This is a genomic window from Celeribacter naphthalenivorans (assembly GCF_020524585.1).
GTDB lineage: Bacteria > Pseudomonadota > Alphaproteobacteria > Rhodobacterales > Rhodobacteraceae > Celeribacter > Celeribacter naphthalenivorans.
This window is the reverse complement of record NZ_JAIVLK010000008.1, coordinates 225,206-282,876: the sequence shown is the minus strand read 5'-3', so window position 1 is coordinate 282,876 and position 57,671 is coordinate 225,206. Positions and strand designations below refer to the sequence as shown.

The following is a 57,671-nucleotide window of genomic DNA, read 5'->3' as shown; positions in this document are numbered from 1 at the left end:
TCCGGCTTGCAGGCGGGCGGTGATTTTTCCTGTTTTGGCGGATATTTCAACGGCTGGAACCTCTCGTTCGGCGGCATCGTCGGGGTGAACGAAGGCTCATCGCGAAACGACGTCTACAGCTTCAGTGCGCTCACCGGGACCTCAACGGATACAGTGCTCAGCCGGACCACGACGGATTTCAATCAAACCTATGTCGGCGGCTATGTCGTGGCGGAAAAGGACCGCTTCTTTGCGGATTTGCAATTCCGTCTGGAAGAAACCGAATTCACCTCGACCAACCGCGCAGTGTCGGGATCAAGCGGCACCGATCTCGGTCTGACGGATGCAGAATACGACAACTCCGGCCACACCATTTCGGGCTCCATGGGCTATGTGTTCCCGGACATCAACAAGAACGGGCTCAATCTGGTCACCGCGGCCGGGTTCTCCCTCACAAGCTCTGAAACCGACCCGATCAACTTCGATGACGGTTCCGTGCTGCAACTCGAAGATGGCGACACACAAATCGGCTTCATCAGCGGATCGCTGTCAAAAACCAAGGTCGCCACGGATCAGAAAAGCGCGGTGAACTATTTCAGCACGCTGACGCTCTATAACGACTTTGCCGATGATCGGCTGGCGACCTACACCGACAGCGTGGGCGACACGAGTGACATCTCGCTCGAAACGCTTGGTGCCTATGGCGAGCTGTCTCTGGGCGTGAACTACACGCGCCTTCTGGAGCCGGGGGATTTCGGCCCTGCGAAAATGATGAACGCCACCATCCGTCTCGACGGGCGCAAAGGCGAAAACCTCGACAGCTGGGGCATCACCGGGCAGTTCCGGATTCAATTTTGATCTGACATGCTTAATCTGACATGGCCCGTTTCGGCGGGCCGTGTCGCTTCAAAAAAAACACTGACTTGGTCTGCGGATGAACACGACCACCTCATTTCGGAAACTTGGGGCTTTGCCCCCGGAACAGTTTGACACCGTGCCCCCGGACGGTATTCGATTGACGAGATGAACGATGCAGCCCGAGACCGGACACCGGAACAACACTACACCGGATCAACAACATACCGGGCAAAACCAGATCGAACACCACAACACGGCGCAGGACAGACAGGCGTGAAGACAGGGAAACCATGATGGATAGTGAACTCGACAGCGAACACACCATGCCCCCAAAACGCAGCTTGCGGATCGACAGCCCGCAAGCCCTTTACCGCAGCATGCCGGAAGTGGGGATTTTCACCAAGCACCGCCCGAACGAGCACGAGGATGCGCTTGGCTATCTCGAACGGCTGCGCAGCTCGACCACGCCGGAAGATGCGGTGACCTATGCCGCCTTCGCCGCCGAGCCGAAAATGGCGATCTCATGGGGCGTCGATTGCGTGCGGATGAACCAGCCCAATCTCTCCCCCGAAGACAGCCATCTCGCCAATGCGGTGCTGCAATGGCTCGAATATCCCGGCCATGAGACCCGCTGGCATGCGATGCAAAGCGCGCTTTTCGCCCCCCGGCGCACCCCCCTCGTCTATCTTGGTCTCGCGGTCGGCTGGTCCGGTGGCCCCATGGCGCCGAACGATCCTTTGGCTGTCCCCCTCTGGCGGACCCCGAAAGCGGTGAATGCGGCGGTTTTGTCGTCGATTGCCACGCTGGGGCTCGACCATCGCTCCGTGAGCCTTGCCCGCGTCCTCGATCTCGCGGCAGGATTGTTCAGAATCTATTAAACGCCACATCTCATAAACGCCATGTCCGAGAGGTGCCCCTCCTCGGAACGGACAGGCCCAACACTTTGAAGACCCTATGCAAAGCCTGACATTGCGCATTGAAAACCACGCCACTCTGCCAAACGGGGGGCCGGTCTCCCTGACCCTGTCGGGCGGCACGGCGCAGGTCGGGCGCAAGTCCGGCATGGATTGGGTCTTGCCCGATGCCTCGCGTCACATCTCCTCGCACCATTTCGATGTGAGCTTTCGCGATGGCCGCTATTACATCACGGATGTCTCCACCAACGGCACCTTCCTGCATGGCGAACGCTATCGGCTCGACAGCGCGCATGAAGTGCAGGACGGCGATCGTTACACGGTCGGGCAATATATCATCCGCGCCACACTCGGCGCCGGGGCGGCCGCTGGCCTGCCAGACGGGCTGCAAACCCCGATGACAGGCCCAGCCTCCGGCGCCCCGCATGGCGTCTCTGTGCCGCCCTATCAGGCCGAACTCGACGATTGGGCCGATCTGATGCCGCAAACCCCGGCGCATCATCATCCCTCCGGTCCGGGAGGCCCGCCGCCGATCCCGTCACCCGGCCAGATGCCGCCGCCAGCGCAGGCCCCGGATATGCGTCCGGATATGGGATATGCGCCCTACGCGCCCGAGCCCGCCTTCCCCGAGACGCCCCCCGCGCCACAGCCCTTTTACGGCCAGCCTGCCCCGCCCCCTGTTCCTGACATCCCGTCGCAACCACCCAACGGCCAGGCCGCGCAGGACCGCTTCCTCGCCGCCTTCCTCGAAGGCGCCGGGGTGCCGCCGCAGACCGTGCCCGACATTCCACCAGAGGCGCTTGGCCATATGCTCGGCCAATGCGTCCGCATGTGTACCGACGACTTCATGAAAATGCTGACGGATCGCGCGGCGGTAAAGATGTTCTTTTCCAAGGAAGAGCGCACCATGCTCAACGCTGCGGGCAACAATCCGATGAAATTCATGCCGGACCGTGACGCCGCCTTTGCCGCCATGTTCGTAACTCCGCGCGATGGCTATATGACCGGGCCCGACAGTTTCGCCAACGCGCTGACCGACATTCGCCAGCATCAGGCCGCCGTGGTCGCAGCCCTTCAACCGGCGCTGGCGGATATGCTCGACGGGCTGTCCCCCGACGAGATCGAGGCCTCGACCGAAGGCGGACGGTTGGGCGGCAAATCCAAGAAGTTCTGGGAAGAATTCGTGCAGCGTTGGGACGACAAGGCCGCCCGCGGTGAAAACGGCATGTTGGATTCATTTATAGACGCCTTTTCAAAGCATTATGCCGATGCGTTGCGTCGGATGTGACGGCATGGCATGAACACAAAGAACGCGAGTCAGGGTATGAGGGAGATCGGTAGATGAGTCTGGATTGGGTGAGCAAACCGCTGACCGGCGACAGCCCGGCAGGCCCCGACCTCTGGGAGGCCGACGACGCAGAATACGGTGATTACTACTTTTCCGCCCTCGACCGGATCGACATCACCTATGTCAAACCGGGGATGGACAGTGCCACCGTCTTCGACCCGGCGGATGTGGATCTAAAGAGCGAACTCTCAAGCATCGACGCGCTTTTGCAACGCAGCCGCGACTTGCGGCTTTTGTCGCTTCGGGCACGTTGGGCGATCCTCGCCGGAAAACTCGCCCCCTGCGTCGAAAGCGTCGAGGCGATGGCGGATCTGATGGCCGAGATGCCCGAACATGTACTGCCGACGCTCGCAGATGGCCCGGCGGACCGGCTCGAGGCCTTCAACGATCTGAGCCATCAGGAAACCATGCTGCAACCGCTGCGGCACCTGAATTTGGCGAACACGCCCACCACCTACCGGCTTGTCACCGTCGCCCGCGGCGAGATGACGGCACGCGAGGACGAACAGGACGTCGACTTGGGCGCCTTGATGCGCGAATTGAGTTACGCAAAGGAAGAAACCCACCAAGACCGGCTGCTTTTGAAGCGGTTCCGCAATGCTCTGCATCGGATCAACGGCGCCATCACCAGCGGGCCGAAACCGCAATTCGCACCGCTCGACAGCCTTCTGTCGGACATTCTGGCGCTGCTCGACGCCGCCGTCCCGGATCAGGCCCCGGCACAGGTCACTCAGCCCCCTGAGACGCCAGAAACAAACGCGGTTTCTGCGCCCGAGGCCACCGCAACAGCGGCGCCAACAATGGTCCCCGCGCCCCCGCAGACCGAGATCAAATCGCAACAGGAGGCCGCCGCCCGTCTGCGCGCGGTTGAGCAATATTTCCGCCATTTCGAACCCTCTTCGGCGGCGCTCCTTCTGGTGACGCAATCCCGCATGCTCTTGGGCAAATCGCTCATCGAAGCCTTCGAGGTGTTGATGCCTGACACCGCCGCCCGCGCCGCGATCAATTTTGCCGAGGACAGCGGGTTTCGCCTGAGCCATGGCCATTTGCGAGCGCTGTCCGATCAGGCCATGAGTGTCACGACACCGCCTCCCGTTGCAGTTGCCCCCGAGCCCGAGACCGCCGTCGAGCCCGCCCCTGCGCCGGAACCGGCGCCAGAGCCGGAAGGTCCGCGCAAACTGTCGATCGACGAAATCCTCGGCATGCACGAATCGGGAAGCGCCGCACCGAAACCTGCGCCCGCCGCGTCTGAGCCCAAACCTGAGCTGAAATCCGCGCAAACCGCTCCGGTCGCGACGGGGAAAGTTCCCGCATTCGTTCCCCTTGACCCGGAGGATGAAGATGCCCTGATGGCCGAAGCTGCGCGCTTCCCGGTGCTCACCTCGCAAGAGGCTCAAACAGAGCTGTTGTCTATAGAGAGCTATTTTAGGGCCGTAGAGCGCTCTTCTCCCATTCCGATGTTGCTTTCAAAGGCCCGTTCTTACATCGGAAAAGACTTCGAAACCTTGATGCGCGAACTTATTCCTAGACAACCCTGACGTGAAAGCTTCATGAAGTTCTGGCAATTATGCCATTGACATATCAGCCTTTCCCGGGTCTCAATCCCCGGTAGAAAGTTTTGGAGGAAGTGATTTATGGCCTCAGATACGGGCAGCGGACACATTCGACGTAATCGTCCACCACGGGTGCATATCGCCTACACGGATCCGATCGACTCTCAGAAGGAAGTCGAGCTTCCTTTCGTGATGGGTGTGATGAGCGACCTGTCTGGGAACACGCCCGGCGTTGAGAAGGCCCCTGTGGATCAGCGCGAATTCGAAAAAGTGACGAATTCCACACTCGACAGCTACATGGAGAAAAAGATCCAGCCGGGTCTGAGCATGATGGTCGACAACAAGCTGAAGGACGGCGAAGGTCAGAAACTCGGCGTGTCGCTTCGGTTCAACTCGATGGACGATTTCGAACCGGCGCAGATCGCGAAACAGGTGCCTGCGCTCAACGAGCTTCTGGAAGCGCGTCAACAATTGGCCGATCTTTTGCTCTACATGACGTCGAAACCGAAGGCGCAGGAGCAGATCAAGGAATTGCTGAACGATCCGGAACGTCTCAAGGTGCTCGCCGCTCAGGCCAAGGCGGAAGCCGACGCCAAGCGCGCAGCCGAAGAAACGAATACCGCCGAAGAGTGATAATTGCATGCGGCCATTCCGGCGCCGCATTTTTACAGGGAGCGTGACAATTGGCAGAAGAAGCCCAGGTCGCATCGGGAGAAGCAAAGTCCGCGCTGAGCGAACTTGAAGATTTCTCCGCCATTCTGAAACAGACGATCAACCCGACGACAGAGGTGGCTGAAAAAGCCATCGACAACGCGCTGGCCACCGTGGTTCAGACGGCCGTTGCCGAACAGACCATCGTCGACGATGACGTGATCGACACGTTGCAGGCGATGATCGCCGGGCTCGACCAACAGTTGAGCGCGCAGGTCAATGAGATCCTGCATGCCGAAGAGTTTCAGAAACTCGAAAGCTCTTGGCGCGGTCTGGCCTATACGGTCAACAATTCGGAAACCGGTGCCTCGCTTCAGGTCGAGGTGATGAATGCCTCCAAGTCCGAACTGGCGTCGATGATGAAACGCTACCCGGGCGCCAAATGGGATCGCTCGCCGCTCTATCGCCAAATCTACGAGCGCAAGATCGGCACGCTGGGCGGTGCGCCTATCGGTGCCATCGTGGGCGACTATTATTTCGATCACTCCTCTGCCGACGTCGCCTTGTTGAGCTCGGTCTCCAAGATCGCCGAAGCCGCACTGGCTCCGTTCATCGCCTCCGCAGGTCCGCGTTTGCTGGGCCTCGAGAGCTGGAACGACATCGCCAATCCGCCGGATGTCGAAGATCTGTTCACGGCCTCTGACTATGCTGGCTGGAATTCTCTGCGCGAGAGCGAAAACGCCCGTTTCCTCGGTCTCACCCTGCCCCGCGTTCTGGCCCGCGAACCCTATGGTCCGGACAGCACCATGACCGTCGAAGAGTTCAACTTCGTCGAGGACACGGACGGCCACAAGGGCGAGAAATACTCCTGGATGAACGCGGCCCACGCCATGGCTGTGAACATCAACCGGGCGTTCAAGGAATACGGCTGGACCGTCCGCATCCGCGGCGTTCAGTCCGGCGGCGAAGTGACCAAGCTGCCGACACATCATTTCGACACCGGCGCTGGCGAGACCGATCTCAAATGCCCGACCGAAGTGTCGATCGACGACCGTCGCGAAGGCGAGTTGTCGAAAGTGGGCCTTCTGGGGCTCATTCACCGTCAAAACAGTGACAAGGCCGTCTTCCTCGGCGGTCAGTCGCTGTACAAGCCGAAGAAATACGTGGACCCGCAGGCGACCGCATCGGACAACATGTCCTCGCGCCTGCCCTACATGTTCGCGATTTCTCGCTTTAGCCATTATCTGAAGGCAATGATCCGAGATCAGATCGGTTCGTCGGCAGATAAGGATCAAATCCGGAAAAACCTGCAAAGCTGGATTGATCAATATGTGACGCTCAACCCGGAAAATGCCGATGAGCGCGAAAAGGCGAAGAAACCTCTGGCTGCCGCCAGGGTTGACGTGGTCGAGGACGAACTCAATCCCGGATATTATATGGGCAAGTTCTTCCTCAAACCGCACTTCCAGATGGAGGGAATGGACATTGGGATGAGCCTCGTGTCCAAAATCCCGCCAGCTAAGTAATGATTAACTAAGGAACTTAATATGGCTGTCGATATCTTTCTCATTCTCGACAAAATTAAAGGCGAATCCGTGGATGCAGTGCACGCGGGCTCGATCGATGTGACCGCATGGTCCTGGGGTATGTCCCAGTCCGGCACCACCCACCTCGGCCCGGGCGGCGGCTCCGGCAAGGTCAACGTGCAGGATTTGACCGTGACCAAATATGTCGACATGGCGACGCATGAACTTCTGAAGTCCTGTGCCTCCGGTCTGCATATCGCGGAAGGTGAACTCATCGTTCGCAAAGCTGGCAGCACGCCGCTTGAGTATTTCAAAATCAAGATGACCGACATCATCATTTCGTCCTACACCACCGGCGGCTCCGGCGATGGTATGGACCGTGTGATGGAAACCGTGACCCTGAACTTCGCCAAGTACGAAGTGGTTTACGCGTCTCAAAAAGCCGATGGCTCCAAAGGTCCGGAAGGCACCGCGGGCTTCGACATCGCGAAAAACGAAGCGGTTTAATCCCCTTTGTGCGAATAGTGTCATGCGCTGCCCTTCGCGGGTGGCGCATCGACCTTTTAATGACGACAATCCCGTTTTGTAGAGCGCCCGCCCTTGACCTCCGCCCCATCTTCATCCCGGCGGCAACAGTCGCGCCAGATCCATGACCGGTCGCGCATCGCGCTGATTGATGTGTTTCGGCTCGCCTTCGAGGAAAAGGACGCTCACGCCTCTCATGTGGTGCACCGCGAAAGGGATAACGTCACCCTGACCTCCGAACTCTCTCAACGCTCCAACGCCCGCCGTCTCGGCGTCGACGAGGAGACTTTGCGCGCGCATGTGCGTGACCACCTTTCCACCCTGATGAACACCATTCGCCTCGACGCCACGGTCGACCTGTCCGACACGCCCCATGTGTCGCGCTCCGTGGTGAATTACGGCTTTCAAGACCTGTCCAACATGTCGCGAAAAGACCTGATCGCGCCCTATATTTCCCGCTCGATCAAGCAATCCCTGCTCGATCACGAGCCCCGCCTCGTCAAGCAGTCGCTCAACGTCAAGGTGGAAGCCATCGAAGGCGACGCCCGGCAACGGATCGCCGTCTTCGTGAGTGCCGATCTGATCGCAGACCCGGCCGACATTGCCATCGACTTTCAGGCCGATGTCGATCTCGGCGCGGGCAAATGCATGGTCGATAAACCGAAACGTGCCGCCACATGAAGGACGCATTCAAGATAGCCTACGAGCGCGAGCTGGCGCTTCTCAAGGAACGCGCCGCGGCCTTTGCCCTCGAAAATCCGGGGCTTGCGGAGCGTCTTGGCGGATTGCTCGAAGAGAACCTCGATCCGTCTATTGCCGGGCTGTTGGAAGGCAGCGCCTTCATGGCCGCCCGCGTTCAGCTCAATATCGATCAGCAATTCCGCACGTTCAGCCGCGAGTTGCTTGAACAGCTCTTCCCCGACGCCACGGCGCCCCTGCCCTCCGCGATGATGGTCCGCGCCGCAGTGCCCGGCAAACCCGGCGATGTGGCTGAAGGCCGCGAGCTCCCCGTTGGCGCCTATATCGACAGCTCTTTCAGCCAGGCCGAACGCCGCACCACGTGCCGCTACCGATTGGCCGAACCGCTCACGCTTTGGCCTTTCGCGATCCCGGACGCGACCTATCACAGCTCCGCCACGCCGCTGAACGCGCTTGGCTGCGACACGCCCTCGGGGGATCAGAACAGCATAGCACGCACCGAGGCCGGTCTGGTGTTCACCCTCAAACGGGGCGACGGTGGCCCGCTCGAAGAGCTGACCTGTGACAGCCTGCCGATCCATTTCACTGGCGCGATGCGCGAAGCCATGGCGCTTTACGAACAGGTGTTCAGCCAGCTCACCCGCATCACCCTGCGTTGGGAAGATCGCAATGGCGACCCGGTGCTGCGCCGCCTGCCGCCCGAGGTGCTGGCCCAGGTCGGTTTCGGCGGCCCCGGACTGTTCGGCCACGACGAGTTGCTGTTCCCCGGCATCTCCACGCTGTTGGAATATTACGCCTTCCCGCGCAAATTCCTCGGCATGATCTTCACCGACCTGTCGCGCCATCTCCGGGGCATCAAAAGCCACTCGGTTCAGGTGATTTTCGAATTCTCCGCCGTGAACAGCCATCTGAGCACACGGTTTTCCGAGGCGGACCTTGGCCTCTATTGCGCCCCTGCGGTCAACCTTTTTGAAGACGATGCCCAGCCGATCACGCTCAACAACCGCCATCATCGCTACCCGGTGACACCGAACCGCACGCCTGTGATGAACTACGAGGTGCACCGCGTGCTGGGCGTGCGAGCGCAATACGAGGGCAATCGCGAACGCGTTGACGTGCTGCCGCTCTATGCCTTGCCAAAGGGCCATTCGACCACGCGCCAGACGCTTTATTACACGTTGGAACGGGACAGACGTCGCCTGACCAGCGAAGAGCTCCGCGCGGGCGGGGTACGTTATCGCTATGAGGGCACCGAGACCTGGATCACGCTCTATCAGCCGCCCGAACAGGACGAAGCCAACCTTCTGTTCCTGCGGACACTTTGCTCGAACCGGCATTTGCCAGAAATCCTGCCGATTGCGGATGCTACCTTTCAGCTGCTCGAGGATCGCAGCGTGCATCTCAAACCCGTGGCGGCACCGACCAAACCGCGTGAGGCGGCGAGTGAGCTGGACCGCGAGGCCGGGCATCGCAACCACGCGGGCGACAATTACTGGCGCCTCATCTCGCTTTTGAACCTCAGCCAGCGCGGCTTTACCGGTCGCGACGGCAGCGGCAATATCGAGGCGCTGCGCGAGGTTTTGCGGCTGTTCAGCGATGTCTCCGATCAGGTCACGCAGGCCCATATCAACGCGGTCCACGCGATGAATGTCCGCCCGATCACCCGCACGCTGCGCCGCCCCGACGGTTATCACAGCGCACGCGGCATCGAAATTCGTCTGACGCTGGATGAAACGGTGATCGACAGCGGCGGGATGATCACGCTCTCGGCCATTCTGGATCGCTTCTTCGCCGATTACGCCGCCGTCAACAGCTTTACCCAGCTCACACTTCTGGACCGCACCGGCAAGTTGCACAAAACTTGGCCGCCCCGCTCCGGATCGGGGCCGCTTCTGTGAGTGAGAAGACGGAAAAGGCCCGCGCGGAGCGGCGCAAGGGGTGGGGCTTTCTCACGCTCATGCGTCATCTGGAGCGGCGAGCGGGCAAGAAACCCCGCGTCGGCGAGAACCTTCGCCTGCGCGACGAGATTGCCGATCTGGGACAGGACCCGTTCCAGCATTTCCCCGACAGCGATCTCTCTGACGTCGATCTCGCTGCCAATCCGCCAGTGGTCCGCCCGCGTTTTCTCGGCCTCTTTGGCCCCTTCGGTCCGATGCCCTCCGCGATCACCCGCGAGGCGGCCCATTGGCAGGCCAACGGCGATGCGTCTTTCGTGCGCTTCGCCGACATGCTCACCGCGCGCTTCCAACAGCTCTTTTACCGAAGCTGGTCGGACGCCCGCGCCATCACCCAGTTCGACCACCCCACAGGCGGGCGCTTTCCCGATCAGCTCCGGGCCTTTACCGGCGATGCTGGCCTGCCGCATCGCGACCGGGGCGCCGTCGACGATACGGTGCGCGTGCGCTACACCGCGCTCACCATGGGCCGGGTCAAAAGCCCGATCAAGCTGCGCGAATTGCTCAAGGCGCATTTCAATCTCCCGGTGCGGGTCGAGGAATTTGTCGCAAGCTGGCTGCCCTTTGCGCCCGAAGACCTCTCGCATCTGGGGCAACAGGGCATGACATTGGGTCAGAACATGCGGGCCGGACGCCGGGCGCGGTCGCTGGGCGAGACGCTGACGCTGCATCTCGACTGCCGCGACATGACACAGTTCAAGGGGTTTCTGCCCGGTCGACCGCAGGCGCGCGAGCTTCAGGATCTCGTGGCGGGGTATCTCGGGCCGTTCTTCGACGTCAACGTGGCACTCTGGCTGCCGAAAGGCGCGATTGCGCCAGCACAATTGGGCCAGAGCATGGAGCTTGGCTGGATGAGTGCGCTGCCGCAGGGCGTGCAACCGACATCAAAAATTACGGATGGCAACCGGGTACAGGTCTGCCGGTTCCGGATCACACAGGACATGACGTAAGGGCCCAAATGGCCCGAAAAGAGTAATAGGAACAAGATATTATGGCTGCGGAAATTCAGGTCGAAACCTATGCGGGCAAGCTCAATCGCACGGGGTATGACGCGTTTATCAAGGCGATGCGACAGGCGCGCGGCGAAGGCCATCGGCACGTCGACCTGCTGCATTGGCTCTACCATGTGGTCTCCGATCCAAAGAGCGACATCTCGGTGATGATCGGCGAGTTTGGTCTCGACCGGGCGCGAGTTCTGACCGATCTGACCAATGCGCTCGGAAAGCTCGACAAGAACGTCACCGAAATGCCGGTGGTCTCCGAGATCATGAGCGCGACGCTCAACAACGGCTGGGTTTACGCCACGCTGTTGTTTGGCGAGGCACAAATCCGCACCGGGCACGCGCTTGTCGCGATCCTGTCCCATGGCGAACGCAAACGTGTGTTGCAACGGCTCTCGCCGGAGCTGGGCGATCTCTCGCCCGAGCGTGTGGTGAGCGAAGGCCCGCGGGCGTGGTCGGCCTCGGACGAGGAAAACCTGCAACCGATGGACGGCTCGTCGATCGGCGCTGGCGGCACCTCAACGGAGGGCACCGAAGGCCCCGGCTCCTCCACCGCCCTTGGCCGCTTTGCCAAGGACATGACAGCGGCGGCGGACAGTATGGATCAGATCGTGGGCCGCGATGACGAGATTCGCCAGATCGTCGATGTGCTTTTGCGCCGTCGTCAAAACAACCCGATCCTCACCGGTGAGGCGGGCGTCGGCAAGACCGCCGTGGTCGAAGGCTTTGCCCAGAGGCTCGCCAAGGGCGATGTGCCCGACAAGCTCAAGGGCACCAAGCTTTTCGAGCTGGACATCCAGTCGATGCAGGCAGGCGCCTCGATGAAAGGCGAATTCGAGCAGCGGCTCAAATCCGTGATCGACGAGGTGCAAAACTCGCCGACCCCGATCATCCTCTTCATCGACGAGGCGCATACGCTGATCGGGGCGGGCGGAAACGCCGGCACGGGCGACGCCGCCAACCTGTTGAAACCGGCCTTGGCACGCGGCACGTTGCGCACCATCGCCGCGACCACATGGTCCGAATATCGCAATTATTTCGAGAAAGACCCGGCGCTGACCCGCCGCTTCCAGCCGGTGAATGTGGACGAGCCGGATGTGGCGCGCTGTACCTATATGCTGCGCGGCATCCTCGGCCCGATGGAGGCGCACCACGGCGTGCGGATCTCCGATGAAGCAATCGTCGCCGCCGTCTCGCTGTCGCATCGCTACATCCCGGCGCGGCAATTGCCGGACAAGGCGGTGTCGCTTCTGGACACCGCCTGCGCGCGGGTTGCGGTGTCGCAGGCCGCCCTGCCCGCCCGGATCGCCGATATGCGCGAAAAACTGCGCGAGCTTGAGGCAGAGATCGCCTCGAAAACCGCCGAGCGCGAATTGGGCCAAACGGACGAAGAGCGCATCCTCGAGGCCGCCGAAGAGAAACAGAAGATCGCCGACGAGCTGGTCGGGATCGAAGCCGCCTATGAGGCGGAAAAGGCGCTGGTCGACAGCATCCTCGAACTGCGCGCCAGCCTTGGCACAGACGAGGCCGAAGACATCGATCCGGCGGACATCCGCGCCGATCTGGCCGCCAAGCTCGCGGAACTCGAAGGTGCCAACCCGGACGAGCGCATGGTCTACGCCCATGTCGATGCGCAATCCGTGGCCTCGGTGATTTCCGACTGGACCGGCATTCCGGCAGGCCGGATGGTGCAGGACGAACTGGAGGCGGTTCTGACGCTGGCGGACCGGTTGAAAGAACGTGTGATCGGCCAAGACCACGGGCTTCAGACCATCGCCAAACGGATTGAGACCTCGCGCGCAGGCCTTGCCAATCCGGAAAAACCCATCGGTGTTTTCATGCTCTGCGGCCCCTCGGGCGTTGGTAAAACCGAAACCGCTCTGGCACTGGCCGAGTCGCTTTACGGTGGCGAGCAGAACATCATCACCATCAACATGTCCGAATTCCAAGAGGCCCATTCCGTCTCGCTCCTGAAAGGCGCGCCTCCAGGCTATGTCGGCTATGGTGAGGGCGGGCGCCTGACCGAAGCGGTGCGGCGCAAACCCTATTCCGTGGTGCTTTTAGACGAGATCGAAAAGGCCCATCCGGACATCCACGAGCTGTTCTTCCAGGTCTTCGACAAGGGCATCATGGAGGATGGCAACGGTCGCCCGATCAACTTCAAGAACACGCTGATCCTGTTGACCTCGAATGTCGGCACCGAGGTGATCATGGAGATGGCCGAGGACGGCAACACCAAGCCGAACGTGGACGAATTGTCTGCTGCGCTGAAACCATTCCAGCTCGATGTCTTCCCGCCCGCGCTTTTGGGCCGGATCGTGTCGATCCCCTATTTCCCGCTGGGCAAAGAGGCGCTTGCGGACATCACCCGGTTGAAACTCCGCTCTGTCGCCAAACGCCTCAAAGCCTCGCACAATGCCGAACTGGTCTATGGCGCGGATGTGATGGATTACATCACCGAGCAATGCCGCGACCCCGACAGCGGCGGGCGGATGATCGACAATATCATCACCAACTCCATCCTGCCGGAACTGTCGCGCCATGTGTTGGAGCGCATGGTCTCGGGCGAGGAATTTGCGACGGTGAATGTGACCCGGACGGAAGATGCCTTTGAGTATGAATTTTCCTAAAGCGTTTTTAGTTTAATCTGAATCAGATTGAGCGAAAAACGTTACCACACTGTATTGATGTTGCTGCGTTTCTCAAAAATTGAGTGCCTCAAGTTTTTTGAGAAACGCTTTAAGGCGTGAAAGCCAAAGCGATACCCCAGAGTGACAAAAACCCCCGCATCGCGGGGGTTTTATACCATCAGGGCCACCTCAGCGCAGGTGAAAGGCCCATTACGCCAGATTGTTTTCCGCCAGACATTGCTGAAGCATCGCTTCGAGCGTGCGAAGCTGGGTTTTCAACTCGGCGAATTTGCGACGGAACTGAAGTTTCAGCGTGAAAGTACGGGTGTCGATGGAAACCTTCTCGTCGAAATAGGCATCCATGCTCTTGTTCAGGTTCTGATCGTAGGTCTGAAGCGCCACAAGCCCCTTCACCCCGTTCATCACTTTGCCAAGCCCCGCGCCCCATGACGCATCGCCCTCTTCGGCGGCTTTGGCAATCAGATCGGCGGTGCCGATGATCTGGTCACGCGCATAGCCCATGGCCATATTCTGGGTCTCGGACTGCGCCTGTTGCGGTCCGTTGACCGCAATCTCGCCCGCCCCCACAAAAGAGCCACCGATGAATTTCCCGGCCTGCCCCGCCGCCGAGTTGGTCGGAAGCGCAGACACACCGGTTTTCGCCATGCTGGTCAAAGCCTGCGACGCCGATTTCTGCCCGGCGTGCCATTCCGCCGCCGTGCCGGAAATCTGGATCGCGTTCACCCCTTGCGAGGCCACGGTCGCCGCCTGTTTCATACCGACGATTTCAAGCACATTGGCCCCCACGTCGAGAAAAGCGACACAGCTGTCTTTGATGATCGAGGCCCAGAAAATACCTTTGTTGCCAAGGCTTTGCTGATCTAGCGCGCGCAATTGTGCTTCGAAATGCTGTTCTGCGGCAGAGATCGTGCGCTGAAGATTGGCAATTTTCGATGAAATATCACTACAGGACTGCGGCCGCAGGACGTTTCCGGCATGATTGATCTGACGCGCGACCGGGGTCGCTCCAGGTTGAACACTGGCACCTGACATATTGAGAATCCTACTGGTAAAAATTTGTTTTTATAGAGGAGGTTATCTACCCCCATGTCAACAGGCCACGCACCTTTCGGTAGTCCTTAAATCCGGTTGAGCGAAACTTTGCACATCCGGCCTCACAAGCGATTCAAAAGTCCGTCCACCGCCGACACATAGCGCTTGGTTTCCGCGGTCAGAGGCACAGAGGGCGTCGCGGCCTGTGCGACCACCAGCCCAACGCCCGAGACGTTCATTTTACGGTCCGCCCAAGCGGCCATTTGCGACACGCTCCAGCCGGTCAGGAACGGATTTGCCCGCACCACGGCAGAGCCCATCACATCAAGCACGGGGGCATCCGGGTTCTGCGCCGCCGCTTTTAGTGCCACATCGGCCCCTGCCGGTCCAAGGAAGTGCGCCAGATAAAGCCGCCCCGGCGTGATGACATGGCCGCGCGCCCGCAGATAGGCCTCATTCTCCCGCGCCAGATTGGTCACCATTTCCCGGCTCAGCGCCGGATCGAAACGCAGCTCCAAAAGAGCGGTGCGATCGAGGCTGCGCACCAGATCGGGGCGATAGGTGTTCATCATCCTGATCCAAGTGCCGTCGATAAATTGCCCAAGCCCAGTGGCCGAGGAGCGCGCGTTCTGGGCCCGCGCATTGCCGGCACTTTCGACCCGGATGATACGGTTGACCAAGGCCTCCACGGCTTGCGACCCATGGCTGCTTCCGGTCGGATCGATGGGCGCTCCGTTCAGCCGGATTTCGAAGTGCAAATGCGGCCCGGTCGAGCGCCCGGTGGTGCCGACATAACCGATCAGAGCGCCCGCCTGTACCTCATCCCCCACCTTCACCCCATCGGCGAAGGCGTTGAGGTGGGCATAGCGGCTCTCATATCCATTCGCATGTTTGAGGCTGACAATATTGCCATAGGCGCCGGAAAATTCCGCCCGGATCAACGTGCCTGCAGCGGCGGCATGGACCGGTGTGCCCACCGGCGCGCCCCAATCCAGCCCGTTGTGACTGACGGTTTTTTTCAGGATCGGATGGAAGCGCGGCCCAAACCCGGAGGTCTTGGTGCCCGCAACCGGCACGATGAAACCGGGCAAAAGCCCGCCACCGCCGCCATAGGCCGGGCCTTGCGGTTTCGAAGGATCGAAACAGGCATAGGGGGCATCCTCACGCGGGCCACGCGTCACGTAGCATTTCAAATCAAGCTCAGGCCCGGTGAGCGCGGCAAAGGCGATGCGCCCCGCCGGAAGGTCCGCGCCATCCTCGGCGTAGAGGATGCGAATGCGGTCCTTTTCATCGACGATCTGATCGAGATCCTGCACCCGCGCCAGCATCACAAGCAATTCGCCGACAAGATCGGAAGGCATCTGATGGCGCAGGGTCAGCGAATAAATCGCATCTTTCAGACGCAGCTGGCCTTCGGTGCCGCGCGCCGCCAATGCGCGGTTGGCCAGCGAGCGCAGGTCTCTGGAAAACCACGGATCGGCGCCCGAGACAAAGCGGCCCGGACGCGGCTGTACCAGCGTCATGAGATAGCCGTCCGGCCCGTAGATCGACATTTGCAACAGCCGCGCCTCGTAGCGCGTGTCATCGACACGCATCGCGACCAGACTACGGGCGGGCAACTCCGTAAGCTGCTCAATCGCCAGCCCCGCCGCCTCTGCTTCGCGGGACAGGGCCGCGAGGACGCGGTCGATCTCCGTCTCGGTGAGCTTCTGCGCCGTCAAGATGTCGGTGAGCTTGCGCGGCTCCGGCACATCTTCGAGCGCCTCGCGAAACAGCGACTGGCGCTCAGGGGACGGGGTGCTCAAGGCCGAGGTCGTGGTGTTTTCGATCACCGTCTCGATATAGCGCACCTCCTGCGCCTCCACCGTGCCGCTGTCGCCGATGACCTCGCCCCAACTGCCGCGCCCGTCCTCGACATCCACCTCGGTGCCGGCGGAAACCTCTTCGGGCAGGCCGACATCGACGGAAACCTGTTGTCCCCCAAGCGCGATGCCATCGGAGCGGCGGGCGTTAAAAGCGGCCAGATCGGCGCTGGAGGAGGGAATGGAAAGCTGCACCCTCTGGGTGCTGTCAAACAACGCGTCCTCAAGCAGATCGAACTGCCGCCCCGCCGGAAACCGTCCGGGTTCAAGCGACACCCCGGCCACCAGACGGCGCTCGCCAAGATTGGCGTTGCCTTCGGGCAGGGTCAGGATCATCGGCGCGCCGCGGATGTTCAGAAACGCCTCGGCCCCGGCTGCAACGATTTGCACCGCTCCATCAGCGGTTTCGCCCATCTGCACCAGAACCGGCTCCTCCGCGTCTGGCGCAGGCCCGGCACCGGGCCGCAGGACAATCACCGCAATCCCACCCAGCAGGGCAACCCCGCCAAGCCCCGCAGCGATCCGGCGCATCAACCGGCCGCGTCGCCGCCGGGCAGCCTGGCGTCCACTGCCTTTGAAATTCGGATCGACCTCGATTTTCATCCAAACGCCTTAGCGGAACATGCCGACACCGCCGCCGGAAATCGACGGCCCGGAGCCACCGGAGCTGCTGCCTGACGTGCCGCCCGAGTTCCCGGAAGAGCCCGAAGACCCGCCTGTCTCAGGCCGGCTGCCGCTGCTGGAGGGACGGTTGCTGCGCGTGCTGGTCTGCGCCGCCACGACACAGGTGGTGTCGCCGCCCAACACGATGCTTCGGAACAGCTCGACCGTGGCGGTCGATCCAAGACCGTTGGCGCTGACCCCGCTGGTGCGAAAATACTCCGTCGCCGCGCGCCGCGAGCCAGCCCCCCAGTCGCCATCGATCGACGAGCGGTAACAATTCATCCGCTGCAATTCCTCTTGCAGCGCCACGGCAACCCCGTTCACCGGCGGATCGATATGGCCCTGGCTCACCAGCGCACGAAACATCTCCGGATCGGAGGTTCGAAGCGCATTGCGGCTCTCGACGTCATTATAGGGAAAGGCAAATTGCGCCACGGTTTCCGGCATCAACCGCTCGATCCCATAGCTTTCCTCCGTCCCGGAGGCCACGCGCCCGAGGATGATCGACGGGGCGGGAAATCCGGCGCGCGGCGCGATGGCCTCGCCCCTTTGCGCCTCTGGCACAGTCGTGAAACGGATCAGCCGGGGCAGCTCTGCAGCAGGTTCATAAGCGACCACCAACGGCGCCTCTCCGGGCGCCGGATCGAAGGTGATCGGACGCGCATCGAAACTCTGGGCGTACAGACCGGAGCCAAATGTCAACAAAAGGGCGCTGCTCAGAAAACGCCACCCGACCAAGCGCGCAGTCCGGGCACATCCTGTGACACTTCCGTTTTCTTCGGACTTTTGCACCGCCGTCCCTCTTCACGCCTGGAATAGATTACATTTCAAATACCGCCCCACGATAGGCGAAAGGCCTCGGGGGCGGCAAGCCCAGAGCCCAGAAAACGCGCGAAATATACCGCGTTTGTGACCGGGCGATTATCCGGCAGTTATCGGACTGTTATCGGGTCTGGATGTAGAAGGTCCAGCGCTCGGAGCGGCGTGTGTCGACTTCGAAAAACGGGGCGCTGAGATAGCCGCGCACCAGACAATCCTCATGCCCTCGAATGCGAAACTCGCCCGGATCGAGACACATCTCCGTCGTGCCCGAAACCATCGTCTTGTTGAACACGTCACGGGCGTAAAGATAGACAAAGCGCGAGGTCAGATCGTCCTCGATCACATCCGCGCATTGGTTCGGCCCGATGGTCCACCAGCCAGAGGTTTCCCAAGCGTCATAATCCCACTGCCCGATGGCAAGATTGACCACATCGAAGGTCTGGTTACAGACCTGAAAACGCGCTTCGGCGGGGCTGACGAGCCAGACGGCGGCCATCGCGCCCCAGAACCAGGGGGCAGCCGGGCCAGAGGAACCAATCCTGCCTCTCACATGCGACATATCCGCCACGCGACCTTCTCATCAAACCAAGCGTTTTCAATACTATGCCTATAACATACGGCAAACTTCGTGCAACAAAGCCTCGTATTCGCCAGACGGGCAAGGACAATGGTGGCGTTGCGCGGAAAAATCTGAAAGGATCAGATTCATCTTATGCTTTCTGTCATTAATTGTGCTAAACTGATCTCATGAAACAGCGTATTTTGCTCTTCTTTGGTGCCACCAGCCTATCCGTCGCCTGTGCGTTTGGCCTGTCTTACAGCCACTGTTTGATCAGCGGATCGGGAACCGCATCCTGTGTCGACGAGCCCACGTCACTCGCCCGTCTGAATTCTGACGTGATGACCGCCGACATGCCACAAAGCCCTGTTTTTCAGGTCCCCCCTGTTGTTCAGGCCCCTGTAGATCGCGCGGACCTTGTCGAACCACCTGTGCCTCATGCGCGTTCAGCGTCGCTGGATAGAGCGCCGCATACAGCTACGACACCCACAGTTGCCGCGCCCGCCTCCATCGAGGCAGAGACCGCGCTGAAAACAGAGATCGAGACGCAGAGAATCAGTGAGACGCAAGAGGCGCAGCCCGGCATGGACGTGCTTTACAGCACCGCCCCTTTCACCTCCCCCGCGCAACCGCGGCTCTCCACCATGTCGCCAGTGATCGCCCCCTACAGCGAAACCGCATTTATCGGTCCATTCGAGGAAGAAGCGGTGCCCAATTATCTGATTGGCGTCTATCGCTGAACATCGCCCCTGCGACCGTTCAAACGTCAGGATCAAAAAGCCAGCCGACCCTATTGACTCCTCCCCCTTGAGCACCGCAACTACAGGCGGTGTTTTTGTTTCGGGGGACTCTGCGTCGTTTTCTACCACAATGTATTCATGTATTTTTTTCAGCTTTTGCGCCCGTAATCGCACCCTTCCCTCCCATCTCGCGTTCAGAGGTCGCTCATGAGTTTCAGCATTTTCCAAATCGTCGCTGTCACGATCTACATCGCCCTCGCGGCCCTGTCCTTTTTCACTGTCAGTGTGGCGATTTACAAATTCACGCAATTCGCCCGCATGGGGGTCGGCAAACGCAAGGCGGCCGAGAAAATCCTCGACGATTGGCTCTCAGGAAAAGTGGACAGCGCCGTGCAAGCCGCGTCGAAACGCGACTCGATTCTGGCGCGCGTGTTGCAAGCCGCCTTCTCCGGCGTGCGGGCCCGCCCAAGCGATCTGACCTATGCCGAGGAACTGTCGCGCCAGACCGCGATCATCGAACTGGCGCGGATGAGCGAACGTATGCGCTCGCTCGATATGGTAGTGCAAGCGGCGCCCATGCTTGGGCTTTTGGGCACGGTCATCGGCATGATCGACGCCTTTAGCGTTCTGTCCCAGACCAATGGCGCCGTGGACCCGACACAGCTCGCCTCAGGGATTTATGTCGCGCTGTCGACCACCGCCGCCGGTCTCGCCATTGCTCTCGTCGCCTTCTTCGTCGCAACCTGGTTCGAAAGCCGGATCGACCGCGAGCGCAACATGATGGAAGCGCTGATGTCCGCCTCCATCCACGGCCGCGTCGATCCCAAAGCCAAGGCCGCCTGAGTTCGGACGAGCATCATGAGCATCCTGATCTCCAGCCTGCCCGTCCGCAAACGACGTTACAGGTTCGCCCTGACGCCGCTTGCGGACGCCATGTTTCAGCTTCTGATCTTTTTCATGCTCTCCTCGAGCCTCACGCCCTATTCGCTTCTCACCCTGCAAAGCGCACCGTCTGAGACCGAAGGGGAGGCCCTGCCCGAAGACACCACCGCCCTGACCGCCGATCCCGACGCGGCCCCCGATGCGCCACTGGCCGGGGCTGAGGTCACGGTCTGGCGCCTTCTCGAAGGCCATGTCGCCGTCGACGGTCAGGAATTTGCCACGGATCAGCTTTCGGACCTGGCGCAGGCGCTCGGCCAGCAGGACGCACAAGGGCAGCTTGTTCTGGCGATCACCGCCACGGCACGGGTGCAGGATGTCGCGACAGCCCTCTCTGCCCTCGAGGGCGCCGAAATCGCCGGGGTTCAGATCATCCGGGAGGCGCCATGAAAGGCCAGCGCCTGCATCCGCCGGAGCTGAAGATCAAGCTGGATTCCTCTCTGGCGATCGTCAACATCGTGCTTTTGCTGATCTTTTTCTTTCTCACCACCGGCTCGCTGATCGGCGCAGGGGAGTTTCAGGTCCGCTTGCCCGAGACCGAAGACCTGCCGCTCGATCTCCTGCCGAAACCGCTTTTGATCGTTGAAGGCGATGGGACCATGGTGCTGGATGGCGCACCGGTTGCGCCCGGCACGTTGAATGATCTTCTGATCGACCACCCGGTGCTGCATGTGCTGGCCGACCGCGAGACGCGCGCGTTTGATCTCTTGGATGCGCTCGCCGCCGAACAGCTCATCGCGGTTGAAATTCGCCTCGTGACCCTCCACCGTTCTGCGGAGGACGGAGTGTGAGTTTCCTGCCCTATGACCGCATGAAGCCCGGTCAATGGGCCCTGCCCTTCACGGGCTCTCTGCTGTTTCACGGCGCGGCTTTGCTTTTGTTGTCAACGGCCTCTCTGGCGATTATTCCCCCGAAAGAAGATGAGCCGGAGCTGGTGATCAGTCTCGAAATTCTCGATCTCGAAAACTACGTCGACACCGCCCCCATCGCCGAAATTCCCGACGATATTGCCTCAGAAGAAGAGGCCGAAACCAATCTGGACGGTGCCCTTGAAGAGGCGGCGGAGCCCGCGCCGACGGGCGAGGACGAGACGTCTGTTTCTGAGCCGGACATCGTCAAAGAGGACACTGGCGAAAACGAAACTGTCGAAGAGCCTGCCGAGGAAAACATCGCAGAACCAGATCCGCGACCGCTCCCTGTGGCGCCCGAGATTTCCGAGCCGCAAGAGGGGCTTGCCCTGCCCGCCGAACAAAGTCTTGTACAGGACAATTTCGTCTCGCCCTTGGCCGAGGCTGGCGGCTATGCGCCCTCGCCTTTCTCAGGGGATATTTCGCTCGAAACACCGGACAGCCTGTTCACCCAGCCGCCGCTGCCCGACAGCCCATTGGATCTGGCTGCCCTTGAGCCGCCCAGTGTGCCTGAGACCGAAGAAGAGGCCGATCCGACCACGCCGCAAACCGGCCCCACAGGCCTCGGTGCGCCCCTCGCCAATGCCAGCGCCGCCGATCTGACCATCGGTCAACTCCTGACCCGCATCCGCGCCAACGAAACGCCGCGCTGCACGCTGGCCCTGCCCCGTCGCGGCGCGGATGGGCAGGTCGGTCTGTCGTTGATCGGGGCGGATCGCAACGCACTCGACACCTATAGCGCAACGATACTGGAGGGTTTCGAGACCGTGACGCGGGTGCGCGAAGAGATCGACCCCCGGCAATGCGCCGCCCTCGACGCGGTGGCCCTGACCGCCTCCTATCCCGCCGCACGCATCGGTTTGAGCCTTGCCTCAACCAACCTGCAAAGCGGCGACACCATCGAAGCACAGGTCTCCGGTGCGGGCGGGCTCGATATTGCGGTGCTCATGATCGACGACAATGGCGTGGTGCAGGACCTGTCCCGCTTCACCACGATTGCAAATGGCATTCCGGTGATTTCCGCACCGGTGGCGCGGGTTGGCTCTGGACGCGAGACCCGGCAAATCCTGATGGTGCTGGGCAGCGAAGACGGGCCCTTCGGCCTGACCGAAATGGACGGGCGCAGCGCCGAAGACGTCTTTTCCGCGCTCGATCGCGACCGCTTAGAACAAAGTCGCTTTGCCCTCGTCAGTTTCGATCTGCGTTAAAGCGTTTCGACTTTAAGTCATACATCAAGTTAAAGTCGAAACGCTTTCGTGAAATCACGGCGTGATCGTCAGCGCCCCCACAGCGACATAGCCTGCCGCGTCCTCCGCCATTTCCCGACCGATCAACGGCAGGATCACACTGGCCTCCGTGCCGTCCTTCATCGCGCCCGCACGAACCGAAGCGGACTCGGAGGCCGTCGCGACGATGACATAGACGCCGGGTTGAGCCGACGGCAGGCGGAAGGAAAAGCGGCGCGTGTTGCCAATCTGCGCGTCGAGCTGGCGCGAGAGCGAAAACACCCGCCCGTTCGGCGCAACGATAGAGAGCCAGATCTGGCGATCCTCCGTGCCCCGGATCGTGCCTTCGACCCCTGTCTGGCGCGAGACGCGTTGCGCGTCGAAGCCAATGGCAATCGGCGCGCGCCCTGTCCCGAGAAAGGGCTGGGCCAGGCTGAGCGCGGCGCATTGCGGTGTCGCGATCACAGTCTCTCTGATCTCAGGCAGAGGCCCGAAAGGCCAGTTTTCAGCCAGCCCGGCAAAGGCCGTGCCGCTGTCACTGAGCGCAGCAATCGGTCCCGATTGTGCGTATTGCGAGGCATAGGCGCAGGCGTCCCCGGCCTGCACCGCCAAATGGCCCGCGACCGTGGTCTCATCACGTCTCATCCCGCTCCGATCAAGCTCTATCCCGGCCTCGATCGGATGACTGCGCCACCAATAATAGGCCCCGCCCCCAACAGCCGCGGCAAGAAGCGCGAAACTCAGGGTCAGGACCAGACCGCTACGACTTTTCGGCTCCGGCGGGTCTTCGAGTTCGGAGGTGCCATCGAACCCGCTGGCCGTGACGCTTTGCAGGCCCAGATGGCTCGCCGTTGGTCCGGATTGCAGCCCCGGAACCGCATGGGTGGTCGGCGCAGGAACAAATCCGCCCATCGCGGTCCCCATACCCGTCCCCAGGCCCGCCATGCTCCCGCCCATCCCTGTCAGCGTGCCCGTCAATGTGTTCGCCGCCCCGGTCTGGCCACCAGAAATCATGTCGAGCCCCGCAATTACGGATTGCATATCTGGCATCCGCTGCGCCGGATTGGGTTGCAGCATGGCGTAGAGCAAGGTTTGAAACGGTCCCGGAATGCCGGAGAGATCGGGAATGCTTTGGCGTTTTTGCACGGCGTCAACGATGGTATCGCCCATCTGCGGTGCCTTGCCCGTAAGCGCGGCGATCAGCAAAAGCCCCAGAGAATAGACATCCGAACGCCCATCAGCCTCTCCGCCAAAGGCGCCGATCTGTTCCGGCGAGACAAATTTCAGCTTGCCCGCGAACTCATTGCCGATGGTGACATCCTTGACCTTGGAGGAGCGTGAAATACCGAAGTCGATCAGCACGCCACGGGTGATGTCACCATCCTGAAGCATGACGTTATCCGGCGAGAGATCGCGGTGGATGACGCCAATCTCATGCGCCCGACGCAACCCGTCGGCGAGCCGCGAGAACAGGCGACAGGCGTCCTCCGTGCTCAAAGCGCCTTTTTCGCGCAGATGATCCGAAAGCTTGGTGCCCTCGATGAACCCCATGACCAGCGCATGAAGGTTCATCCGCTCGTCCGGCGGCACATAGGCGAAATAGCGCACGATGGCCGGGTGATGCAGCTGGCGCAGGGTGCGCGCCTCGCGCTTGAACATCTGCTCGACCTTCTGATCCTCGGCCATCTCCGGCAGGATCACCTTGATCGCGACGGGTTCGCCGGTGCCGATTTCCTCGCCTCGGAACACCCGGCCCATACCGCCCTGATCCAAGGCGCTTTCGACCCGGTACATGTTGTTAATGACCGTGCCGGGTTCGAGCACCATCACCGGGCGGGGCGTCGCGGAGGACGCAAGTCCGGCGGCACCGCTGGCCGCCCCCGCGACGACAGGTGCGGCGACACCGGCGAGCACCGTCGCGTCGGGCGTATCGGCTATGTCGGCGGATGTCTCTTCGCCAGACGACGCAGGCGTCCCCGCCAGAACCGTTGCTTCGGGGGGCGCGATCGAGGCCGCTCCCGGCAGGTCCGGCGAGGGCAAGGGATTCAGGATCGTCTTGTCGTCTGCCACATCCGCCGAAGGGCTGATTTGCGGCGCGAAGAGTGTTGCCTCTTCCTCGGTCTCCTCGGAAGCGGCCCAAATCGTGCGTTCGTCTTCTTCCCCGGTCTGCCCCGGCTCAGCATCCGGCTGAACCGGCACCTGTTCCTCTGAGGGCGGGATCGTCTTGTCGTCGTCGCTCATAACGTGCCCTCGAATTCCGGAAAGGCCCAAAGCGCCTCCTGACGATCCGGCGGGGTTTCATGACAGCGAAACAGAACAACCGAAATATTGTCCTTGCCACCGCGCTCCACAGCCGTGGAGACAAACTGCGCGCACAGGCTGTCGAGATCCGTGTCCGGCGATGCCGCAAGGACCGAAGCGATCTCGTCATTCTCGTAATATTCCGTCAGCCCGTCCGAGCAGATCAGGAACAGATCCTGATCGAGAAGCACATCCTCGACCACATCGCATTGCGGAATGTCCGTGACCCCGATGGCGCGGGTGATGACGTTCTTGCGCGGCCAGTTGGCGGCCTGATCTTCGGTGATCGAGCCTGCATCCAGAAGCGCCTGCACCTCGGTATGATCGCGACTGATCTGCAGAAGCTGTCCGGCGCGCAACCGGTAGACCCGGCTGTCGCCAGACCACACACAGGCGAACCGGTCGCCATGGATCAGCACAGAGGCCAGCGTCGCCCCCACGGTGCCACCACCCAGCGACTGGGCATGAGCAATGATGCGCGCATTGGCCAGTGACAGCCGTTCCATAAAGCGCACCTTCAGATCGTCAAGCGACACCGGCACGCCCACGGTCTCGAGCATCCCGGTGATGGTCTGGCTGGCAAAATCCCCCGCGGCATGGCCGCCCATGCCATCGGCCACGACCCAGATGCCGCTGTCCGTAAGACAGAGCGCACTGTCTTCGTTGATCTTGCGCACCCGTCCCACATCGCTTTTGAGCGCGCTGTCGAAGCGAAAACGTCGTCCGAGATCCGTCATGTCCGATCCTCTTCACTGGCGGCTTGCGTATGCTCTGGCCCCGCCTCATCCTGCAAAGGTCGCAGCCGCTCTGTGAGCAGCCAGCCAAGCGCATCCGCCCCCGGCAACCCGTCACAGGCCAGCCACCCGGCGGCGCGCGGCCCCTGTTCCGGATGCCACCAATGGCTGCGGCGAAATTCGGCGCGCTCAGCCTCGACACCGGCGGCATCTTTCAAAAGCCGCGCCAGATCGCCATCGTTGCGCTGGCCCCAGACCGTCCCGCTGAGCCCCTCTTCCCACATGAGCGCGGGGGCTTGCGGCACCTCCAATCCTTCGAGCAAATCCGCACCGCCGCGAAACCCGCCCTCGGGCGGCTGCACCCCGGCGATATGCGCGAATATCGCATCATAGATTGCCTCGTCATGGCGCGGATCGGTCGGCGGCACTCCGGCATGGCCCTCGCCCTCCGGGTCGGTCACGCCAACCAAAAGCGGGTATTGGCGGCCCACCCGATCCCGCGAGGGCAGGAACAGGCCATAGGCCGGCACGCCCAAAACATCCGGCCCGATCCAGAACCTGAGCACCGGCGCGCTTTGCCAGATCACCGGCCAGCCGTCACCCAGACTGTCGCGCAATGCGGTCAGCACCGGTTCCAGCCAGTGATCGAGGCCGGAGACCAAGCCCCCCGATCCCCCGTAGGAGAGAAAATCGCCAAAGGCGGGATGTTTGCCGTAAAGAAATGGGATCACGAGAGCGAGACCTTGAGCAGGACTGGTTAAAACGAACGGTTATTCCAAAGTGGTGGGACAAGAGAAATCGCGCAGTTCCTTCATCAGGAACGGTACAGTGACGCTGTCAAATTCGAGCCGGAAAGTGACCGGACGCCCGCCGACATTATGGGTCACATCGACGCGACTGCCCGACGGACGGGCCACACCGGCGTTGATGAACTCCGCCAGAGCCCAGCGACCATCCGCAAAGCGCAGACCATTGGCGGCGCCACGTTTGGCCTTGGGCAAAAGCTGGAACACCACTTCCGTCACATCGTCGGGCCAGCTCATCGTGATACCAGACGAATTCGGGAACAGCTGAGCCTGACGCCCGCCAAAGGACATGGCAACGCTTTCGACGGTCTCTGAGGACGCGCGCTGCGACAGGGTGAAACTCACCGAGGGCTTCATGTTGCCGGGTTCGAAAAACGCCTGACGGATGCGCTCGGCACGACCAAATTGCGCAAGCGTCGCGGGGGCCAGCCGGTCCCCGATGTCGCTGTCGTCACGCGGCACGATCTCACCATTGGGGCTGCGTTGAGTGTACTCACGCAGATGGGCATCGTAGAATTTCTCCATCCGCCCGCCATAGCCGAAGAATTCGCCAAAGGCGGCGGTCGAAATATGCCGCCCATTCGCCGCAAAAGGGAAAGCGCCAGAGACGTTCTGCGTGCAGAAGGTCGTGACCTCTTCGGACAGAAGGCGCTGCAGTTCTTCCATATTGGCATTGGTGGTCACGGTCAGGAATTCGCGCTCGATCTGATTGACGAAACGCACCATCGTATCGGGGTAAAACGGCACGCCCTGCGTCAGTTTCCCAAGCGCGCTTTGCAGCCCCATATTGTTAAGCGTCTCGCCGCCACTCGCCGCGAATTTGCGATCTTGCAACAGCTCTTCAAGGCTCGCCAGCACCGCATCGATCGGGCGTTTGCGTTGATCCGCATCGCCTTTCACCAGCGCGTGCCATTTCTCGAACCGGCGTTCGATATTCTCGATCTGCCGCCGCTCTGTCGGGGCCGTCGCGGAGGGCGCGGCGCGTTCCTGGAACTTGGCTTTGTTCTTGAGCGCATTGAGGAAAATCCGTTCGAAAGACCCTGAACGACGCTCCACAGCGCTAAAGCCCGCATTCGACAACTCGCCGCTCATGTCGCCGGAAGCCAGCGCCTCGGGCGAGATTTCCATGTTCTCGACAATATCGAGGAACCGGCTCAGACGTGTTTCGCGATCCACCATCTCAGCGAGTTTCAAAACCGGCGAGGCATAGGGGGCGGCGGCGATGGTGAGCGAGGTATATTGCCCCGACGGATCGGCCATCGGCACCAATTCGATCTTGTTCAGAATGCCTTGCCACGCGTCCACGAAATCCGCCTGATAGAGCGCGTGGATGTCTCGGTTCAGACCGACAAGCTGGGTCTGATAATCGGCTTTGCCGGGCTCGCCCACCACCCAACGTTCCTCGTCGAGACGGCTCTGGGCGGAAGCGAGTTCTTCCTTGAAGACGCCCCAGTAGCCCGAAAACGTAAAGAGCCCCGGCACGGTCAGATCGGAGAGCGCCGTGCCATCGACGGTACGCAGCACCTGATCGACCTGTGTGTCGGATAACTGTTCATAAACATTAAGCGGCGTCATACCCGCCGCCTGCCCGAGGATCGAGCTATAGGCCTGTCGCGCCAGAGGCAGGGTTGCGATCTGACGCTGGGCGGTTTCCACCAGCTCCTTGTTGGGCTGAAGCGCGGGCGTCACCCGATCATCGAGCGCCAGCATGGCGTCGAGGTGATCGTTGATCGCGCCGTAAGCCACCTCAAGCCCCGGTTCGGAATATTCCCGCGCCCAGGCTTCGGCAAACCACGACTGGATCGCGGTATCGTCGCCCTTGCCGGGCTGCGCCTTGGCGACCAGCAGGTAGACCTTGAGCGCGCGGTAGGCCTCTTCGTAATCCTGGGTGGCCAAAAGCTGTGGCAGGGTGTTTTCGAGCTGCAACATCATGCGCGGACGCAGCATGTGTTCGAGCGCGTAGGAATAGCTCTCGGTCGCAGATTTGCGGATGCTGTCACGCCGCGACAGGCCCATGCGTTCGACAAAAGGCTGTTCCGTCGTGTCGCCAAACCCGCCCGGCAGGTTGCGCACGGTGTTCAGCGCACCAAGCACCGGACGCGTCGCCGGGTCTGTGATGATCGGCTCGGCAAAAATGTCCTGCGCCTCGACCGTGTAGAGGTTCATCGCGGTATTCGCCTGACGCACCAGCGTGGCGTTTTGCCAGAAACTATAGCCGAAAAGCCCCATCGCGCCGAGACAGACCGTGGCGATCAGCCCCGTTGCGCCGGTGCGCAGAATACGGCGGCGGCGCATGGATTTGAAATCATAGCCGACCCAGTCGCGCTCGGCGAAGATCACCTTTTTCAGCAGGTCGTGCAGGAAATAGCTGCGCCCTTTGCCGGACATGAAACCGGGTTGGAAGCCCGCGTTTTGATCGTGGCCCGAGGCCATCGCGCCCAGCACCTGATCGATCGGGGTGCCTTCTTGCGTGCCGGAGGTGAAATAGAACCCGCGCAGAATGGCATGGACCTCTTCGGGTTTCTGGAAAACCCGACGCAGGAAATCGGTGAGGTTGCGCTGCATCAGCGCCATCTGGCCGGGGAAACCGAAAATCGAGATGCGCGCGACCGGATCGTGTTCTTCGTGCAAACGGTCGGTGACCTCGTCGGAGAGCCGCGAAATCAGCTTGTCGAACTCGGCCGAGACCTCTTTATAGGTGTCTTCCTTGCGATCACGGGTCTGGAAAGTCACGCCCCAGACACGGCGACGGCGATCCTCACCCAGAGGCCCGAAATAATCCCGAAATCCGGCCACGATGTCGGCCTTGGTGAACATGACATAGACCGGCACGTCGATGCGCAGGGTCTTGTTCAACTCGGCCAGACGCTGGCGCACGGTCAAAGCATGACGCTCCAACTGGGCCGCATCGGCGGTCATGATGTCTTCGCAAGAAAACGCCAGCAAAACGCCGTTGACCGGCTGGTCAGAGCGCGCCTTCTTGAGTTCCGAGAGAAAGGATTGCCAGCTTTCGCGGTCGGCCGTGGCGTCGCTGTCCTGGGTCGTGTAACGGCCCGCCGTGTCGATCAGAACGGCGTCTTCGGCGAACCAGAAATCGCAATTCTTCGTCCCGCCAAAGCCCGCGACGGCCTCTTTGTCAGTGCCCGGAAAATCCAGACCACAGTGCAAAAGCGCCGTCGTCTTGCCCGCCCCCGGCGGACCGATGATGACATACCACGGCAGATCGTAGAGATAGGTCGCACCGCCGGATTTCTTGAGTCGCCCGAGCGCCTCTTGCATCCGTTCGGACAAGATGTCGCCATCTCCGGGGGTGACAAGCGTTTCCTCCAGAGCTTTCGACGCTTTTCTACGACGCAAATATTTGATCAGAGCCGACAAAGCGATGGCCCCGAGAATGAGCGCAATCAGCCCGCCACGGGTCCAAGGCGACACCAGCCAGCTCACGCCAGTCATCCGCAGCCCGAACCAGATCGCAAGGCTCAGGATCACAACGCCAAGGGTCAGGATCGGCAACCGGAGCCATTTGTAGCTCCAGAGCTTCCGTGGCGAAACGCCGAATACTCTCATATCTTGCTTTCCTGTTGCAGGAGAATTTCGACCCTGCGGTTCCTGGCCTGCGCCTCGCGCGTGCCGCTCGTGTCAATCGGATCGTTCGGCCCCACGCCCACCACGCTCATGCGCGACGGATCGCCAAGGCTTTGCGCCAAGACATCGCGCACCGTGGTGGCACGCGCCTCCGACAGTTCTTCATTGGTGCGATACCGCCCTGTGCCGCGCAGCGGGATGCTGTCGGAATGGCCCTCGACCACAATCTCGCCCGGCTCACCATCCAACGTCTGACCAATGCTTTGCGCCAGCGCGGTAAAATCCGAGGTCAGATCGGCGGAGCCGGAACCAAAGCGCAGCACATCGCCGACACGGATCATGATGTAATCGCCTTTTTCCGCCACACTCAGAGCACCGCTGTCGATCTCCGAGGCCAGCGCACCGCGAATGCGGTCGAGTTGCGCCGTATCCACCTCTCCCACATAAGGCGTTGCGGAGGCGGCAAAGCTCTGGCCTTCAATGGCGACGGTGGCGTTCGGGTCGTTTAGACGCAGGATCGCGGCCTGTGCCGCATTGGTGTCATTCGACAAAATCCACGACAGCGTCGCAAACAGCGCCACCACCATGCCAGCCCCCATCCCGGCCACCACCCAGAGCGGCATCCCGACACCATTGCGTTTGCCGGAAAAGATCACCGGCAACCAGTTGATCGAGAGATCGGGTTTCGGGCGTTCCACGACGGAGCGCAGCCGTTGGTAGACCTCGTTGCGCAACCGCGCCAGCATCGCCATGCCATTGGGTTCGGTGCGATATTTGCCCTCGAACCCGAGATAGAGACAGGTCAGCATCAGCTCCAAAAGATCTTTGCGCTGCGCCGGATAGGCGATCACATGTTCGAGCCGGGCGAAGAACCCGATGCCGGCGGAACGGTCGTTCAGCAACTCGGCCGCCATGGAATATTGCTGCCAATAGCCCGGATCGCTGCCGGGAATGGTCTGCACGATGTCATCGGCGGTCGCCGCCAGCGCATAGCGCGCAACGTCGATGTCCTCCGGCGGCACGCTCTTTTCCTGGGCCTTGCGGACGAATTCGCCGATCTCGCGAATGACGTGATCGCGCAGCGGGATCGCCTGCATCTCGACCATGCCGGTGCGCAGACGCCCGAACAGCACCAAAAGGTCCGAGGCCGCCGCAAGAATCGGGTTGGTCGATGTGCCGATATCCAGCCCCGAGCCTTTGAGCGCGTCCTGAAAAGAAATGCGCGGCACGTTGCCTGCAAAGGCTGCCGCCTCTGCGGCGGGGGGCACCATCGGGAACTGCCCGTCTGAACCAGCGCCCGCAGGATAGGCCCCGCCATATTGGCCCGGCTGGGCCGGATATTGCCCCTGCCAGTTCGGCTGGGGGGGCTGGCCATAGGCGGGCGGTTGAGCGTATCCGCCCTGCCCCGGTCCGCCCTGCCCATATGTAGGTTGACCGTAGGATGGCTGACCATAGGCGGGTTGCTGCGGCGGATAAGGTGCCGCTGGCTGCTGCGGGGGCTGTGGTTGTGGCGGATAGGAGGGCGATTGTTGCGGCGCGCGGCCCTGAAACCACGTGCCCTCCCCCGAGGACGGCGGCGGGGTCTGAGGCGGGGCCGGTTGCTGCGGCAAGCGCCCGCCAAACCATGTGTCATCCGCGCCGGAGGCCGGAGGTTGAGGCGCATGTTGCTGCGGCGGGTACGCTTGCGGCGCGGGCTGCGGATACCCCGGCGCGGGCGGCACATGGGCCTGTTGCGGCGGCACTTTCATCCCGAACATGGTGCTGTCGGATGCACCTCCGACGGGCGGTTGCGCCGGTGGCGGCGCGTAAGGTGGCTGTTGCGGAGCATGCCCCGCAGGCGGCACTGGGTTATTTTGCGGCGCAGACGGGTTTTGCGCCGCAGGCGGCGCGGGCCACCCCGGTTGCGCGGGCGGCTGCTGTCCGAAAGGCGGTTGTGACGGCTGAGGCGTGGGGCTGGCCGGCGGAATTTTCTGACCGAATACCGTGCGGTCGTCGTCATCGTCACTCATTCAGCGCTCCTCAGGGATGGCCCACAATTCCAGCTCCAGCCCCGGCCAGGCGCCCGCGAAATGCATGCCGATGGCAGGCGCGACCGAGAAGTCACGCCACAGCGGGCTGGTTTTATCGACGAGGAAATAAACATGGTTGGCAACCACGCGAATCTGCGGCGGCGGGTTCGGAATATGAACCAATGGGATGCCAGGCATGTTGTTGACGATGATCTCTTTCATCCGGGTCGAGGGGCCGAGTTTGCACAGCTGCGGGAATTGGCCCTGAATCTGGGTGAGCGGCAAAGCGGCGGAGACCTCGACGATGAAGGTCGCATTGGCAAATAGATTCGGATCGTCCACCAGCGCCGCAAAACTGTTCTCGCGCCGCAGTTCCAGCGGCAGACGCAGCGCCCGCCCCAGATCGCGGGACAGGAACCGGCGGATGTCATCCACCAGCGGTTTGAACGTGTCTTTGGGTTTGTCGTGGCGGTAGCTGTACTCGCGTGCCCTGCGTGCGCCATCCTCGAAGGTCGACAGCTCGCCCGCGAATCCCACGAGCAATTCATACAACCGTTCCGGATGCACGGCAGGCATCGCCTGAATGTGTTTGAGCTGCGGCAGCACGCGGTTCAGAACCATCAGCATGAGATAGTCCTTGTCTTGCATCCCCCCGCCAGAGGTCGGATCGGCGGCATAGCGCGCCAGCACTTCGAGCCGGGCCTCGACCGCGCCCATGACGGCTTTGAGGAACCCCGCATAGGCCCGGTGGCACGAGATGATCAGCCCCACGGGCGGCTCGGTTTTATCCAGCGTGACGACCGCACCATCCTGCACATCGACGATACGCCCAAGCGGGATGCACTGATAGCCCTCGCGTGGGCTGTCGCGGATCACCAGTTCGAGACGCGGCACGGCGACCTCGATCTCATCCTCGGTGCGCGACACAGCGGTGACATCGGCCACCCCCTGTTCTTCGGCGAGGATATAGCGGGTGCTCATGTCCTCAAGCATGCCGACTTCGCGCTCGTTCTGTGGAATATTCGGCACAGTCAGCCAGATGGTTTTCCCCGTCGCGCCCTCATTGACAAGGACCTCACGCGGCAGAGGGCTTGTGTGTGGCGCGTCGAACGGCGTGCCATCCGGCATGATGCCGGACACTTTTTCGAGCTCCAAACGCCCTTGGCGAAGCTGGCTTTCATCGAAAGACATCTCGGCAATGCCCCAAGGAAAGGGCGTAATCTGAGCGGTCCGATTGGCAATCAGTTTTTCGACGTATCTATCGGATTGTTGGAAATGCTGAGGCTTGATAAAAAGCCCTTCTTTCCAAGCCACTTTGCTAAACCGAGACATGGCCTAGAACACTCCTCAAAATCAAAAACATGTGCAAAAATTGCCGTATTGCCGCGAACTTAACGGGCGCCGATCCAGAAGGTCAAGGATAGGTTGCAGGGGGTCTTTCCCCATTGCATTTTGCACACAAGTTCTCGCAGGACGCGGAAATGGCTTGGCCTCTTTTTATATTCACGATTCTCCGGTCCTCCTGCGGGTGGAATCACGATAATTCATCCGGATCACGAAAGTTTAGCGCCCCACCTCAAAACAAACTCTGTCCCGGGTCATCTTCCCGGTCGTCCATGTTCACAGCTTTCAGTGCTAAAGCATGCCCCCCTCGGAGGCAAAAGACGCGCAACTCACTAAGCGCTCATAGCCCCGAGAAAGGGATGCTGTCACAATCTGAGAAATTTGTGCGGCTCCCTATCTTTGCCGATCGGAACATGTTTTCCATTTTCCTCTTGAGTTGCAGGCTCACATGTTTACGTTCTCCCTAACACATTCATAGTTCACTGGTTTCCCACATGTCTTTCTTTTCGCAAACCTCCCGCATGGGTCGCCTGACCACCGCACTTGGCGAGGACGTTTTGGTCCTGATGCGCTTTGAAGGCGAGGAGCGGATCAACGGGGTGTTTAGCTACCACGTCGACTGTCTCGCCTCCGCCGATGATATTGATTTTGATGCGCTTTTGGGCACGCACGCCACCGTGACGCTGCGCACCCATGACGGCTCGGACAAGCCTTTCGATGGCATCATTTCCGAAGCGCGTTGGATGGGTGCGGGCGAGAATGGCCATCGCTATCGGTTGACGCTCAAGCCGTGGTTCTGGCTCGCGTCGCTCCGTCGCAACCAGCGGATTTTCCATAATAAAACCGTGGTCGACATCCTCACCGAACTGCTCGGCGCCTATGCTTCGGCGGGCAAGATGGAGACCCGGCTGACGCTCGAATATCCAGAGCTCGAATACACCGTTCAGTACCGCGAGAGCGACATGGATTTCGCCGCGCGCCTCATGGAGCGGCACGGGATTTCCTATCATTTTGAACAGGATAGCGGATCGCACCTGATGGTTCTGACCGACATTGTCGAGAGCCATGCGACCATCGGCGCGCGCCCGTTCAAGCCCTATGACGGCCACCACCAGGAGGAAATCGAGCACTTCTGGGAATGGCGGCCGGCGCGGCGGATCACGACGGGGGCTGTGCGGCTCACGGATTACAATTTCAAGACGCCGACCGCGGCGATGGAAACCAATTCTTCATCTTCTTCGAGCTATGCTCAGGGCCAGATCGAAAGCTTTGACTGGCCGGGGGATTACCTCGACCAGGGCCGTGGCGATGTAGTCGCGCGGCTGCGCTCAGAAGGCGAAACCGGCCAGGACCGGCGCTTTGAGGCGCAGGGCGATATTCCTGCGCTTGGCGCGGGGCTGCGGGTGACGCTTGGCGGCGAGCCTCTGCCGGGCACGGGAGAGGACTACCTCTGCCTCGTGGCGCATCACAGCTACACGTCGGACAATTACGGCTCCGGCGGCGAAGAGGGCGACGGCTATGCCTACACCGGGCGCTATGTTTTGCTGCCCGCCGACGCGCCTCTGGTGCCGGAGCTCAAGACCGCGCGGGCGGATGTGAAAGGGCCTCAGACCGCGGTGGTCGTGGGCGATGGCGAGATCGACTGCGACGAATACGGGCGCATTCTGGTGCAGTTCCACTGGGACCTGGACGCCGCCTATTCGATGCGCTGCCGGGTGTCGCAGAGCTGGGCGGGCAACGGCTGGGGCGGCATGGTGATCCCTCGGATTGGGATGGAAGTCGTGGTCGAGTTTTTGGACGGCGACCCAGACAAACCGCTGGTCACCGGGTGCGTGTATAACGGCAAGAATGCGGTGCCGTATGATTTGCCCGCGAACAAGACCGTCTCGACTTTCAAATCCGACACCCACCAAGGCAGCGGCTACAACGAGTTCCGCTTCGAGGACGAGAGGGGTCGCGAAGAGGTCTTTATGCATGCGCAAAAGGACCACAACACCATCATCGAGAATGACGAAAGCCATTCCATCGGCCATGACCGCAGCAAAAGCGTCGGCAACGATCAGTCCGAATCCATCGGCAATGACAAGACGATCTCCGTTGGGCACGACCACCGTGAGAACATCGGCAATGACATGTATTACACGGTCGGCCAGAATCAGCAGGAAAGCTACGGCAAGGACCACCTGCACCGCGTCGGCAACATCTACAAACAGTCGATCTATGCCGATCACCTCTATGAAACCGGGCGCAATTTCACCGGCGAAGTCGCGGGCAAATATACGCTCGATGTCGGCACCTCAATCACCAACAACACCGGCAAGCACACGCTGATGGCGTTTGAGAAGTTCCAGATCACAGGTCCGGGCGGTAAAATCACCATCGACGGCTCGGGGATCACGCTTGAAGCTCCGAACATTCGCCTCAAAGGGAATGTGTCCATGGGCGGGTCTGGCAGCGGTCAGGTCCAGACGCTGAAACTCGCCGCCAACGAGGGCCTGCCGCTTTGCGAGGAATGCGCAGCGGCGCAGAGTTCAGACTGAGGTCATCCAATATAACCTCCCCCTGAGCAGAGAGAGACGAGAGATGAAACCCATTGCCCGCGTCGGAGATACTCATGTTTGCCCCATCAAAGGGCATGGCACCAACAGCATCGTGTCCGGGGGCTCAGCCCTTGTGGATGGACGCCCGATTGCGCGGATCGGCGACAAATGCGCCTGTGGCTGTGTGATCGTGTCAGGCTCTTCCGGATCGACATGCGATGGAAAACCTGTGGCTGTGATCGGAGCAAAGACATCCGGGGGCGGCACAATTGTGGCAGGTTCGCAAACCGCGAAAACGGCCTGAGCTTGCCGTTGAGACACACTCACATGACGATATTCTGGGAAAGACCCACGAAGTATAAGTCGTCCACTGCTCCCCTCTTGTAACTGCAGGCAGAGCGAGGGGTTCTCCCCCGCAGAACGTCACAAGAAGGGGCCTCACGCCCCGTCAATTTCCCGCAGGCATGCATCCACTTTGTCCTCGGCATTCGCCTTGTTGTAGCCGCCGAATTTCCAGAGGTTCGCGCGGGCCAGCCAGACAATCGGGTCGCCCGGCAACGGATGGCGATAGCGCAGGTTTTTGGTCCATTCGCCCGGCTCCGGATGGGCAAAAAAGTCTTCGATGAACTGCTGAATTTCCGCGGGCTGGTTCTTGCGCATCGGGTAGCTGCCCAGAGGAAAGCGCTGGGTGTAGCCGTAGTCATGACCTTCCGCCGAGAGATAGACCATCGCCGGTTTTTTGAACGGATAGAACAGCTTATAAATCTTGTTCACCTTCAAAAGCCGTGGCGTGACGGCGTATTCGGCGTGGAGACGCGTGGTGAAATGGAGCCGTTCAAGCACATCGACCTCTTCGCGTTTCTTGCGCGGACGCAGATCGGCCATGCCGAAAAACCGCTTGATCGAATTGCCGTACCAGTCGCGCACATAGGCCACCCGCCTGCGCGCATCGAGGCGGATGCCATGCGAGTCCGGCATGAGGATGCGGAGCGGGAGGAAGAGGATCAGGAAGACGAAGAAGGGGCCGAAGCCCAAAGATGCTAGAACACGGTTCAAACGCGCACTTGCTGTGCGCCCCGCATTCGCAATGGCACTTTCGTAATATTCCTCTTTCGTCTCCGGCTCTTCTCCAGCGAACATTGGGTTTGTTTCAAAATACCCGAGATACCTCTCGTATCCAGGCTCTAAATACGCTTCGTAATCCGTTACAAAAAGGTAATCTCTTTGGAGCATTTCGGACAGTGTTTCAAAAGATGAGGGACGGCTTGGTGAAACGCGCTGTCCCGACACTATAAAGGCATTCGCACAGAACAGCCCGACCTGAAACAGGATCAACAGATTGATGATCAATTTCCCGACGCTGTTGGTCGGGTTCCTGATCTCGACCGTGCCGTCGTCAACCCGCTTGATCGAGCGCGACAGCCGGTTCCACTTTGCGGCGCTATAGTCAAATCTCTCGAGCGACGATTTATCCATATTCTGATCCATTGTTACAGGCTGGCCTTGTCATAGGGAAATGAGCCCGACCCGCTCGGGCGCTTGTCATCCGTGTGAGTAAAGGCCGCCTCCACGCGAATGAAATTCCCGCGCCGTTCATAATGCGGAACGATGACATAGCGCTCGAAAACACTCTCATAGATCGTCACCTTGGCTTGGCCCCTCTCGACAAAGTCCAACGTGTAATCCGCACCGAGCGTCAAGTGACGGATTGGCGTAGCCCCATTCACGTCCTCGTTGAAAATTCCGTCCAATAGGACAGAAAGTTCGAGTTGGTTCAGGTTCACAGCCGTTTGCAACCCCTGACAATGGATATTGATCGCCAAATCGCCAGCGCTGTCGTTTGTGACCGCAACCGATAGGGTTTGATCGAAGAAGTCTTTTAGTTCTTCGATGTAAGCTTTCGATATTTTTCCATGGGACGGGTTATCTGGGTGACCCAGTGACTTTGCCAAAAGAATTCGTGGAGCAACAGTGTCCTCCCTTGTGGTCCCCCAATAACTTATACTCGTATCCCTACCCCAAAACCCGTTCCGCACCCAAATCTCATAGCTATTGAGTTTGAAATACCCATATGTGGCCGCGCCGATCGCCGCCAGCGCGGAGGCGGTCAGCATGAACCAGCCGACCGGGCCGGACACCGCGCCATAGACAAGGTAGGCGGCAATCGCCGTCGAGGTCAGGCCCAGGCCACCGGAGATGATCAGGTTGTTATCGCTATTGCTCCATCCGTCCGAGAGATCTTTCGAGGAGAAATAAACGCCGATGATCAGGCCTGTCGCTTTGCTCCCGAGGGCGCGCGTGAAACGGCTTGCTCCGCCCGTTTGTGCGCCCTGCGCCACGGCAGCCGTGTTCAACCCGCGCATATTGCCGAACAGTCGCGCCGCGACCGAGGAGGATTGCACCAGACTTTGGGCGGCTTCGCGGATGTTGAGGGCCTGTGCGTAGATATCGGTGAGCGCGGCAATGGAGACGACTGCGGGATGGAACACCCAGTCTTTCACATCGTTGTAGGATCTGGCTTCGTTCCATTTGGAGACCGCATCGGTGAGGGCCAGAGATGACGTGATCATCGCAAATCCAGAGCCGACCGATCGTCCCACACCCCAAGTGGCACTCATGCCATTCGCACGGCGATACCAATCGGCCGGCGGCGCTTCGGCGAGTGAAACCCGTCGAGTTGTGATGGAATAAACGGCCTGAGGCTGCGCCGTCGGGTACCCTCCGCGCTCCAAAGAGGTCGCAACATTCCCGTGTTCGGATCGCGGCAGAGCGCCCACCGGCCGTTGCGCAAAATGTCCGTCGCGATACATCCTGTCCATGGTCGCGCGGGCCTCTGCCTCGGTCGTAAAGGTCAATGTCTGTGACCGATGGGTTCCCACCAGATTGCCGTTGAAATAATAACGGCCATTCCGTTTATTGAGCCGCGCGCTGAATGTCTCGACCGCGAGGTCCCAGCTGGCAACATAGAAGAAGTCGCGCTCTTGCATCGCCTGCATGGCGGTGCCAAAGGCCGTTCCGACCTTGCGGATCAGCTCTTTCATCCTGGTCGCGCCTTCGCCCGAGGCCCCGCTTTCCTCGAACAAGACCGCATCAAAATAGGCGATTGTCTGTGGCTGTTCACAGGACGCGAAAGACCCGACAAGGCGGCTGACATCGAACATCCCATATCCGGCAACTTCGGATTTGTCGGCATCTGAGGCTTTTTCGAACTCCTCGGCATGCAGTGCCAACAGGTCCGCGCAGGTGCCGGAGCCCGACAGGTTAGTGAGCGATTTCCATGCGGAAAAGAGCGAAAGCTCTTTATCGGTCAGTTTGCCAAGGGCCGCTTCGTAAGTTGACAACACGTTGGAATAGACTTGGTCGAATTCAATGATATGTGGCCGCGTTTCCCCCCAAGGAAGCCAGGTAGAGGCATTCATGCGAAGGGCCTCTTGTTGCTGAAGACCTTGGACAATGGCCCCAGTGGTCAGCGGATATGCGTTTTCCTGCGCCAGAAGCGAAAATAATACCATTTGCCGTTTTGATGCTGAACACGCGTAAATTTTCGAAAATGCGTCCATACATCGTCGAAAGAGGATCGCGAGCGCAGATAAAGACCGGGCGCCTTATGCCACAGATGACGGCTCGTCAGGTTGTCTGGCTGCTCGGGAAGATGGGTGAATAAGGTCCTCGTAAAGGCGTTCTGATCTCTCAACTCCACCAGATAAGGCGCCGCATCCTCATAGTTCTCTTCCGCCTCGCCCTTGAACAGACAGCGAAAATTCAAATCCGATGCCTCCAAGATTTCACGAAGCCCAAACACCTTCGCAGCATCGAGAACCGCATATGTTTTAAGAGAGATTGTAGAGGAGTCAGATGTGTCGGGCTGACCGAACATATGGTCGAACAAAAGATCAGGCACCGTCTTCAGAGGCCAGATATCACGCTGGTGATCCAGTGGCATCACGCCTTCGATCTCTTCAATTCTGAGATCAGCACCCAATGATCCGAAATATGTCATATAAAAACCCTCGTCTTTGGGCTTCTATCAACCACCTAAAACGTGGACAAGCGAGATGAACAACTTGTGTTCGAGCCTAAGCATATGCTTACGCTTGGCCGGAAATCATCACCTATGGCACACCTTCCGGCCTAACTCTAAACTATTGTTTCAAATGAATTTTATCAAGAAATAGACCCGATTACGTCGCCATGAGACACAACGGCGGAAAGCCCCAAGGCGTCCATGACACGCTTATCCCCATGTCTCTGCGTCCATACAGAAGACATGTTCATTCAAAGCCCACACAGCCGGGCAACGGCTTACTCAGCGTCCCGCCCCTGAGGGGATGTTGCATGGTAGGGCGGGCTGAGTTGGATCGGCCCAAGCAAAATTCCGAACCCGGTCTCAGAGGGCCTCTGATCCAGTTCGACAACACATCGCGCGCCGACATGAGTGGGAGGGAGCCCGTAAAGCTGTCCCATCTCTTCCATCTCTGCCGTCTCATACGCCCCCGTCAACATGGCCTTCCGCGCAGCTTCGTGCGCCCTGCCCGTCCGATCGGACATGCCGCGTGTTGGAATGGTTTCGTAAAGGGCAGATGAGTGGTCGCTGCCGCCTTTGAAGATGATCGCCTCTTCCGGGTCCGTAGCTGCGCGGTCGCTGACCCAGTCGTAGAGGCCGCCAGACAGATCATAAATCCCCAAGGGGTTGGGCGGGAAACTCGCCACATCGGGGCGGTCCTGACTCATCCGGGGCAGCGTGCTTAGATCGAACACGTTGCGCCCATATTCGAAACTGCCGTTGTCTGTGGGCCAGAAAGGCGTCTGCCCCCGGCTACGCGCCATATATTCCCATTCCGCCTCTGTCGGCAGACGCATTGGCAGGCCCGCCGCGTCTCCGAGCCACGCACAATACGCTGTCGCCTCCTGATAGCTGAACGCGGCAGGTCTATTTTCCATTCCTGCCGCGACATCGCGCTTCCTGCCCTGCGCCCGGTCAAAAAGCGCGGCCTCCGATTGGGTGACCTGACGCGGCGCGATGTAAAAGCTGTCGACTGTCACCTGACGCGTTTCCGATGTGCTGTGATCCGCCACATAGGTCTCGATCACGGTGCCATCCTGCCTCTGCAAAGGGGCGCGATAATTGCCCATGGTGAATGTGCCACCTTCGACGAAAACCATCGTCGCGCGGGTGCTGTCGATCAAATTCGCACGCGCATGTTTCTGGCCGATCGTGTTGAACATCAGGCCACCGGCGGCGACCAGCACTATGGCCCCGGCGGAGAGCAGGACGATAGATTTGCGGGTCATGCGACATTCCTCACGTGGACAGGTTCACCAGCGAGCATGGTATTGGCCGGCAAGGAATTGATGGCGCGCACCAGCGCTTCGAATTTACGCGCGGAGCCCCCATCGAGCACAGCGCGCAGACGGGCATAGCCCGCGGCGGCTGAGGATTTCGTACCCGTCACGGTAATACGCTCGACGACCTGTGCCCATTCGCGTTGGTTTTGCATCGTGCCGACAACTGTGAGAATGGCAGCTTCCTGATGTTCTTCGAAGGAGAAGAGATAGCGTTCGGAGAGCTTGTAGAGAATGGCCCCCTTGGCCTCCGGCGCCGCAAAGATCAGAGCCGACGGGCGGGCCTTGACCTTGCGTGCGAAATCTTCTGCGGCATTGGCGCTTCGGATCGGTTCGAGCGCGGCCTCAAGCGCGATGGAGCCTTCGGTGATCAGGGAAATCGTGACCTGAACGAGCGCCTGCCATGCATCCTCCGCGACGAACCGCAGGAAGGCAAAGTCGTTGTCCTTGAGCTGGCAGTAGATGTATTTGATGAATTCCAGAATTTTCGCGAAATTCACCTCGCCCAAAAGCCCGCCCTTGGCACCGACGCCAAGCACGGCACGGGCCTCGCAGCGGAACATGAATTTGCCGTTCTCATAGGTGATCTTAAGCACCCCTTCGAGACCGGCCCCGGCGTTTACGGCCACGGTCGCCCCGACGGACACGAAGGCCGCCCATTTCGGGCTTTCGACCACTCCGCCCGCTTCGACAAGGCCCGGATTGTACCATTCGAAAGCGCCTTTGACGCTGCCACCGGCCTCAAGCCCGGCAAACAGTCCGGCGGCCACTTCGCCTTTGCTGTCGGCGGCGGAGGGTTTGACGAGGACCTTCCCCGCAGGCTCGGTTTTGAATTCCAGACCTGCGGTGGCATAGACCGAAGCGCCCAACATGGCATTTGCGGACACCGTGGCATTGAACCGGAAATAGCCAAAATCGAGACGCGCCTGCGTGCCTGCCTCGGAGGCGTCCTCTTCGGACAGATCAATCAAGGCGTGCCAGCCGTCCCTGTCGACGAAATAGCCGTTGAACGTGGCTTTTGCCTCTCCAAGAATGGCGCGCGCTTCGGCATTGCCTTTCAGAGAGTAAGCGCCTTTTTTCGGATCATAGCCCAGCTGTACGCCAAACCCGGCATAGCCACGCATCAGCTGCGCACCAGCGGAAAGATCGAAATGCGCCCCGCTCGCGGAATAGCTCAGGCTGTCGTTGACCGCATCGACCCATTTGAGCCAATTGGCGTCCCAAACGTCGGTGATCGACCCGGAAGCCTCCCCTTTTGCGATCTGTTGCTTGTAGGTGATCCCGTCCGAAAGATCGGATTTGATCTTGTCGCGCACTGAGGTGAAGGCCTGACGCAGCTTGCCGCGATCAAGCTCCGACGTGCCCGCGGCCCCGGTTTGGGCTTGTAGAAGAGATTTGTCGATTTTGTAGCTGCGCCAATGATTGCGCATCTTGTCGGACCGAATCCGGGTCCATTTCTTGCCCCGGATGGAATAGGCTTGCACCAGATGTTTGTCCGGCAGGCGTTCGGTAGGTCTGACATATCCTTCGAGCATCTTGGCGAGATGATCCTGCGCCTCGATCACGGTTTCGGGATCGCCCTCGACCTTGGCCCGATCCAGGGCGCCAAAGGCGGCATCCATATCGCGGATTTCCTGATTGAGCGCTGTCAGCTCCTCACCTGCGTAAAGGAGAACGTTGCTTTCACCGACAGCCGAATCGCCACAAGCCAGCACATAAAAAAGTTCGAATTCACCGCATTCAACACAAATACTCATACATTCTCTCCATCGAGAAGCTCAAGGCAACCATATCTATTGGCATAACGTAACAGCAAGGGGCGCGGGGAAAAAACGCCGCTTTCCGCATCGGCCCAAAAGGCAGTGCGGGCCTCTTCAGGAAGCGCACAAAGAAGCCGGTGCGTGTCCAAAAGACGCGGGGCATGATCGAAACCGGCCTGCATCATTCTGGCAAAGACATAATGAGCAAAGGGGCGCGCCTCGGGGGCCGAAATGGCTTCGGCTGCGAGGTTTCGGGCACGGCTGTCGTTGACGAAAAGCGCCAATGCAGTCCGCGCCGGGCGATCAAGGCGGGGTATCGCTTCCCCCTCGGCTTCCGATCGACCGGCTGTCAGAGCGACAAACTCCCACAGGCCCGGTTCGAGCGCCGGGCGGGGATAGACAAGCTGCGTCCCGGCCTGAAAGAATTTCGTCACCGCGGCGGGATCGCTGGCACATAGAAGCGCATCAAGCATTCCCGGCTCCTGCAGACGAAAATATTGCGCGATCCCGGCCTCGTCCGACAGTTTGGTGTAATGTTTGAGATGACGCCTCATCGCGTCGAGCGGCAGCGCAGAGGCAAGGAAAATCCCGGCACCAAGCATTTTGCGGGGATCGTCCCTATCGGGGTCATGGGCAAAACAACTGCCCGTAAACGCGGCCTCGCGCGTCAATTCGACAAGCCATGGCGCGCCATCGGCAAGCTGCGGCGCAGTGTTCAGATCGTAGAGACAGCTATGAGCAAGCGCACTGCTGTCCAGACGGGCAGGCAGCCCCTGTGAGCGCGCCGCATCCAAAAGCGCATAGACATGCCAGCTCTGGTCGGGATCAGCGGGCGGGGAAAAAAGCGCATCCAGCACGTCTTCTATGGGCTGACGCTCCTCAGGCGCGTGCAGTCCCGTCAAAAGCGGTGGAACTTCTGCAAGGATTCGGTGCGTAACGGCCTCGCTTTGTGCAGGGTGCAAAAGCGCCTGTGCGATTTGCCAAGGCTCAACCGTTTGTAAAAGGGCCATACCACGCCTCACTTTGCCGTCTTAACAGAAAAGAACCGCGCCCAATCGGACGCGCCCTATTGGCCGACACCGTCCTCTGCCGAGCCCGATTTTGCAAACGGAAATCCAGCCCCCGCCTTACGAAGCTTCTCGCCCCCCATCGTCCTGTTTTTTTGACGGGGGCCATCACGCTTTCATTTTGTGGTTTTGGAAACTTGTTCATTGAGCCAATGCATCATGGATGCTAAATGTTTTAAGCAGAAAATGTCCTAAAGATCAGATTTGGATAGATTTTTTGAGTGAGTATGACCACTGGCTAGATATTGAGACGCCAACGCATCGAACAGCTACCACAGGTTTGAACGACGCCCCCGTCGCTATTTCAACGCAATCCGGTGTGCTGGCGCTTGATGCGCAGTTCGGGATTTGGCCCAAGAAAAATCTACCCGATGCTCTGGCCGACAACCTTTTCGGCAAGCGGTTTTTCGCTGAAGAGGACGCCTCTGAAAAGGCCGTAGCGCCGCGCACCTTCGCCATTCTTGACGCCTCAAAAGTTAAAGACCTACCACGCCTTTTGGACGCGAGCGGCCTGCCCTATCTCTGTTTATTCCGTGGAGCGGCGGCGAGGGACCTTTCGGACGTCGCACCCTATATCGTGGAACTCGACAGCACGGCGGACTTTGTGCGTCGGCTGTTTACAGCCTCGGACAACCCCTCTGATCTCTGGCCGCAAGAGCCGGGCATCTTTTTGCGCTCACATGACAGTCTGGAAAACCTGCAACGCCTCCTGCGACGGTTTACACGGGTCCGCGATGAGGCCGGAAACTGGAGCTTCTTTCGCTTTTGGGAACCCGAGGTCGCCAGAGTTCACTTCAACTATCTCGCGACACGTCCCAAGCTATTCTCATTGTGGTTTTGCTCTCTGAACGGGCATGCTGTCGGCTATATCGTCCTCACGAAGGATGGCGAGGTGACAAGCTTCACGCCGAATTCCCCCTGCATCGCGCGCGCCTCTGCCGTATTCACGCTTGAGACATCCGAGAAAGAGGCGTTCCGGGCACGGCGCGTTCAGATGAAGATGACGGAGATACAGCGAAAGTTGGAACCGCATTTCTCGGCTCGCAGCCCGGCAGAGATAAAGACAGCTGTCGCCCACGTCGTCGAGCGGTTTGCTCGCTTTGGCCTGAAAAGCACGGCGACCATTTTTACGCTCGCATGGTATGAACTCAACTCCGGCCCCGCTTTCGAAAACCGGATTGGCGCGGACCATCTGAGAGAGTTGGAACAAACCCACATTGCAGAAGATCTTCGCATCATGAGATTTCGTGCGGCGATGGAAGGGCAAAAAGGAACGGATTTATGAGAAAATCTGTGAGAACGGTTCTGGCAACGGCGTTGCTGTTTTTTGCGGCGGCCTGTCGTAGTGACGCTGTGACAGACAACGTCAGGTATGATCTCAAAACCACATCGGGATGGCCGGTGGTCGCGTTCATCGGCTCCTCGTCTTTTGCTCCGGACCGTCAAAGCTACACAGGCGATCCGTGGCTTCGAAACGGCGGATATGATGAGAACAGCGCTGGCACACCTGTGCGAAACCTCCTCGCCGAGGGCGCAGATACCACGCATGTGAGCTTCGATGTGACCTGGTTCGAGGTCGTCACCCGAAACGTTTATTCCGCCTCTCTCGATGTCGATCTCAAGACGTTGAAACGCGATCCGATTGCCACGGATTTCAATGTCCTTATCTTTCGCATTTCGCCGGATGGCATCGTTCAGGCTGTGACATATGACGAAAGCTACCCACCCAAAGAGCCCCCCGCCAGTGCGATTACGGTGGCACAGGCCTGCGGCGTGCCCACCCGCCTCGATGAGGACAAACGAGACAGCTTGGCCTTCGCATTGGAGCTTATGGAGAGCAACGAAGATGTGGGCGACTGGTTCGCGCACAGATGGGATGACGCAGATATCCCGACACATTGCAACTGAGGCACAGAGCGATGGATGGCAGCACATTTCCCGATGAAGACCTTGTCGACCTGCAAGAAGAAGGCGCGATTGATGCCGTAACGACCACCTGTCCGGCAGTCGACGTCGAGATCGCGATGTTCTTCGACGGGACAGGCAACAACCTGGCCAATGTCGAAGAGGGCAACAGGGTCCGCGCCAGCGGTGGGGTCACTTCGGAGCCGAGTTACGAGAACGATCTGAGCAATGTTGCAAAGCTCTACCAGAGCTATGCGCGACTTGTCCCAAGCGTGGTGCGGAACGACTGCGGTGGGATCGGAAAACGGCGCTTCGCCGAGATCATTGACGGGATCGGCACAACATCAGGCCAGGAAGACAGCGTGCTTGGCTTTGCTGTCGGTTGGGGGATAACCGGTGTCGAAGAGCGCGTGAAAGAAGGCTTCCTACGGTTTTTGCAGCGGCTGAACGAGGCGAAGGCCGCAGGTGAGATCAAATCCATCAAGCTTGATGTTTTCGGGTTTAGCCGCGGGTCGGCAGCGGCGCGTCACTTTGTGAACTGCGTCAGGCGTGGCAACGCGGGCCATGGATATGGCGGTCCATACTATGAACTTCAGGAAGAGGATAAACCGAAACTCGAAATTCGCTTCCTCGGCCTTTTCGACACGGTCGTCTCTTGGGGGTTGATCGCCAACGATAGCAATTGGGGGCGGCTGAAGATCACACTCCCCGACGACATCGCAACGAAAATCGTCCACATCACCGCGCTGGATGAACACCGCGAGAACTTCCCTTTAACCGAAGCGCCCGAGAGCGCCGAAACGATCCGCATGCCGGGCGCCCACTCCGATATCGGCGGAGGCTATGCGGATTTTTTCGTGGAACGGGTCGAGGTGGAGCGCCCGAGGTCTAACTTCGACAATTTCAACCCACGCCCGAGCGAAACACATGAGGTCTATGGTTTCGATGCCTTTACCGCAGAGGATATGGCCATTTTCAATCGCCTCGTGGCTCAGGGCTGGATTAGGCCGACGGATCGGAGCGCACTGACGCGGGAATACACGCCCGTCTCAAACAATCCCTACGATCCTTACTGGAACCGCTGGTTTTTGACGCGGGACTGGCTGCGCAATCCACGCCTTGCACATGTCTCTTTGCATGTCATGTTCGAAAAAGCCGTCGAAGCAGGCGTGCCTTTTGTCTCCCTGCTTCCCGGCGAGAATTACGATCTCCCCGAAGGCGATCTCGTGCTGGCGCAGCTCAAAGACGATTTGATGGCGGGCCGCGTATTCACGCCTGCCGAAACGATCCCCTACCGCCGCGACTATGTGCACCACTCGGCAAACTGGGCACCTTCTGGTCCTGTCTTCCCGATGCAACCGCATGAGGGCGCGAGCCGACGTACGGTTTACGGAAATGATGGTTCTCTTCAGGCGGACTGATCGGCGGCACCAACGGGAGGTGCGATTTTGAGACAACTCACTCGGATCACCATTCAAATCCTTCTCAGACTGGTACAGAACATCTCAGGCTTTCGTCTGTGTTTTTAAGGCTTCGCACATAAAAACGCCCCCGCAAAAGCGAGGGCGTTTCTCGTCTTATCGAATGAAGATCAGGCCAGATCGAAACGGTCGGCGTTCATCACCTTGACCCAGGCTTTGACGAAATCAGTCACGAATTTCTCCGCATTGTCGTCCTGCGCATAGACTTCCGCGTAAGAGCGCAGGATCGAGTTGGAGCCGAACACCAAATCCATGCGCGTTGCGGTGTATTTCACAGCACCCGTCTTGCGATCCGTGATCTCGTAGATGCCGCCTTTCGCCGGGGTCCACGTGTAGGCCATGTCGGTCAGGGTCACGAAGAAATCCGTGGTCAGGGCGCCGACACGATCCGTCAGGACACCATGCGCGGTGGCCCCGTAGTTGGTGCCCATGGCCCGCATGCCGCCAACAAGAACCGTCATTTCATGCGCGGTGAGGCCCATGAGTTGGGTACGGTCGAGCATCAACTCTTCGGGGGCGACCACGTAGTCTTTCTTGAGCCAGTTGCGATAGCCATCGGCGATCGGTTCCAGCACGTCGAAAGAGGCCGCATCGGTCATCTCGTCGGAGGCATCACCCCGGCCCGGCGCGAAGGGGACAGTGATGTCGAAGCCTGCCGCTTTCGCCGCCTGCTCGACACCGACGCCACCGGCCAGCACGATCACATCGGCCACAGAGGCACCGGTCTCGGCGGCAATCGGCTCCAGCACGGAAAGCACCTTTGCCAGACGGGCGGGTTCGTTGCCGTCCCAGTCCTTTTGAGGCGCCAGACGGATGCGCGCGCCATTGGCACCACCGCGCATATCGGAGCCACGGTAGGTCCGCGCGCTGTCCCAAGCAGTCGAAACCATCTCGGAGATCGTCAGACCGGAAGCCGCGATTTTGGCCTTCACCGCATCGACATCATAAGAGGTCGAACCGGCGGGCACCGGGTCCTGCCAGATCAGGTCTTCAGAGGGCACATCCGGGCCAATGTAGCGCACTTTCGGCCCCATATCGCGGTGGGTCAGTTTGAACCAGGCGCGTGCGAATGTGTCGGCGAAATAGGCGGGATCGGCCATGAATTTCTGGCAAATCGCGTTGTAGATCGGGTCGACTTTCATCGCCATATCGGCGTCGGTCATCATCGGGTTGTGACGCTTGGACGGGTCGGTTGCGTCCAGAGGTTTGTCTTCTTCCTTGATGTCCACCGGCTCCCATTGCCACGCGCCTGCGGGCGATTTCTTGAGCTCCCATTCGTGACCAAAGAGCATCTCGAAAAAGCCCATGTCGAACTTCGTCGGCTCAGAGGTCCAGGCGCCTTCAAGCCCGGAGGTCACCGCATTTGCCGCCTTGCCATGCTGGTTCGGGTTCGACCAGCCGAGGCCCTGCATCTCAGGCCCCGCGCCTTCCGGGTCCGCGCCCAGAACCGAGGCGTCGCCATTGCCGTGAGTCTTGCCGACCGTGTGGCCGCCAGCCGTCAAAGCGGCGGTTTCCTCGTCGTTCATCGCCATGCGAGCAAAGGTTTCGCGCACTTGGGCGGCGGTTTTCATCGGGTCCGGTTTGCCGTTCACTCCCTCGGGATTCACGTAGATCAGACCCATCTGCACCGCCGCGAGCGGGTTTTCCATCGTGTCGGGCTTGTCGACATCGGTATAACGCTCATCAGAAGGCGCCAGCCATTCTTTCTCGGCGCCCCAATAGGTGTCTTTCTCCGGGTGCCAGATGTCTGCGCGGCCAAAGCCAAAGCCAAAGGTCTTCAGCCCCATGTTTTCATAGGCGATGGTCCCGGCGAGAACGATCAGATCGGCCCAGCTCACCTTGTTGCCGTATTTCTTTTTGATCGGCCACAACAGGCGCCGCGCCTTGTCGAGGCTGACGTTGTCGGGCCAGGAGTTCAGAGGTGCAAAACGCTGGTTGCCGGTGCCGCCACCGCCGCGCCCGTCGGCCAGACGATAGGAGCCCGCAGCATGCCACGACATGCGGATCATGAGACCGCCGTAATGGCCCCAGTCGGCCGGCCACCACTCCTGACTTTCGGTCATCAGCGCATGCATGTCCGCCTTCAGCGCGTCGAAATCGAGCGATTTGACTTCTTCGGTGTAATCAAACGCCTCGCCCATCGGGTTCGTCTTGCTGTCGTGCTGGTGCAGAATGTCGAGATTGAGCGCATTCGGCCACCAGTCCATGACGCTCTTGCCGGATTCGGTGTTGCTGCCGTGCATGACCGGGCATTTACCCGCCGTTTTCATATCGTTACCGTCCATCTGTTCCTCCAGAGTGCTACGTTCTTCGTGGCTGGGATCGGACAACATATAAGTTTCATTTGGCCGTCAGCCACTGTTACCGATCCCGTTGGACCAAGAGGTAACAACTCCAAACGATAAACAATAATTGTATTAAATATGTGTCGCGATAACTTTTACTAATGAACAACCTCGCCATTCATGGCCACTTATGGCTCACAATTCAGACCACGCGACACATTGCCGGACGCGGACGACAAACAGGTCGGTGCGGGCACGTCAACGCCCACGGCTTCGAGGTGACGGGCAATGGCAGACAAGGCCACATCCCCTTGAACATACATGCGAATATTCGCCATCGGGTCCGCAGGATGCCCCACAAGAGGCGCCAAACGTTCGATCTCCGACCGATCCCCGATCATTGACGCGGCAGCCAAAAGCAAGATGTCGCGCGACGGGCTTTCCTGTTCGGCATAGCCTGTCCGGGCCATATCGACCATGCGCGCATTCTTGCGCACGATGCCGACCACAAGGATTGGCAGATACATATAGGCCGAGGGGCTGGCGCTCAGCCGCACCGCAGATTGCGCCATACTCGCCGAGGCATCCAACAGATCCGCCGACAAATAGGCATAGGCCAGCACGCCGTAAGCGGTGGGATTGGCGGGGTTCAGCTCGACCGCCTGACGCAGGGTGCGGATCGCCAGACTTGTGTCGCCCTTCGCGTTATAGAGCGCCCCCAACAAGATGAATCCCACATCCGAACCGGGAAAGCGGTCCACGAGGGCACCGGCATACTCCGTGACCTCCTGAGCGGTGCTGTGCATCTGCTCGGGCACACCGCTCAGGTCCATAAAATGAAACTCGGGCACAGCGTGCAGCATCAACGTGCCGAGAGACGCCGCGCCCACCGCGTCGTTCTCCAGCCGCCCGCGCAGAGGATCGAAACAGCGATAGGCCTCAAGAAACCGCTCCTGTTGGTAACTCTCAAGAAAAGCGTCGGTGAGCAGGACACAGCGAAACACATCGCCTATGGCCGCAGGGCGCATTTCGCTGCTCAGGCCGAAAGCACTGATCACCCCGCCCTGCGCAGCCAGAAAGGCACTGATGCGTTGCGAGACATCACGCAGGCTTGCATAGAAATCTGCGTCTGTGATCGGTCCGGAAATCCGCGACTGAAACAACACCTTGCCGCTCTCGGCCTCGGCCAGTTCCACCGCCAGATCCAGCTCGCCCACAAGCTTGAGGATCGACCCGCGCAGAATGTAATCCGAGCCCGCGATTTCGCGATTGAGATCGGCGCTCAGAACACGCACACGAAGACGTCCGAACCGCTGAAAATCACCGGCCAATTGGCGCTGGACATCCTTTTCATAGACATCGTTCTCCGCCTCCCCGGTGAGATTGACGAAGGGCGCGATGGCGATGATCGGGTATCCTGTGTTGAGCACCTGCCCCTCAGGATCGGGCACAGCCTTGTGCCACACGCCATACCCCAGAACCACCGCCACGAAGGCCAGGATCAGGGCCACGACGCCCATAAGCCCCCACATGGGACGCGGCCGCCGCGGTGATGCCTTCCGCGGCGCGGAGGCTGGGCTGCCCGCCAACTCTATACCTTCAGAGGGCGACGCGGAGCCTGGTGCGGTTTCACCTATGGCGGCCACCACCTCCACAGGCAATGCGGCAGGCTCAGCGGGGTGCGGCACGTTCACATGCGCAAGCGAAAGCGCATAGCTTCCACGCGGGATAGTCAACCGGTCTGCACTGTCGGCGTGCAGGTCGTAATAGACCGTGATCGCTTCCCGCAATCGCCGCATGCGCACACGCACGATCGGATCGGTGGAGGGGTCGAACTCCGCATCCCGTCCCAGCAACTCATGGGCGATGCCATATTCCGTGATCTCATCGCCACGCCCGGAAAAGAACTCTTCGGCGAGATACATGAGCAGGGCTCGATTGGCCTTTGAGCGCGCAAAGGTATCACTTTCGAGGATTTTCGTGACCTCTTGACGTAAAATCTCGCGCTTTTGCACGTCGGGCAACATGTCGGCCTCCTCGGGCCTCAATCCTCTCAAACCGCGAAACGGTAACATGTTTCACAGACGGCAAAAGAGAAATATCCCTAAAACATGGGAAAAAATGATGACTGCCGTAACTTCCTCCAAATCCTAACGCGATGTCGGTTACATCTTGTTACGCAAGCGCTTTGGGTCGTAACAATCACATGCAACCACCTGAAACGCTTTGTCTCTGACCAAGACGTTAATTCGGCGTCATAAGGGCGTTCAGACTCAGATTGTCACGAGACCAACGATCATGCTGACGGCTTTTTTGCCCCAAAACTTCATACCCCGAGGCGTCAGCATGCCCAAGACGCATGCCCCTGCCGTACGTTGCCCTGTCGGACGTCGTGTCACGCCCCAAGTAGCCACCAACCCCGCATATATGCAGACAGGCCCCAACCGCATGGGCAGACCCTCCGCGCTCAGTGCAGGCAGAGCCGGTTCTGCGGGCGCCTCCCTCGATAAGGAGGAAAGCCGCATGCAGCTTTCGCAATACGATCTTCTCGTGTTCAGCCTGGTCGCAGAGGAAAAGAGCCTTGCGCGTTCCGCGACGGCCACCCTCAATCCCAGACTGGCCACCTCCTCCGATGAACTCAGCGCTCATTTCGAAGCCGAACGTTTCAAACTGATCGTCGTGGAATGCGACCCGGACAGCAACGAGTTGGCGCAAATCGCCATCAATGTCCATCGCCGCATCCCGCCGGAAGACGGCTCGTCTTTGATCGCTTTCAAAGCGGGGCCGGACAGTGTACTTGATCTCTTGCGATATACGCCCAGCGCATCGGCCTTTGCCTTTCTAGCCGCCCAACCTCATCAATTGCGTGCCCATATCCTGGAATTGCTAACGCCCTGAGCTTTGCTCCGACCAAGCCCCTTTACCCCTCCCCGCCCAAAGCGGTCAGAAATGAGTTTGATGCGATGTCTGTGTCCTCCCCACGTCAGAGACGGCGACTTTTAATCGCCCTGCCTCCGGGTCAGCCCTGTCTGACGCTGTCAGCAGAGATTCGCATGGCTTTGGTCAGCAACTCCGCACATAGCCCGGCCAACGCCCGCGCGCATCGCCACCCGCATCTGACCGCGCGCGAAGCCGAGGTGATCGAACGGCTGCTCACCGTTTGCACCCATTATCACTATCTCGGTCAGCATCATACTTCCGAGCTGGTGGATCGGATCGGCATGAACATGATGCAGGCATTCCTGGCCCGCAACACCCCGGAACCCAGTGACACCTGAGCCCCTAAACGTGAAAGCCCCCGCTGCACTGCGAGGGCTTTCGTCATTTAAGGGACCTAAGCGGCCTCAGTTCGGAATCACCTCTGCCGTCGGACGCGGCGTCGTTGCGGTCTCGACAGGCAGAACCGGGAGAGTGATCGCCGGCAATGTGCCCGTCAGGGAGCCAAGGAAGGCCACAATCTGGCCGGCTTCATCCTCGGTCAGTTCTTCGCCCAGCTGGCTTTCCGCCATAATCTGAACCGCGACTTTCAGATCCCAGACCTTGCCGGAATGGAAATAGGGCGCCGTCAGCGCGATGTTGCGCAGCGGCCCGGCGCGGAAGACATATTCATCGTCCACAGTTTCGGTCACGGCAAAGCGCCCCCGGTCGCCCTCGGGCAGAATGTCAGAGCCGGGTTTTTCGATCAGACCAAAGGGATAATACCCCTCGCCGCCGACGTTCACACCGGCATGACAGGCGACACAGCCCTTGTCCAGGAACAGCTCAAGCCCGGCCAGCTCTTCAGCAGACAGCACATTGTCATCGCCATTGAGCCAGGAATCAAACGGCGCAGGCGTCAAAAGCGTGGCCTCGAAGGCCTCGATCGCCTTGGCCATATTGTCGAATGTGACGGGCTCGGCCTCATCCGGGAAGGACTCCTCGAACCACTCCACATATTGCCCCATCGACGACAGGGTCGCGACGACATTCTCCGGCGTGTTGGCCATTTCGACCCCGGCCTGAATCGGCCCCTTCGCCTGCGCCTTCAAATCCGCTGCGCGCCCGTCCCAGAACTGCGCCTCGTTGAACACGGCGTTCAAAACGGTCGGCGAATTGCGCGGACCTTTTTGCCAGCCATGGCCGACAGAGGTCTCCATATTGTCGTCCCCGCCGGTCGTCAGATTGTGGCAGGAATAGCAGGAGAACACACCCGAGGCCGACAGCCGCGGATCAAAGAACAATGCTTTGCCCAGATCGATCTTTTCCGCCGTGATCGGGTTGTCCGCCACCGCAGGCACCGTCGAGGGCAAAGGTTTAAAGAAATCGAGCGCATAGTCCCGAAGCTCATTGGCCGAAGCCGTTGAGGCGCCCAAAATGGCGGCACTCGTCAACAGGGCAAAACGCGGTAAAAGTTTCATAAATTTCTCCCTCGCATCATGGATGCAATTGATTTGTCGCGCGTCTTCGACCAAATTAGAATCTCTCTAAAAATGAACCATGACTTAGATCAATTCTAAATCTTGCACGTGTCTTGATCTGCCCGCCCCCTTGCCAAGACGGGGCTTCACCGCGTAAGCGAATGTGCAATTTTGATTGATCGGACGACTGTCTTGCTTCTCTACCGTGCCCTCCTGACCCTGCTGAGCCCACTCTTTGCGCTCATGCTGCTGCGGCAAGTGCTGCGCGGGCGCGAGGGCCTGTCCGATCTGGCGGAACGTTTCGGCGCGGGCCTCAATACGATCCCCCGCACCAAAGCACCTCTTCTGTGGATTCACGGCGCCTCCAATGGCGAGTTGACCGCCGCACGCGGGCTGATTGAAGAGGCGCTCCGCCGCGCCCCCGGCCTCGACATTCTCGTGACGGTAAACACGGTGAGCGCGCGCAAAATGGTCGCGGGTTGGGCCCTGCCCCGCGTCACGACCCGGCTCGCGCCGATGGATTTGCGCCTTGTGCTGAAACGGTTTCTAACCACCACCCGCCCCTGCGCGCTGATCTCTTTGGAAAATGAGATTTGGCCCAACCGCTTTGTGACGCTCGCCCGCCATGACATCCCCGTGGTCGTCGCAGGCGCCCGCATGTCAGAGCGCACAGCGCAGCGTTGGGGGCAGATGGGCGTTCTGCTCGGCGGCACCATCCGCCAGACCATCAACGCGATCACCAAACTCGCAGCACAAGACACCGCCTCCGAACAACGGTTGCTGCAACTGGGCCTGCCCGCGGCTACACTTCTGCCGCGAATGAACCTCAAAAGCACGGTCGAATTGGCCACCGCACCCGAGGCGGAATTGAAGGCCCTGCAAAAGACGTTTCGTCGAGACAAGACCCTGCTCGCCGCCTCGACCCACGCGGGCGAGGAGCGTCCGATCTTTGAGGCTTTTCACCGCCTGCAACAGACCCATCCTGACGCGCGCCTGATCCTCGCGCCGCGCCACCCGTCGCGCGCCGAAACCATCGCGACGGAGCTGACCCACGCAGGGCTCAGCTTTGCACGGCGCTCGAAAGGTGAGGCCCCCGAAGGCGCGCCGATCTACCTCGCCGACACGCTGGGCGAAATGGCGCTTTGGTATCGCCTGGCAGGCATCACCTTCGTCGGCGGCTCTTTGACGGACCACGGCGGGCACACACCCTATGAGCCCGTGCAATTCGACACCGCGATCCTGCACGGCCCGCATGTCTCCAACCATGCTGCCGCCTATGACGCTCTTGACCGCGCGGGCGGTGCGCTGGATCTCTCCGATGCGACCGCTCTTGCAGAGGCCGCAAGCGCGCTGATGTCGGACCCGGATCGCGCCAAAGCGATGACTGAACAGGCCCACGTCGCGCTCATTCCGCTGCGCGAAAGCCAGCTTCGGCAGGAGGCCTTTTGGGCTGCTCTGGCCGATCTGCCCAAATTACAAGCATTGAAATAACCCAAAGCCCGTCGTTTCCGCCGAGAAACGGCGCGTGAAACGATTTTTCTTTCCAGCCGTCACAGGGCTTTGATACTTCTTCTGTTACTCTGATGCGACAAACCGGGTGCAAGCGTGTTTTTCCACGCTTTGGAGGAGGGCCCGCCGCACTCAGACATTGAGGGAAGAGCAGGTGTCATTGATACGCCCAAGACAACATCCGGTGAAACTCGGACAAAGCGGCAAGGACGGCGTGCGCACCCAGTTCGGCGCGCTGATCTGGCGCTGGCGTAAGGACAAGCTGCAAATCCTTCTGGTCAAATCGCGGCGCCGCAAACGCTGGATCATCCCGAAAGGCTGGCCGATGGATGGGCAAACCCCCGTGCAAGCCGCCGCCACCGAAGCCTGGGAAGAGGCCGGGATCAAGGGCCGGCCCGCCCCCATCTGCATCGGGCTTTATTCCTATCTCAAATATCCCCGCGATGGCGAATTGCCGATGCCCTGCGTCGTTGCGGTGTTTCCACTCAAGGCACGCTGGGTCTTTGATCGCTACCCCGAAGCCAATGAACGCAAACGCAAATGGGTCTCCGCCAAAAAGGCCGCAAGCCTTGTGGATGAACCGGAGCTGGCCCAGATCATCCGCCATTTCAACCCGCGCCTCTATCGCCTTTGAGAGCGGTCGCATTGCAAAGCCCCCGGACAAGGCCTATTCTAAAGGCCTGATCTTGGGAAACGCGCCGGTCATGATCCGCTACATGCTCAAATGCTCCAAAGAGCATCAATTCGAAAGCTGGTTTCGCTCCGCCGAAGCCTTTGAGACGCTTTGCGAAAACGGTCAGTTGAGCTGCCCGACCTGCGGCACGTCGCAGGTCTTCAAGGCGATGATGGCCCCCCGTGTCAGCACGGCGCGCAAACCCGAACTCCCCGCCTCCGAAGCGCCCGCCTCTGCTCCGCCCACACAGACCTCCCCGATGGAGCCGCCACGCCCCACGGCCGAAGAGGTCGAACAGGCGGTCGCCAAACTGCGCGCCGAGGTGGAGGCCAATTCCGATTACGTCGGCGTCGAATTCGCCAAGGAAGCGCGCAAAATTCACGAGGGCGAGGCGCCTGCGCGGGCGATCTACGGCGAGGCGAAACTGGACGACGCCAAGGCGCTTTTGGAAGAGGGGGTGCCGGTCCTGCCGCTGCCCTTCACGCCGAAACGCAAACTGAACTGAACTCACTCAAAGGCACTGACATGGACACGGCTCTCATCACCGGCGCCTCGCGCGGCATTGGCGCGGCTCTGAAATCTGAACTGAGCACGCGCGGCTATGAGGTCACCGGCACCTCGACCCGCGGCGCGGACGGTCTTTTGCCGCTCGACGTCAAAGACCCGCAAAGCGTTTCGGGTCTGGCCAGCACATTGAAAGATCGCCCACTGGACCTGTTGGTCTGCAACGCCGGGCTCTATCTGGACCGCGGCCAATCGCTCGACACCGACTACCCCGCCGAGATGTGGGCCGAAGAATTCGCCGTCAATGTCACCGGCGTCTTCCTGACCGTGCAGGCGTTCCTGCCCGCTCTGCGCGCCGCGCGTGGTAAGATCGCGATCATCTCGTCGCAGATGGCATCCCACACCCGCGCGCCCGGCGGCTCTTACATCTACCGCGCCTCGAAAGCCGCCGCTTTGAACCTTGGCCGCAACCTTGCCACCGATCTCAAATCGGACGGCATTTCGGTCGGCATCTATCACCCCGGCTGGGTCCAAACCGATATGGGCGGTGCCTCTGCCGAGATCACGGCGACCATGGCCGCCAATGGCTTGGCGGATCGTTTTGCCGAGCTGTCGCTCAGCTCCACCGGTTGCTTCCTGACTTGGGACGGGCATCCGCACGCATATTAAGTCTCCTTTGCTGTAAAAATACTCAGCAAAATATACACCGGGCACACGCGCCACTCTTGCGCTTGGCGCCCAAGCCACTTAGAGAACCGTGACCACTCTGACGACGGGGGATAAGGCCAGAGATGCCAATTCTCGTGATGAAATTCGGCGGTACATCCGTCGCCACGCTCGACAAAATCAAACGCGCCGCGAAACGCGTCGGCCGCGAGGTTGCCAATGGCTACGACGTGATCGTCGTGGTCTCCGCCATGTCCGGCGAGACCAACAAGCTCGTGGGCTACGTGAACGAAACCTCTCCGATGTATGATGCGCGTGAATATGACGCCGTTGTCTCCTCGGGCGAGAACG

General features: G+C 60.1%; 47 protein-coding genes (2 of these 47 running past the window's edge). 28 read left to right on the top strand and 19 right to left on the bottom strand.

Translation table 11 applies throughout. From position 1 onward, the window contains the following. From LC094_RS18195 to tssH, 11 genes are all read left to right on the top strand, one after another. The coding region annotated (locus tag LC094_RS18195) for a beta strand repeat-containing protein (protein ID WP_404815045.1) crosses the window boundary (this coding region is incomplete at its 5' end): on the top strand, positions 1–837 show 837 of its 3,430 nt. 2,593 nt of the annotated region lie to the left of the window's left edge. Positions 838–1,130: 293 nt separating this feature from the next. Beyond that, complete coding sequence (locus LC094_RS18190) at positions 1,131–1,715, top strand: DUF6931 family protein (protein WP_226554220.1); 585 nt, start codon at positions 1,131–1,133, stop codon at positions 1,713–1,715. A 76-nt stretch (positions 1,716–1,791) separates the two neighbouring features. Further along, positions 1,792–3,039 (top strand): type VI secretion system-associated FHA domain protein TagH, encoded by a 1,248-nt coding sequence (gene tagH, locus LC094_RS18185; protein WP_226554219.1) that lies wholly within the window; start codon positions 1,792–1,794, stop codon positions 3,037–3,039. A 53-nt stretch (positions 3,040–3,092) separates the two neighbouring features. Next, positions 3,093–4,637, top strand: a complete 1,545-nt coding sequence (locus tag LC094_RS18180) for a type VI secretion system ImpA family N-terminal domain-containing protein (protein ID WP_226554218.1) — start codon at positions 3,093–3,095, stop codon at positions 4,635–4,637. Between the two features lie 96 nt (positions 4,638–4,733). After that, on the top strand, positions 4,734–5,285 hold the full coding sequence (gene tssB / locus LC094_RS18175; protein ID WP_226554217.1) for a type VI secretion system contractile sheath small subunit: 552 nt from the start codon (positions 4,734–4,736) through the stop codon (positions 5,283–5,285). A gap of 50 nt (positions 5,286–5,335) precedes the next feature. After that, a complete protein-coding gene (tssC, locus tag LC094_RS18170) occupies positions 5,336–6,829 on the top strand; it encodes a type VI secretion system contractile sheath large subunit (RefSeq protein ID WP_226554216.1) in 1,494 nt (497 codons plus the stop codon). Positions 6,830–6,850: 21 nt separating this feature from the next. Beyond that, positions 6,851–7,336, top strand: coding sequence for an Hcp family type VI secretion system effector (locus tag LC094_RS18165; RefSeq protein WP_226554215.1), 486 nt, complete (start codon positions 6,851–6,853; stop codon positions 7,334–7,336). Between the two features lie 93 nt (positions 7,337–7,429). Next, on the top strand, positions 7,430–8,035 hold the full coding sequence (tssE, locus tag LC094_RS18160) for a type VI secretion system baseplate subunit TssE (protein ID WP_226554214.1): 606 nt from the start codon (positions 7,430–7,432) through the stop codon (positions 8,033–8,035). After that, positions 8,032–9,951, top strand: a complete 1,920-nt coding sequence (tssF, locus tag LC094_RS18155) for a type VI secretion system baseplate subunit TssF (protein ID WP_226554213.1) — start codon at positions 8,032–8,034, stop codon at positions 9,949–9,951. The genes tssE and tssF overlap by 4 nt, the downstream gene beginning before the upstream one ends. Further along, positions 9,948–10,958, top strand: a complete 1,011-nt coding sequence (tssG, locus tag LC094_RS18150; RefSeq protein ID WP_226554212.1) for a type VI secretion system baseplate subunit TssG — start codon at positions 9,948–9,950, stop codon at positions 10,956–10,958. Before tssF ends, tssG begins: the two co-directional genes overlap by 4 nt. Positions 10,959–10,999: 41 nt before the next feature. Beyond that, positions 11,000–13,639, top strand: coding sequence for a type VI secretion system ATPase TssH (tssH, locus tag LC094_RS18145; RefSeq protein ID WP_226554211.1), 2,640 nt, complete (start codon positions 11,000–11,002; stop codon positions 13,637–13,639). Positions 13,640–13,849: 210 nt separating this feature from the next. Here tssH and LC094_RS18140 read toward each other — a convergent pair whose 3' ends face one another. From LC094_RS18140 to LC094_RS18125, 4 genes are all read right to left on the bottom strand, one after another. Next, the gene (locus tag LC094_RS18140) at positions 13,850–14,692 is read right to left on the bottom strand and encodes a hypothetical protein (RefSeq protein WP_226554210.1); all 843 of its coding nucleotides are present in this window, start codon (positions 14,690–14,692) and stop codon (positions 13,850–13,852) included. 122 nt (positions 14,693–14,814) lie between these two features. Next, positions 14,815–17,157 carry a peptidoglycan DD-metalloendopeptidase family protein gene (locus LC094_RS18135; protein WP_226554209.1) on the bottom strand — a complete coding sequence of 781 codons (2,343 nt, stop codon included), beginning with the start codon at positions 17,155–17,157 and terminating at the stop codon, positions 14,815–14,817. A gap of 9 nt (positions 17,158–17,166) precedes the next feature. Beyond that, a complete protein-coding gene (locus tag LC094_RS18130; protein WP_226554208.1) occupies positions 17,167–17,922 on the bottom strand; it encodes a hypothetical protein in 756 nt (251 codons plus the stop codon). 238 nt (positions 17,923–18,160) lie between these two features. Beyond that, positions 18,161–18,598, bottom strand: coding sequence for a DUF1036 domain-containing protein (locus LC094_RS18125; RefSeq protein WP_226554207.1), 438 nt, complete (start codon positions 18,596–18,598; stop codon positions 18,161–18,163). A 188-nt stretch (positions 18,599–18,786) separates the two neighbouring features. On the opposite strand from LC094_RS18125, the gene LC094_RS18120 reads away from it, so the two are divergent. The 5 genes from LC094_RS18120 to LC094_RS18100 all read left to right on the top strand — a co-directional run bounded on the left by LC094_RS18120 (position 18,787) and on the right by LC094_RS18100 (position 22,393). After that, positions 18,787–19,338: a hypothetical protein gene (locus LC094_RS18120; protein WP_226554206.1), complete on the top strand. Its 552-nt coding sequence runs from the start codon at positions 18,787–18,789 to the stop codon at positions 19,336–19,338. A 207-nt stretch (positions 19,339–19,545) separates the two neighbouring features. Then, on the top strand, positions 19,546–20,181 hold the full coding sequence (locus LC094_RS18115; RefSeq protein ID WP_226554205.1) for a MotA/TolQ/ExbB proton channel family protein: 636 nt from the start codon (positions 19,546–19,548) through the stop codon (positions 20,179–20,181). Between the two features lie 15 nt (positions 20,182–20,196). After that, positions 20,197–20,667: an ExbD/TolR family protein gene (locus LC094_RS18110; protein ID WP_226554204.1), complete on the top strand. Its 471-nt coding sequence runs from the start codon at positions 20,197–20,199 to the stop codon at positions 20,665–20,667. After that, positions 20,664–21,068, top strand: coding sequence for an ExbD/TolR family protein (locus LC094_RS18105; protein WP_226554203.1), 405 nt, complete (start codon positions 20,664–20,666; stop codon positions 21,066–21,068). Before LC094_RS18110 ends, LC094_RS18105 begins: the two co-directional genes overlap by 4 nt. After that, the gene (locus LC094_RS18100) at positions 21,065–22,393 is read left to right on the top strand and encodes an ICP22 family protein (protein WP_226554202.1); all 1,329 of its coding nucleotides are present in this window, start codon (positions 21,065–21,067) and stop codon (positions 22,391–22,393) included. The genes LC094_RS18105 and LC094_RS18100 overlap by 4 nt, the downstream gene beginning before the upstream one ends. Before the next feature lie 54 nt (positions 22,394–22,447). On the opposite strand, the gene LC094_RS18095 is transcribed toward LC094_RS18100, so the two are convergent. From LC094_RS18095 to tssK, 6 genes are read right to left on the bottom strand one after another with little or no spacing between them, the layout of a single operon-like run. Beyond that, positions 22,448–24,652, bottom strand: coding sequence for a serine/threonine-protein kinase (locus tag LC094_RS18095; RefSeq protein WP_226554201.1), 2,205 nt, complete (start codon positions 24,650–24,652; stop codon positions 22,448–22,450). Continuing rightward, positions 24,649–25,449, bottom strand: a complete 801-nt coding sequence (locus LC094_RS18090; RefSeq protein ID WP_226554200.1) for a PP2C family protein-serine/threonine phosphatase — start codon at positions 25,447–25,449, stop codon at positions 24,649–24,651. The genes LC094_RS18095 and LC094_RS18090 overlap by 4 nt, the downstream gene beginning before the upstream one ends. Then, the gene (gene tagF / locus LC094_RS18085; RefSeq protein ID WP_226554199.1) at positions 25,446–26,177 is read right to left on the bottom strand and encodes a type VI secretion system-associated protein TagF; all 732 of its coding nucleotides are present in this window, start codon (positions 26,175–26,177) and stop codon (positions 25,446–25,448) included. The genes LC094_RS18090 and tagF overlap by 4 nt, the downstream gene beginning before the upstream one ends. A gap of 39 nt (positions 26,178–26,216) precedes the next feature. Then, positions 26,217–29,819, bottom strand: a complete 3,603-nt coding sequence (gene tssM / locus LC094_RS18080) for a type VI secretion system membrane subunit TssM (RefSeq protein ID WP_226554198.1) — start codon at positions 29,817–29,819, stop codon at positions 26,217–26,219. Next, entirely contained in the window at positions 29,816–31,846 is a 2,031-nt protein-coding gene (gene icmH / locus LC094_RS18075) for a type IVB secretion system protein IcmH/DotU (RefSeq protein WP_226554197.1), read from the bottom strand. The genes tssM and icmH overlap by 4 nt, the downstream gene beginning before the upstream one ends. After that, complete coding sequence (tssK, locus tag LC094_RS18070; RefSeq protein WP_226554196.1) at positions 31,847–33,178, bottom strand: type VI secretion system baseplate subunit TssK; 1,332 nt, start codon at positions 33,176–33,178, stop codon at positions 31,847–31,849. A 506-nt stretch (positions 33,179–33,684) separates the two neighbouring features. Here tssK and LC094_RS18065 point away from each other — a divergent pair. After that, positions 33,685–35,730 carry a type VI secretion system Vgr family protein gene (locus LC094_RS18065; RefSeq protein ID WP_226554195.1) on the top strand — a complete coding sequence of 682 codons (2,046 nt, stop codon included), beginning with the start codon at positions 33,685–33,687 and terminating at the stop codon, positions 35,728–35,730. Positions 35,731–35,773: 43 nt separating this feature from the next. Further along, positions 35,774–36,034: a PAAR domain-containing protein gene (locus tag LC094_RS21725; RefSeq protein ID WP_226554194.1), complete on the top strand. Its 261-nt coding sequence runs from the start codon at positions 35,774–35,776 to the stop codon at positions 36,032–36,034. Positions 36,035–36,168: 134 nt separating this feature from the next. Here LC094_RS21725 and LC094_RS18055 read toward each other — a convergent pair whose 3' ends face one another. The 6 genes from LC094_RS18055 to LC094_RS18030 all read right to left on the bottom strand — a co-directional run bounded on the left by LC094_RS18055 (position 36,169) and on the right by LC094_RS18030 (position 43,843). Beyond that, positions 36,169–36,870: a hypothetical protein gene (locus LC094_RS18055; protein ID WP_226554193.1), complete on the bottom strand. Its 702-nt coding sequence runs from the start codon at positions 36,868–36,870 to the stop codon at positions 36,169–36,171. A gap of 350 nt (positions 36,871–37,220) precedes the next feature. Next, positions 37,221–39,149 (bottom strand): hypothetical protein, encoded by a 1,929-nt coding sequence (locus LC094_RS18050; protein ID WP_226554192.1) that lies wholly within the window; start codon positions 39,147–39,149, stop codon positions 37,221–37,223. Positions 39,150–39,196: 47 nt separating this feature from the next. Then, positions 39,197–39,730: a DUF4123 domain-containing protein gene (locus LC094_RS18045; RefSeq protein WP_226554191.1), complete on the bottom strand. Its 534-nt coding sequence runs from the start codon at positions 39,728–39,730 to the stop codon at positions 39,197–39,199. A gap of 302 nt (positions 39,731–40,032) precedes the next feature. Beyond that, the gene (locus LC094_RS18040) at positions 40,033–41,022 is read right to left on the bottom strand and encodes a formylglycine-generating enzyme family protein (protein WP_226554190.1); all 990 of its coding nucleotides are present in this window, start codon (positions 41,020–41,022) and stop codon (positions 40,033–40,035) included. Further along, positions 41,019–42,830, bottom strand: a complete 1,812-nt coding sequence (locus LC094_RS18035) for a hypothetical protein (RefSeq protein ID WP_226554189.1) — start codon at positions 42,828–42,830, stop codon at positions 41,019–41,021. Before LC094_RS18035 ends, LC094_RS18040 begins: the two co-directional genes overlap by 4 nt. Then, the gene (locus tag LC094_RS18030) at positions 42,827–43,843 is read right to left on the bottom strand and encodes a DUF4123 domain-containing protein (protein ID WP_226554188.1); all 1,017 of its coding nucleotides are present in this window, start codon (positions 43,841–43,843) and stop codon (positions 42,827–42,829) included. Before LC094_RS18030 ends, LC094_RS18035 begins: the two co-directional genes overlap by 4 nt. 274 nt (positions 43,844–44,117) lie before the next feature. On the opposite strand from LC094_RS18030, the gene LC094_RS18025 reads away from it, so the two are divergent. From LC094_RS18025 to LC094_RS18015, 3 genes are read left to right on the top strand one after another with little or no spacing between them, the layout of a single operon-like run. Next, positions 44,118–45,185 carry a DUF4123 domain-containing protein gene (locus LC094_RS18025; RefSeq protein WP_226554187.1) on the top strand — a complete coding sequence of 356 codons (1,068 nt, stop codon included), beginning with the start codon at positions 44,118–44,120 and terminating at the stop codon, positions 45,183–45,185. Further along, positions 45,182–45,808 carry a hypothetical protein gene (locus tag LC094_RS18020; RefSeq protein WP_226554186.1) on the top strand — a complete coding sequence of 209 codons (627 nt, stop codon included), beginning with the start codon at positions 45,182–45,184 and terminating at the stop codon, positions 45,806–45,808. The genes LC094_RS18025 and LC094_RS18020 overlap by 4 nt, the downstream gene beginning before the upstream one ends. A gap of 11 nt (positions 45,809–45,819) precedes the next feature. Further along, the gene (locus LC094_RS18015; protein ID WP_226554185.1) at positions 45,820–47,226 is read left to right on the top strand and encodes a phospholipase effector Tle1 domain-containing protein; all 1,407 of its coding nucleotides are present in this window, start codon (positions 45,820–45,822) and stop codon (positions 47,224–47,226) included. A 170-nt stretch (positions 47,227–47,396) separates the two neighbouring features. Here the strand turns inward: LC094_RS18015 and katG are convergent, their stop codons facing one another. After that, on the bottom strand, positions 47,397–49,571 hold the full coding sequence (katG, locus tag LC094_RS18010; RefSeq protein WP_226554228.1) for a catalase/peroxidase HPI: 2,175 nt from the start codon (positions 49,569–49,571) through the stop codon (positions 47,397–47,399). Between the two features lie 188 nt (positions 49,572–49,759). Then, positions 49,760–51,598 carry a hypothetical protein gene (locus LC094_RS18005; protein ID WP_226554184.1) on the bottom strand — a complete coding sequence of 613 codons (1,839 nt, stop codon included), beginning with the start codon at positions 51,596–51,598 and terminating at the stop codon, positions 49,760–49,762. 496 nt (positions 51,599–52,094) lie between these two features. Here LC094_RS18005 and LC094_RS18000 point away from each other — a divergent pair, with 496 nt between their 5' ends. Further along, positions 52,095–52,469 carry a hypothetical protein gene (locus LC094_RS18000; RefSeq protein ID WP_226554183.1) on the top strand — a complete coding sequence of 125 codons (375 nt, stop codon included), beginning with the start codon at positions 52,095–52,097 and terminating at the stop codon, positions 52,467–52,469. A gap of 155 nt (positions 52,470–52,624) precedes the next feature. Further along, entirely contained in the window at positions 52,625–52,849 is a 225-nt protein-coding gene (locus LC094_RS17995; protein ID WP_226554182.1) for a hypothetical protein, read from the top strand. A 66-nt stretch (positions 52,850–52,915) separates the two neighbouring features. Here the strand turns inward: LC094_RS17995 and LC094_RS17990 are convergent, their stop codons facing one another. Next, complete coding sequence (locus tag LC094_RS17990; RefSeq protein ID WP_226554181.1) at positions 52,916–53,968, bottom strand: cytochrome-c peroxidase; 1,053 nt, start codon at positions 53,966–53,968, stop codon at positions 52,916–52,918. Between the two features lie 192 nt (positions 53,969–54,160). On the opposite strand from LC094_RS17990, the gene LC094_RS17985 reads away from it, so the two are divergent. The 5 genes from LC094_RS17985 to LC094_RS17965 all read left to right on the top strand — a co-directional run. Next, the gene (locus tag LC094_RS17985) at positions 54,161–55,459 is read left to right on the top strand and encodes a 3-deoxy-D-manno-octulosonic acid transferase (RefSeq protein WP_226554180.1); all 1,299 of its coding nucleotides are present in this window, start codon (positions 54,161–54,163) and stop codon (positions 55,457–55,459) included. Between the two features lie 202 nt (positions 55,460–55,661). Further along, positions 55,662–56,111 (top strand): NUDIX hydrolase, encoded by a 450-nt coding sequence (locus tag LC094_RS17980; protein WP_226554179.1) that lies wholly within the window; start codon positions 55,662–55,664, stop codon positions 56,109–56,111. Further along, a complete protein-coding gene (locus tag LC094_RS17975; RefSeq protein ID WP_404815044.1) occupies positions 56,053–56,655 on the top strand; it encodes a DUF1178 family protein in 603 nt (200 codons plus the stop codon). Before LC094_RS17980 ends, LC094_RS17975 begins: the two co-directional genes overlap by 59 nt. A 20-nt stretch (positions 56,656–56,675) precedes the next feature. Beyond that, positions 56,676–57,323, top strand: coding sequence for an SDR family NAD(P)-dependent oxidoreductase (locus tag LC094_RS17970; RefSeq protein WP_226554178.1), 648 nt, complete (start codon positions 56,676–56,678; stop codon positions 57,321–57,323). A gap of 122 nt (positions 57,324–57,445) precedes the next feature. Further along, positions 57,446–57,671, top strand: the 5' end (the start) of a protein-coding gene (locus LC094_RS17965) for an aspartate kinase (protein ID WP_226554177.1). 1,010 nt of this gene lie beyond the right edge of the window; the window shows 226 of its 1,236 coding nt (coding positions 1–226); the start codon lies at positions 57,446–57,448; its stop codon lies off the right edge, out of view.

Coding starts and splice junctions, on each gene's coding strand:
- LC094_RS18125 (WP_226554207.1), bottom strand. CDS start 18,598: ATGTCGCATGTGAGAGGCAGGATTGGTTCCTCTGGCCCGGCTGCCCCC.
- LC094_RS17975 (WP_404815044.1), top strand. CDS start 56,053: ATGAACCGGAGCTGGCCCAGATCATCCGCCATTTCAACCCGCGCCTCT.
- LC094_RS18065 (WP_226554195.1), top strand. CDS start 33,685: ATGTCTTTCTTTTCGCAAACCTCCCGCATGGGTCGCCTGACCACCGCA.
- LC094_RS18020 (WP_226554186.1), top strand. CDS start 45,182: ATGAGAAAATCTGTGAGAACGGTTCTGGCAACGGCGTTGCTGTTTTTT.
- LC094_RS18000 (WP_226554183.1), top strand. CDS start 52,095: ATGCAGCTTTCGCAATACGATCTTCTCGTGTTCAGCCTGGTCGCAGAG.
- LC094_RS18135 (WP_226554209.1), bottom strand. CDS start 17,157: ATGAAAATCGAGGTCGATCCGAATTTCAAAGGCAGTGGACGCCAGGCT.
- tssH (WP_226554211.1), top strand. CDS start 11,000: ATGGCTGCGGAAATTCAGGTCGAAACCTATGCGGGCAAGCTCAATCGC.
- LC094_RS18005 (WP_226554184.1), bottom strand. CDS start 51,598: ATGTTGCCCGACGTGCAAAAGCGCGAGATTTTACGTCAAGAGGTCACG.
- LC094_RS18105 (WP_226554203.1), top strand. CDS start 20,664: ATGAAAGGCCAGCGCCTGCATCCGCCGGAGCTGAAGATCAAGCTGGAT.
- LC094_RS18015 (WP_226554185.1), top strand. CDS start 45,820: ATGGATGGCAGCACATTTCCCGATGAAGACCTTGTCGACCTGCAAGAA.
- LC094_RS18030 (WP_226554188.1), bottom strand. CDS start 43,843: ATGGCCCTTTTACAAACGGTTGAGCCTTGGCAAATCGCACAGGCGCTT.
- icmH (WP_226554197.1), bottom strand. CDS start 31,846: ATGAGTGACGATGACGACGACCGCACGGTATTCGGTCAGAAAATTCCG.
- LC094_RS18050 (WP_226554192.1), bottom strand. CDS start 39,149: ATGAATGCCTCTACCTGGCTTCCTTGGGGGGAAACGCGGCCACATATC.
- LC094_RS18035 (WP_226554189.1), bottom strand. CDS start 42,830: ATGAGTATTTGTGTTGAATGCGGTGAATTCGAACTTTTTTATGTGCTG.
- LC094_RS18055 (WP_226554193.1), bottom strand. CDS start 36,870: ATGTTCGCTGGAGAAGAGCCGGAGACGAAAGAGGAATATTACGAAAGT.
- tssK (WP_226554196.1), bottom strand. CDS start 33,178: ATGTCTCGGTTTAGCAAAGTGGCTTGGAAAGAAGGGCTTTTTATCAAG.
- LC094_RS17995 (WP_226554182.1), top strand. CDS start 52,625: ATGGCTTTGGTCAGCAACTCCGCACATAGCCCGGCCAACGCCCGCGCG.
- tssB (WP_226554217.1), top strand. CDS start 4,734: ATGGCCTCAGATACGGGCAGCGGACACATTCGACGTAATCGTCCACCA.
- LC094_RS18045 (WP_226554191.1), bottom strand. CDS start 39,730: ATGACATATTTCGGATCATTGGGTGCTGATCTCAGAATTGAAGAGATC.
- LC094_RS18040 (WP_226554190.1), bottom strand. CDS start 41,022: ATGACCCGCAAATCTATCGTCCTGCTCTCCGCCGGGGCCATAGTGCTG.
- LC094_RS17990 (WP_226554181.1), bottom strand. CDS start 53,968: ATGAAACTTTTACCGCGTTTTGCCCTGTTGACGAGTGCCGCCATTTTG.
- tssF (WP_226554213.1), top strand. CDS start 8,032: ATGAAGGACGCATTCAAGATAGCCTACGAGCGCGAGCTGGCGCTTCTC.
- LC094_RS18180 (WP_226554218.1), top strand. CDS start 3,093: ATGAGTCTGGATTGGGTGAGCAAACCGCTGACCGGCGACAGCCCGGCA.
- katG (WP_226554228.1), bottom strand. CDS start 49,571: ATGGACGGTAACGATATGAAAACGGCGGGTAAATGCCCGGTCATGCAC.
- LC094_RS18110 (WP_226554204.1), top strand. CDS start 20,197: ATGAGCATCCTGATCTCCAGCCTGCCCGTCCGCAAACGACGTTACAGG.
- LC094_RS18095 (WP_226554201.1), bottom strand. CDS start 24,652: ATGAGCGACGACGACAAGACGATCCCGCCCTCAGAGGAACAGGTGCCG.
- LC094_RS18120 (WP_226554206.1), top strand. CDS start 18,787: ATGAAACAGCGTATTTTGCTCTTCTTTGGTGCCACCAGCCTATCCGTC.
- LC094_RS18090 (WP_226554200.1), bottom strand. CDS start 25,449: ATGACGGATCTCGGACGACGTTTTCGCTTCGACAGCGCGCTCAAAAGC.
- LC094_RS18165 (WP_226554215.1), top strand. CDS start 6,851: ATGGCTGTCGATATCTTTCTCATTCTCGACAAAATTAAAGGCGAATCC.
- LC094_RS21725 (WP_226554194.1), top strand. CDS start 35,774: ATGAAACCCATTGCCCGCGTCGGAGATACTCATGTTTGCCCCATCAAA.
- tssM (WP_226554198.1), bottom strand. CDS start 29,819: ATGAGAGTATTCGGCGTTTCGCCACGGAAGCTCTGGAGCTACAAATGG.
- LC094_RS18140 (WP_226554210.1), bottom strand. CDS start 14,692: ATGTCAGGTGCCAGTGTTCAACCTGGAGCGACCCCGGTCGCGCGTCAG.
- LC094_RS17970 (WP_226554178.1), top strand. CDS start 56,676: ATGGACACGGCTCTCATCACCGGCGCCTCGCGCGGCATTGGCGCGGCT.
- tagH (WP_226554219.1), top strand. CDS start 1,792: ATGCAAAGCCTGACATTGCGCATTGAAAACCACGCCACTCTGCCAAAC.
- LC094_RS18190 (WP_226554220.1), top strand. CDS start 1,131: ATGGATAGTGAACTCGACAGCGAACACACCATGCCCCCAAAACGCAGC.
- LC094_RS18115 (WP_226554205.1), top strand. CDS start 19,546: ATGAGTTTCAGCATTTTCCAAATCGTCGCTGTCACGATCTACATCGCC.